This window comes from Spirosoma litoris (genome assembly GCF_054776755.1).
The window spans coordinates 1-57,671 of the sequence record NZ_BAAHBI010000072.1 but is presented as its reverse complement, the minus strand read 5'-3'; the positions used below and the strand labels follow the sequence as shown (position 1 = coordinate 57,671).

44 protein-coding genes are annotated in these 57,671 nt (G+C 46.9%); 30 read left to right on the top strand and 14 right to left on the bottom strand.

The annotated features are described in order from the left end of the window. Positions 1–35 precede the first annotated feature (35 nt). Positions 36–3,410, top strand: coding sequence for a CotH kinase family protein (locus ACYVGR_RS35030; protein WP_460965168.1), 3,375 nt, complete (start codon positions 36–38; stop codon positions 3,408–3,410). Positions 3,411–3,421: 11 nt separating this feature from the next. Here the strand turns inward: ACYVGR_RS35030 and ACYVGR_RS35025 are convergent, their stop codons facing one another. Continuing rightward, positions 3,422–4,669 (bottom strand): S1C family serine protease, encoded by a 1,248-nt coding sequence (locus ACYVGR_RS35025; protein ID WP_460965166.1) that lies wholly within the window; start codon positions 4,667–4,669, stop codon positions 3,422–3,424. A 371-nt stretch (positions 4,670–5,040) separates the two neighbouring features. Between ACYVGR_RS35025 and ACYVGR_RS35020 the strand changes: the two genes are divergently transcribed. Together ACYVGR_RS35020 and ACYVGR_RS35015 are read left to right on the top strand one after the other, a co-directional pair. Then, positions 5,041–5,304, top strand: coding sequence for a hypothetical protein (locus ACYVGR_RS35020; RefSeq protein WP_460965164.1), 264 nt, complete (start codon positions 5,041–5,043; stop codon positions 5,302–5,304). Between the two features lie 62 nt (positions 5,305–5,366). Continuing rightward, entirely contained in the window at positions 5,367–5,852 is a 486-nt protein-coding gene (locus ACYVGR_RS35015) for an Hsp20 family protein (RefSeq protein WP_460965162.1), read from the top strand. Positions 5,853–6,012: 160 nt separating this feature from the next. On the opposite strand, the gene ACYVGR_RS35010 is transcribed toward ACYVGR_RS35015, so the two are convergent. Together ACYVGR_RS35010 and ACYVGR_RS35005 are read right to left on the bottom strand one after the other, a co-directional pair. After that, complete coding sequence (locus tag ACYVGR_RS35010; protein WP_460965161.1) at positions 6,013–6,780, bottom strand: IS5 family transposase; 768 nt, start codon at positions 6,778–6,780, stop codon at positions 6,013–6,015. A gap of 77 nt (positions 6,781–6,857) precedes the next feature. After that, positions 6,858–7,325, bottom strand: a complete 468-nt coding sequence (locus tag ACYVGR_RS35005; protein WP_460965159.1) for a CHRD domain-containing protein — start codon at positions 7,323–7,325, stop codon at positions 6,858–6,860. A 326-nt stretch (positions 7,326–7,651) separates the two neighbouring features. Here ACYVGR_RS35005 and ACYVGR_RS35000 point away from each other — a divergent pair, with 326 nt between their 5' ends. The 3 genes from ACYVGR_RS35000 to ACYVGR_RS34990 all read left to right on the top strand — a co-directional run bounded on the left by ACYVGR_RS35000 (position 7,652) and on the right by ACYVGR_RS34990 (position 11,934). Further along, positions 7,652–9,919 (top strand): aconitate hydratase, encoded by a 2,268-nt coding sequence (locus tag ACYVGR_RS35000; protein ID WP_460965158.1) that lies wholly within the window; start codon positions 7,652–7,654, stop codon positions 9,917–9,919. 209 nt (positions 9,920–10,128) lie between these two features. Beyond that, positions 10,129–10,704: a hypothetical protein gene (locus tag ACYVGR_RS34995; protein WP_460965156.1), complete on the top strand. Its 576-nt coding sequence runs from the start codon at positions 10,129–10,131 to the stop codon at positions 10,702–10,704. Positions 10,705–10,860: 156 nt separating this feature from the next. Continuing rightward, complete coding sequence (locus tag ACYVGR_RS34990; RefSeq protein WP_460965154.1) at positions 10,861–11,934, top strand: alpha-hydroxy acid oxidase; 1,074 nt, start codon at positions 10,861–10,863, stop codon at positions 11,932–11,934. Between the two features lie 102 nt (positions 11,935–12,036). Here ACYVGR_RS34990 and ACYVGR_RS34985 read toward each other — a convergent pair whose 3' ends face one another. After that, complete coding sequence (locus ACYVGR_RS34985) at positions 12,037–12,576, bottom strand: GNAT family N-acetyltransferase (protein ID WP_460965153.1); 540 nt, start codon at positions 12,574–12,576, stop codon at positions 12,037–12,039. A gap of 134 nt (positions 12,577–12,710) precedes the next feature. Here ACYVGR_RS34985 and ACYVGR_RS34980 point away from each other — a divergent pair, with 134 nt between their 5' ends. From ACYVGR_RS34980 to ACYVGR_RS34965, 4 genes are all read left to right on the top strand, one after another. Further along, positions 12,711–13,115: a hypothetical protein gene (locus ACYVGR_RS34980; protein WP_460965151.1), complete on the top strand. Its 405-nt coding sequence runs from the start codon at positions 12,711–12,713 to the stop codon at positions 13,113–13,115. 151 nt (positions 13,116–13,266) lie between these two features. Next, entirely contained in the window at positions 13,267–14,409 is a 1,143-nt protein-coding gene (locus ACYVGR_RS34975; RefSeq protein ID WP_460965150.1) for an efflux RND transporter periplasmic adaptor subunit, read from the top strand. Positions 14,410–14,516: 107 nt separating this feature from the next. Further along, positions 14,517–17,705 (top strand): efflux RND transporter permease subunit, encoded by a 3,189-nt coding sequence (locus ACYVGR_RS34970; protein WP_460965148.1) that lies wholly within the window; start codon positions 14,517–14,519, stop codon positions 17,703–17,705. Continuing rightward, the gene (locus tag ACYVGR_RS34965) at positions 17,680–19,149 is read left to right on the top strand and encodes an efflux transporter outer membrane subunit (protein WP_460965146.1); all 1,470 of its coding nucleotides are present in this window, start codon (positions 17,680–17,682) and stop codon (positions 19,147–19,149) included. The genes ACYVGR_RS34970 and ACYVGR_RS34965 overlap by 26 nt, the downstream gene beginning before the upstream one ends. 62 nt (positions 19,150–19,211) lie before the next feature. Here ACYVGR_RS34965 and ACYVGR_RS34960 read toward each other — a convergent pair whose 3' ends face one another. Further along, positions 19,212–20,711 carry a helix-turn-helix domain-containing protein gene (locus tag ACYVGR_RS34960; protein WP_460965144.1) on the bottom strand — a complete coding sequence of 500 codons (1,500 nt, stop codon included), beginning with the start codon at positions 20,709–20,711 and terminating at the stop codon, positions 19,212–19,214. Positions 20,712–20,745: 34 nt separating this feature from the next. Beyond that, positions 20,746–21,837, bottom strand: coding sequence for an o-succinylbenzoate synthase (locus tag ACYVGR_RS34955; RefSeq protein WP_460965142.1), 1,092 nt, complete (start codon positions 21,835–21,837; stop codon positions 20,746–20,748). Between the two features lie 83 nt (positions 21,838–21,920). Here ACYVGR_RS34955 and lpxK point away from each other — a divergent pair, with 83 nt between their 5' ends. The 11 genes from lpxK (at position 21,921) to ACYVGR_RS34900 (ending at position 37,118) form a co-directional block, all read left to right on the top strand. Continuing rightward, positions 21,921–22,985, top strand: a complete 1,065-nt coding sequence (gene lpxK, locus ACYVGR_RS34950) for a tetraacyldisaccharide 4'-kinase (RefSeq protein ID WP_460965141.1) — start codon at positions 21,921–21,923, stop codon at positions 22,983–22,985. A gap of 63 nt (positions 22,986–23,048) precedes the next feature. Beyond that, a complete protein-coding gene (locus ACYVGR_RS34945) occupies positions 23,049–25,118 on the top strand; it encodes a putative porin (protein ID WP_460965139.1) in 2,070 nt (689 codons plus the stop codon). 202 nt (positions 25,119–25,320) lie between these two features. After that, on the top strand, positions 25,321–27,069 hold the full coding sequence (locus ACYVGR_RS34940) for a GMC oxidoreductase (protein WP_460965137.1): 1,749 nt from the start codon (positions 25,321–25,323) through the stop codon (positions 27,067–27,069). 59 nt (positions 27,070–27,128) lie between these two features. Beyond that, a complete protein-coding gene (locus ACYVGR_RS34935) occupies positions 27,129–27,563 on the top strand; it encodes a four helix bundle protein (protein WP_460965135.1) in 435 nt (144 codons plus the stop codon). 57 nt (positions 27,564–27,620) lie between these two features. Next, positions 27,621–28,259 (top strand): gluconate 2-dehydrogenase subunit 3 family protein, encoded by a 639-nt coding sequence (locus ACYVGR_RS34930; RefSeq protein ID WP_460965134.1) that lies wholly within the window; start codon positions 27,621–27,623, stop codon positions 28,257–28,259. 376 nt (positions 28,260–28,635) lie between these two features. Continuing rightward, positions 28,636–30,333: a CTP synthase gene (locus ACYVGR_RS34925; RefSeq protein ID WP_460965132.1), complete on the top strand. Its 1,698-nt coding sequence runs from the start codon at positions 28,636–28,638 to the stop codon at positions 30,331–30,333. 135 nt (positions 30,334–30,468) lie between these two features. Then, a complete protein-coding gene (yidC, locus tag ACYVGR_RS34920) occupies positions 30,469–32,325 on the top strand; it encodes a membrane protein insertase YidC (RefSeq protein ID WP_460965131.1) in 1,857 nt (618 codons plus the stop codon). A gap of 126 nt (positions 32,326–32,451) precedes the next feature. Continuing rightward, complete coding sequence (gene bamD, locus ACYVGR_RS34915; RefSeq protein ID WP_460965130.1) at positions 32,452–34,230, top strand: outer membrane protein assembly factor BamD; 1,779 nt, start codon at positions 32,452–32,454, stop codon at positions 34,228–34,230. Between the two features lie 82 nt (positions 34,231–34,312). Further along, a complete protein-coding gene (hemL, locus tag ACYVGR_RS34910) occupies positions 34,313–35,608 on the top strand; it encodes a glutamate-1-semialdehyde 2,1-aminomutase (RefSeq protein WP_460965128.1) in 1,296 nt (431 codons plus the stop codon). 36 nt (positions 35,609–35,644) lie between these two features. Continuing rightward, a complete protein-coding gene (locus tag ACYVGR_RS34905) occupies positions 35,645–36,652 on the top strand; it encodes a glycosyltransferase family 2 protein (RefSeq protein WP_460965127.1) in 1,008 nt (335 codons plus the stop codon). A gap of 109 nt (positions 36,653–36,761) precedes the next feature. Then, positions 36,762–37,118, top strand: coding sequence for a hypothetical protein (locus ACYVGR_RS34900; RefSeq protein ID WP_460965126.1), 357 nt, complete (start codon positions 36,762–36,764; stop codon positions 37,116–37,118). Between the two features lie 25 nt (positions 37,119–37,143). Here the strand turns inward: ACYVGR_RS34900 and ACYVGR_RS34895 are convergent, their stop codons facing one another. Beyond that, the gene (locus ACYVGR_RS34895; RefSeq protein ID WP_182462979.1) at positions 37,144–37,299 is read right to left on the bottom strand and encodes a hypothetical protein; all 156 of its coding nucleotides are present in this window, start codon (positions 37,297–37,299) and stop codon (positions 37,144–37,146) included. Positions 37,300–37,486: 187 nt separating this feature from the next. Here ACYVGR_RS34895 and hisS point away from each other — a divergent pair, with 187 nt between their 5' ends. Beyond that, positions 37,487–38,851 (top strand): histidine--tRNA ligase, encoded by a 1,365-nt coding sequence (hisS, locus tag ACYVGR_RS34890; RefSeq protein ID WP_460965125.1) that lies wholly within the window; start codon positions 37,487–37,489, stop codon positions 38,849–38,851. A gap of 117 nt (positions 38,852–38,968) precedes the next feature. Here the strand turns inward: hisS and cobA are convergent, their stop codons facing one another. Both cobA and ACYVGR_RS34880 read right to left on the bottom strand, forming a co-directional pair. After that, a complete protein-coding gene (gene cobA / locus ACYVGR_RS34885; RefSeq protein WP_460965123.1) occupies positions 38,969–39,730 on the bottom strand; it encodes a uroporphyrinogen-III C-methyltransferase in 762 nt (253 codons plus the stop codon). 93 nt (positions 39,731–39,823) lie between these two features. After that, the gene (locus ACYVGR_RS34880) at positions 39,824–41,974 is read right to left on the bottom strand and encodes a nitrite reductase (protein WP_460965121.1); all 2,151 of its coding nucleotides are present in this window, start codon (positions 41,972–41,974) and stop codon (positions 39,824–39,826) included. A 203-nt stretch (positions 41,975–42,177) separates the two neighbouring features. Here ACYVGR_RS34880 and ACYVGR_RS34875 point away from each other — a divergent pair, with 203 nt between their 5' ends. The 3 genes from ACYVGR_RS34875 to ACYVGR_RS34865 all read left to right on the top strand — a co-directional run bounded on the left by ACYVGR_RS34875 (position 42,178) and on the right by ACYVGR_RS34865 (position 43,481). Further along, entirely contained in the window at positions 42,178–42,324 is a 147-nt protein-coding gene (locus ACYVGR_RS34875; RefSeq protein WP_460965119.1) for a hypothetical protein, read from the top strand. Positions 42,325–42,456: 132 nt separating this feature from the next. After that, the gene (locus tag ACYVGR_RS34870; RefSeq protein WP_460965118.1) at positions 42,457–43,098 is read left to right on the top strand and encodes a response regulator; all 642 of its coding nucleotides are present in this window, start codon (positions 42,457–42,459) and stop codon (positions 43,096–43,098) included. Between the two features lie 35 nt (positions 43,099–43,133). Continuing rightward, positions 43,134–43,481, top strand: a complete 348-nt coding sequence (locus tag ACYVGR_RS34865) for a hypothetical protein (RefSeq protein ID WP_460965116.1) — start codon at positions 43,134–43,136, stop codon at positions 43,479–43,481. 33 nt (positions 43,482–43,514) lie between these two features. Here ACYVGR_RS34865 and ACYVGR_RS34860 read toward each other — a convergent pair whose 3' ends face one another. Beyond that, the gene (locus ACYVGR_RS34860) at positions 43,515–45,464 is read right to left on the bottom strand and encodes a tetratricopeptide repeat-containing sensor histidine kinase (RefSeq protein WP_460965115.1); all 1,950 of its coding nucleotides are present in this window, start codon (positions 45,462–45,464) and stop codon (positions 43,515–43,517) included. A 378-nt stretch (positions 45,465–45,842) separates the two neighbouring features. Between ACYVGR_RS34860 and ACYVGR_RS34855 the strand changes: the two genes are divergently transcribed. Together ACYVGR_RS34855 and ACYVGR_RS34850 are read left to right on the top strand one after the other, a co-directional pair. Continuing rightward, positions 45,843–47,246 carry a Dyp-type peroxidase gene (locus tag ACYVGR_RS34855; protein ID WP_460965113.1) on the top strand — a complete coding sequence of 468 codons (1,404 nt, stop codon included), beginning with the start codon at positions 45,843–45,845 and terminating at the stop codon, positions 47,244–47,246. Positions 47,247–47,331: 85 nt separating this feature from the next. Next, positions 47,332–48,240 carry a hypothetical protein gene (locus ACYVGR_RS34850; protein WP_460965111.1) on the top strand — a complete coding sequence of 303 codons (909 nt, stop codon included), beginning with the start codon at positions 47,332–47,334 and terminating at the stop codon, positions 48,238–48,240. A gap of 87 nt (positions 48,241–48,327) precedes the next feature. On the opposite strand, the gene tkt is transcribed toward ACYVGR_RS34850, so the two are convergent. The 3 genes from tkt to ACYVGR_RS34835 form a co-directional block, all read right to left on the bottom strand. Then, positions 48,328–50,373, bottom strand: coding sequence for a transketolase (gene tkt, locus ACYVGR_RS34845; protein WP_460965109.1), 2,046 nt, complete (start codon positions 50,371–50,373; stop codon positions 48,328–48,330). Positions 50,374–50,609: 236 nt separating this feature from the next. Next, positions 50,610–51,182, bottom strand: a complete 573-nt coding sequence (locus ACYVGR_RS34840) for an NADPH-dependent FMN reductase (RefSeq protein WP_460965107.1) — start codon at positions 51,180–51,182, stop codon at positions 50,610–50,612. A 146-nt stretch (positions 51,183–51,328) separates the two neighbouring features. Beyond that, on the bottom strand, positions 51,329–51,577 hold the full coding sequence (locus ACYVGR_RS34835) for a hypothetical protein (protein ID WP_460965105.1): 249 nt from the start codon (positions 51,575–51,577) through the stop codon (positions 51,329–51,331). Positions 51,578–51,605: 28 nt separating this feature from the next. Between ACYVGR_RS34835 and ACYVGR_RS34830 the strand changes: the two genes are divergently transcribed. The 3 genes from ACYVGR_RS34830 (at position 51,606) to ACYVGR_RS34820 (ending at position 55,869) form a co-directional block, all read left to right on the top strand. Further along, positions 51,606–52,691 carry a tetratricopeptide repeat protein gene (locus tag ACYVGR_RS34830; protein ID WP_460965103.1) on the top strand — a complete coding sequence of 362 codons (1,086 nt, stop codon included), beginning with the start codon at positions 51,606–51,608 and terminating at the stop codon, positions 52,689–52,691. A 185-nt stretch (positions 52,692–52,876) separates the two neighbouring features. Continuing rightward, positions 52,877–53,212 carry a PadR family transcriptional regulator gene (locus ACYVGR_RS34825; RefSeq protein ID WP_460965101.1) on the top strand — a complete coding sequence of 112 codons (336 nt, stop codon included), beginning with the start codon at positions 52,877–52,879 and terminating at the stop codon, positions 53,210–53,212. Beyond that, positions 53,209–55,869, top strand: coding sequence for an ABC transporter permease (locus ACYVGR_RS34820; protein ID WP_460965100.1), 2,661 nt, complete (start codon positions 53,209–53,211; stop codon positions 55,867–55,869). The genes ACYVGR_RS34825 and ACYVGR_RS34820 overlap by 4 nt, the downstream gene beginning before the upstream one ends. Before the next feature lie 184 nt (positions 55,870–56,053). On the opposite strand, the gene ACYVGR_RS34815 is transcribed toward ACYVGR_RS34820, so the two are convergent. Then, on the bottom strand, positions 56,054–57,523 hold the full coding sequence (locus ACYVGR_RS34815) for a M48 family metalloprotease (RefSeq protein WP_460965098.1): 1,470 nt from the start codon (positions 57,521–57,523) through the stop codon (positions 56,054–56,056). Positions 57,524–57,671 lie beyond the last annotated feature (148 nt).

Here is a 57,671-nt window from a genome sequence, read left to right as displayed (position 1 = left end):
AAAATTGAATAACGGCGTAGATTTTGTATTAATAAATGATGCAACGTTTTACAAAATCCACGAAAATGAAAACTATTCCACAATTTAATTTAAAAAAAATAATTAGCAGCTTTTACCTAGCCATTTTCCTCCTTGGGCTAGGCCTTACGAGCAAAGCCCAACAGCTATATATCAATGAAATTATGGCTTCCAACGCCCGGACTATTACAGATGGTTCGGGGTCTTATGAAGACTGGTTTGAGATTTATAATCCAAATTCGACCACCGTTAATATTGGTGGTTATTACCTATCTGATAACAGCACATTAACAAAATATCGACTGCCGACTGGTTCTTCCCAAACGATCATTCCGGCCAATGGGTACCTGTTGATTTGGGCAAGCGATGTTACCAGCCGGGGGCCACTCCATGTTGGTTTCAAACTCTCGGCCAACGGAGAGATGGTTAGCTTGGTACAACCCAATGGTACGACTATAGTTGACCAGGTAACATTTGGCCCTCAGCGGACTGACGTCTCTTGGGGGCGGCAACCCGACGGATCGGCAACCTGGTTTTATTTTCAGCGCACGAATGCGGTTAACAATACGAGTCCAGGAGCAAGTAACAATGCTAAAACAGGCTACGCAACCGTCTTGAGTGCGCCGATTTTTTCGCAGGCAGGTGGTTTCTCCACAACTGGTTTTAGCCTGACACTTACCTCGCCCGATCCGACCGCTACTATCTACTACACACTGGATGGTTCAGAGCCTGATCCGACCAATCCAGGTCCCAATACTTTTCAGTATAAAAATAACTACGTCGAACAGCCCGGTCAGGGAAATGGATCGCTGTTAACGGAGAGTTACCGAAGTTTAACTTACACGGCCCCGCTTACCATTAGCGACCAGACCAGTTCACCAAACAAGCTGTCGATTAAATCATCGACATTCAATTCGTCGCCCTATTACGCACCAACGACACCCGTTTTTAAAGGAACCGTGGTGCGGGCGGTGGCATACAAGCCCAATACACTGATTAGCGACATTGTTACCGAGACCTATTTTATTGCCCCTACTACGCGCTTTGGCAATGTCCCCGTTATTTCGATTGCCACCAATGAAGGTTCGTTATTTGACTACTCAAACGGCATTTATACGGCAGGGGCAACATTCGATGGCTGGCGACAAGCGAATCCAACTGCCGAAAGTATTTTCTGTTCGCCCGGTAATTTTTCGAATAAGAGCGATAACTGGCAACGGCCAGCCCATGTGCAGTTTTTTATGAATGGCACTTCGCTCTTAAAGCAACGTATCGATATGGCCATCAATGGTGGTTGCTCGCGGTCCGTTCCCCGTAAAGCGGTGCGGTTGTATGGTGATGACGACTTCACCTATTCGTTTTTCGATAACCGACCTATCAATCAGTTTTACAATCGATTGTTGCTCCGCAGCGGTGGCAACGACTGGGATTTCACTACCCTGATTGATTCGTATATGCAGACAATGGTGCGTCATCTGCCCTTTGAGACGCAGTCGAACCGCCCCAGTGTTGTGTTTATGAATGGCGAATATTGGGGAGTTCACAATTTAATGGAACGGTATGATCAATATTATCTGAACCGAAATTTTGCGGTTGACCCGGATAGTGTTGATGTGATCAAATTCGATTATGGGGCTTACGTAGCTGATAATGGAGACCTGGTGAATTTCTATGCCCTCAAGGATTATTTCGTTGGTTCGCAGACAATTGATTATAACTATGTTAACCAACGAATGGATGTAGCGAGTTTTTCGGACTACCAGATAGCTGAGATCTTCGCCGGAAATTTCGACTGGCCGTACAATAACCAGCAACTCTGGCGTAAGCGAACCAGTCAGTACCTGCCGAATGCGCCTAAAGGCCACGACGGGCGATTCCGCTGGATGATGAACGATATGGACTGGACACTGGGAGCGGGAAATGATTATACGTCCAACTCGCTTGACCGAGCTACGTCGATCGGGAGCTATGGCACAGACGTTACCGAATATACCCGTTTCTTGCGTCGGTTGCTGGAGGTAACTAGTTATCAATCGTACTTTATCAATCGCTTTGCTGATCTACTCAACACAACCTTCATCACGAGCCGCACGGTCGACTTGCTCAATTCTTTCCAGCAGGACTACCAGCCGTTGATGACGGAACATTTCAGTCGATGGAAAACCAATAATTCGCCGACCAAATGGTTGAGTAATCTTAATATTGTCCGTACTTACCTGCAACAGCGTCCTGCTTATGTGCGCGATCATATTCGCTCCCGCTTTAGCTTGAGCGCCAACCGAAACATTACCCTGGCCGTGTCTGATGCTACTCAGGGCTATGTAAAAGTGAATACCATCGATATTTTGCCAACTACGGCTGGGGTCGCGGCAAATCCTTATCCCTGGACAGGGGTTTATTTCCAGGGCAATGTGATACGAATTGTAGCTAAGCCGTTGGTTGGGTATCGATTTATTGCCTGGAAGGAAAACGGAACTGTCGTTTCAACCGATACGGCCTATAGTTTCGATCCGACCACGAACCGAACGCTTACAGCTTTCTTCGATATCGATAATTCGCTTGTTGGCAAACCGGCTGCCTATCTCCTAAGTGGCTGCGAATACCGCTTCGAGAGTTTTTCAGCCACGACTCCAGCAGGTACGTATCCACCAAACATGCACTTTGTAAGCATGAGCCAGGAAGATCCTCCTTTATCGGCCACGTATGCGGTGGCCGATACGGTGAAAGGAAGCTATAACCTCACCAGCGCTACCCGTATAAATGGACTTGGCGCCGACGGTATGTCGTTTATCAATACGGGGAGTGGCCCGGCTGGTTATATTTCTACGGCCTTGGGAGGCATGGTATTAGCGTTACGAACAACGAATCTTACGGAGGCTTCGATACAATGGACAGGAGGCACAGTGGTTCCTAATCCGCGTCAATACAATATTCGACTTCGCTACCGCCTTGGGAATTCTGGCCCATTTACTGATTTGTTAGACGCGGCCAATAATCCGGTTGAATATGTCCGGAATGCCACAGCGGGACATAGTCAGGTAATTGGCCCGGTGGCACTACCGGCAACGCTGCTCAACAAACCCTACATTCAACTCTTGTGGCAATATTATTATACCGGTGTAGGCACCTCTGGAGCACGCGATCAGCTTCGCATTGACGATATTATTGTAAAACGGGGCGGTTGCCAGAGTGTGTCGTCGGGAAGTTGGCATACGGCCAGTACGTGGGGCTGTGGGCGAGTGCCCAGTGTATGTGACGATGTCGTGATTAGTGACGGACACATAGTTACCGTAGAAGCGAATACGGCATTAGCCCACAGCATTCGCTTCGAACCGACCGGGCAGCTGCAATACGTGAACAACGAAGCTTCAGCATTTATCAAAAATCAGTAATGGGCTGATCTTTACGGTGCCGATCCCCGTTCAAGACCAAATCGGAACGATTGTAAAATGGCCCGGTAATAGGTATCATAAACCTGCGACTGGCTGTTAGGGCAAGCTAATTCGACCGAAAGCAGGTAGTTGGGATGACCCGATACGATAAACCGATCCAGTTCAATCTCGCTGATATTTTCATTTCGACCAATGGCGGTGTAGAGCCGGGTTGGAATCTGATCAAGCGTAATGACCGACGAATCTGTAAAGGCAAAACCGTTATTAGCTTCCAGCGTTCGTCGCTTGAAAGCCGCTGGCCAACGGTTCAGAATGCCGCTCCACACCCGACCACTGGGTGGCTGATAGAAAATTACCCGAATGCCACCGGCCAGATAACCTGTTTCTGAATTGTAGGCACCTTCCGGCGCAAACACGCAGGTGTATACATAGCTGGTATCGGGATCAACCCCATAGCGCCAGTGGCTTCCCTGATACGTTTGCCAGCCGCGTGGATACAGCATGGAAAATAGTTTCTGCGGATGCTCGTAGGTAGTGAACAGTTTTTCAAACTGCTCGGTATCTCGTTTTTTCTGCATCGCCAGTACGTCATTAACAGTATAGCGAACAGCGTGTCCTTGTTTATTGAGGGCATCTTTGATGTACTGTACCGATAACGCAAAATTTAGGTTTTGACCACGCTCATCGCCAAGCGTATTGATGCCAACAACTTCACCATAGAGGTTCAGCAACGGACCACCACTATTCCCGTGCGAAATAGGCGCAGTTATTTGTAGGTAAGCTACACTGTCGAGCTGCCGACGCTGAGCGAAATTCCCGACAGATGGAGTGTGGGCGTAAGCAATGGGGTTGCCAATCGTCACAACCGTTTCGCCCGATTTTAATTCATCATCATTACCCAGTGGGAGGGCAGCCAGATCGGTTTCTGCATCGATTTTGAGTATGGCAAAATCGGGATAGCCCGGATCGCTATAATTATAGTCTACAACCCCCAGCACCGGATACGTTCGGCCATTCGATAAGGTAACCTCAATTCGTTCCGCATCGCGGATGACGTGGTAGTTGGTTACGATCAGACCTTTTGAGTCAATGACGAACCCGGTGCCGAGCATAGTCCGGTTGTTCGCCTGATAGCCTTTGACTTCCACCACCGAAGAGTCGGCCTGAGCGATGACGTCTTCAACAGGCATTTTTCGCTTCCAGCAGGCAACAAGTTCAACTGACAAACAGAGTACTAATAAAACCGCCGATAATTTCATAGTGGGTTGACTAAATTGAGGAGTTCGCGTTTGGATGTTTTATGCCCTAAAAGTCAACCGATTCTACGCTAACCTCAATAGTTATCACTAACTATTTTTGACTTTTTCTATTCAATAAAACTATAGTGTTTTGATTTTAAGTGATTGGTAATTAGGGCTTTGTGTTTGATGGTGACTGTCCGGAAACTCGTTGATGGTTAAGCCATGAAAAAAAGTTTACGATTTTTTAAAGTAAAACGACCCGCTTCTCCGTCATCCCTACTAAAGCCCCAAAGCTAGAAGTTGGCGTCTCGAAAAAATCGGCCGTCAATGTTCGTCTCTGTCAACTTCTGGCAAGAAGGCTTTTCTGAAACCATTTAAAAATAAACAACATGAACATCATTTGGAGAGTAGCTGGTGTAGCACTGGCGGTCGGGTTAGTCCTGTTTCTACTTACCCTTATAGTAAAAGTATTGCTGGTTGGTTTGGGGTTATTCCTGGTGGTCCGCGTAGCAGGCGCCCGTTTAGCCGGCCGGTCATTCGGACGATTTGAACGGGGTGGCTGGCAGTCATCGAATATTATATCCATCGACAATCCAACCTATCGTTCACCCATAAGCGTACAACGTTATGAACGGGTTATTCCAATTGGCTAAGCCAGAACAAGTAAACACACAAAAACAAAATCAGTAAACACAAGACTAAAACACACATAACCATGTATAATAAACAAGCATTTCAATCAGAACATAAAGGAAATTGCGGAGGTCACTGGGGCCGTGGTAAATTTGGTGGCCCGTTTGGACGCGGTAAATTCGGCGCATTCTGGGCCGGGCCAACGTTTGGACGGCATGCAGGAGGCTTCCAGCACGTACCTGTTAACATCGAAGAAACCGATACCGAGTATACGATCTCGCTCTTTGCCGCAGCGTTGGTAAAAGAGAATGTTAAGCTGACAGTTAAAGACGATGTCCTGACGATTTCCTATCAGAGCACTGATCAGTCGAATGCCGAAGAGTCAACCGGATCGAGCAAGTATACGTATCAGGAGTACGGCAACCAGTCGTTCGAACGGTCGTTCCAACTCAACGATAAAGTTCTTACCGAAAGCATCTCGGCTAGTTATGCTGATGGCGTGCTGAAAGTAATTCTACCAAAGAATCCATCTACTAACAAGCCTGCACAGACGATTTCCGTAGCGTAATTGGCTTTGATGAAACAAAAATGCCAGTCCCTGTTTCTAGGGACTGGCATTTTTGTTTGTAGCTAGTGCTTTGTCGAACTAGATTCTTTTGATTCTATAGATTCTGAGGATACTAAAGGATCTATAGAATCAAAAGAATCTAAGAGTTTGTTTTGGTAGTTTATTTGGCGAATCGATTTAGGATAATGGAAATAAAAGCAATTCGTAGCATAGCCTCCGAACTTTCTACGCTTTTCTCCACATCGCGGAACAATCGTCGTCTAAAGTTGAGCCATCCAAAACTGCGTTCGACGGGCCAACGATTCTTTTCCGGCACAAAGCCTCGACCGCTTTCGGGCTTTTGTGCAATCTCGATTGTCCAGCCATATTGCTCTTTAACGTACGCCATAAAACTGATTTTGTAGCCATGATCAGCTGCAATCACCTCGAGACGGGGTACTTTACCCCGCAGTCGGTCTATAACCAATCGTCCGGCTTCATTATCCGAGGTGTTAGCCGAAGTGACCGCCAACGACCAGGGCAAACCCAAGCGATCAACGGCAATACTACGCTTGCGACCATTAATGTTTTTGGCCCCATCGATACCCGTCTCCTCTTCGATAAATTGCATAATTTTAACAGATTGACTATCAATGGCTAACAAGCTCGGTGTGGTTTGTCGGTGTTGACGAACTCGTTCTGTAACAACCAGTTTGTCGAGCAATTCTTCCCAAATACCGCGTAGCTTAAACTGACGGAAATGGTAGTAGACGGTTTGCCAAGGTGGATACTTGCTATCCAACTCCCGCCATTGCCCTCCCGTTCGGTTGATGGAAAGAATAGCGTTAACGATACTTCGTAAGGAATGCCATCGTTGGCGTTGGTCATCCAGAGTTTTTTCAATAAGTTTCCACTGAGAATCGGTCAGTTCGTGGACGGCTTCGTTCATGTTCTTGATAATCTGGCGATTTCAAGATACGACCGATTCTCTATTTTATCCTATCCAAAACATACTCTAAGACTAAACTATTGTTTTTTGATATCGCCACGAATTTCACCGGCAGGGTATACCGTCGTATGTAGGTTAGCGTAATAAAAACCATTCTTAAGGCTATCTACCCGATTCTGATTCGCTAATTGAAATGTACCGATAATTGGGCTAGTTAAACTCGTGAAGGGTATTTCAACCCCACCTGTCAATGCTGTTGTATTCGTAACACGGTGCAAGTGGCCAGCTGTTAACGACGATGTGAAGGGACCAGTGTACGTAACCGTGTAGCTTAAGACACGGGTTGATTCATCAACTACACCTGTAAAGGTACCCGTAGCGGTGGAGGAAGTAGAATTTGGTTTTTCGCTGGCACCGTTGAGCGTTGCTGTTAACTTAGTTGTTGTGGAGGTTATCGTTGGGTTTTCATCGTTTTTACACGATGAAAAAGCAAAGGCTAAAGCCAGTAGTGCAGTAATCGATAGGATTGTGTTTTTCTTATTCATACGAGTTAGTAGCTATACATCAACCGTTTTCGTTTGGTGAATTGTACTTTACAACCAACGGTTAATGCGAATTTAATCAACAAGATACTCGCTAAATGACTATTTTCTACAAAATGTGACAAATAAATAGAGCGAACGGTACGGTATCTTTTATAAGTCTCTGGATCACTGGTTCGCATTCATGATCAGAACAGTTCCAAATTATCAGAATATTTCTAAAACGAGCCAGAAACTTCTACTTTTAAGCCACGTATTGGAATCCATTTACTGAGTTCTGTGGTTGTCTTTATAGAATATATTTTCAGTAACCTGTTATCCTACTTACTATGGCTTTTGACTTAGATATGATTCAGCGCGTATACGCTAACCTCGGTAAACGCGTCGAAGCAGCCCGGAAGGCAGTGGGCAAACCGCTGACCTTGTCGGAGAAAATTTTATACAGTCACCTTTTTGCTGGCGAAACAACCCAGGCGTTTGAGCGGGGAAAAGCCTATGTAGATTTCACCCCTGATCGTGTGGCTATGCAGGATGCAACGGCCCAAATGGCGTTGTTGCAGTTTATGCAGGCAGGTCGGCCTCAAGTAGCTGTTCCCTCTACCGTTCACTGCGATCACCTGATTCAGGCCGAAGTAGGAGCCGTTCAGGATTTAGATATTGCAAAGAGCAAGAACAAAGAAGTATACGACTTCCTGGCGTCTATTTCCAATAAATATGGCATTGGTTTCTGGAAACCCGGTGCTGGTATCATCCACCAGGTCGTACTTGAAAACTACGCCTTTCCGGGTGGTATGATGATCGGTACGGATTCGCATACACCAAACGCGGGTGGTCTGGGTATGATCGCTATTGGTGTTGGTGGTGCCGATGCCTGCGACGTCATGGCGGGTCTGGCCTGGGAATTGAAAATGCCGAAGCTGATCGGTGTGAAATTGACTGGTAAACTGAGCGGTTGGGCATCGGCCAAAGACGTTATTCTGCGTGTAGCGGGTATCCTGACCGTAAAAGGCGGAACGGGTTGCATCGTTGAATACTTTGGCGAAGGTGCTGAGAGCCTGTCGGCTACGGGTAAAGGGACCATCTGTAACATGGGTGCTGAAATTGGAGCAACTACCTCGATTTTCGCCTATGACGAGAAAATGTCCGATTACCTGAAAGCGACCAGCCGGGCTGATATTGCTGCCGCAGCCGACGCCGTGAAAGCTGATCTGCGATCGGATGATGAAGTGTATGCTGATCCTGCTTCGTATTACGATCAACTCATCGAAATCGACCTGTCGACGCTGGAACCGCACATCAACGGTCCATTCACCCCAGATTTAGCGTGGCCGTTGTCGAACTTCGCCAAAGCGGTGAAAGAAAATAACTGGCCTGCCAAACTGGAAGTCGGTCTGATTGGTTCCTGCACCAACTCCAGCTACGAAGACATGACTCGTTCGGCTTCGGTAGCGGCTCAGGCTACGGCGAAGAATCTGAAAACCAAAGCTGAATTTACGGTAACGCCGGGTTCGGAACTGGTTCGGTTCACGGCTGAGCGCGATGGTTTGCTCGATACGTTCGAAGAGATCGGTGGCGTGGTTCTGGCCAATGCCTGCGGACCTTGTATCGGACAGTGGGCGCGTCATATGGACGACCCGACCCGTAAAAACTCGATCATCACATCCTTCAACCGGAACTTTGCCAAGCGGAATGACGGTAACGCCAGCACCCACGCCTTCGTGGCATCGCCCGAAATCGTGACAGCACTCGCTATTGCGGGTGACCTGACGTTCAACCCAATGACCGACACGCTGACCAATGAAGCGGGCGAGCAGGTTATGCTCGACGAACCACAGGGTATTGAGCAACCCGTTAAAGGATATGCTGTTGATGATGCTGGTTATCAGGCTCCTGCTGAGGATGGATCGAATGTACAGGTGATTGTTTCGCCAACGTCGGATCGTCTGCAACTCCTGGCTCCGTTTCCTGCCTGGGAGGGTACTGACTTGAAAGGGCTGAAATTGCTGATCAAAGCGAAAGGCAAGTGTACCACCGACCATATTTCGATGGCGGGTCCCTGGTTAAAATTCCGTGGTCACCTCGACAACATTTCAAACAATATGCTCATTGGCGCGGTGAACTTCTACAATGAGAAGACTAACAGCGTTAAAAACCAACTGACCGGCGAGTACGGCGAAGTGCCTGCCGTTCAACGCGCTTACAAAGCTGCGGGCATCGGTTCGATTGTAGTAGGTGACGAGAACTATGGTGAAGGCTCGTCGCGTGAGCACGCAGCTATGGAGCCTCGCTTCCTGGGTGTTCGGGCTATTTTGGTTCGTTCATTTGCTCGTATTCACGAAACCAACCTGAAAAAACAAGGTATGCTGGCGTTAACGTTCGCTAATCCAGCTGATTACGACAAAATTCAGGAAGATGACGTGATCGACATCGATGGCCTGACCGAGTTTTCACCAGGTCGCCCGCTAGAAATCGTTCTGCATCACGCTGATGGCACCACAGATGAGTTCCCTGTGAACCATACCTACAACGAAGGCCAAATTGAGTGGTTTAAAGCAGGAGCTGCGCTGAATATCATTCGGATGAAGCAAAACGCGTAATTAATAGGTACATAACTAGTTAACAAGCTGGCCCGGTCGATTGCTAATCACAATTGACCGGGCTAGCTTGTTGATGGCGCAAGGCTGGAGCCTTGCGCCATCTTAGCGTATTACTACGCATAGTTTACCGTTTGATAATAACCAGATACAAAAACGTTTGCTGAAGCTGTAAACTTTGTAGCAGGAACTACTTTAAACGGCCTAAACAGATGAAACCAACAAAATTTGAAAAGAACAGAATCAACTTCGATGACTTTGTTGCAGAGACCTCTATTGAAAAATTACTGGATACGTTTGCGTCGCCTGGTTTGGTTCCAGGCTTTCCCTTACCCAATTTTTTCTCAATCGATACGTTGAGCGTAACGAGAACGGTAGGGAAAGGGCGCACCAATCTTACATTTATCCGGCCTGATATTGTCCAGGCTGATGCTACAACGCCCTACGCTAGCTTCGATAGACGAAATACACCCAGCCGTAATCCGACTATCCAGATGCATTTTGAGCCAATCGCCTATGGAATAACCTCGGTTTCCAATTACGTAATGGTCTTTTTAATCGAGAACTCCAGCCAGAATCAGTTCAGTCTTCAGGGGAATGCTGGACTCGGCACGGTTGGAAACGCAGGAACAAAAGTGTTGAATGGCAAACAGGCAGTTGCGTTAACGTTTAGTAATGTACCTCCTTCGCAACAGATATATGGGTTCTTGGAACAGACAGCAGGGAGTGATTGGAGCTATTATTCAACAGCAATTCGATTCCCCTTGCCTGTAATAGTGCATCCCTGAATGACTAATCGGGAAAAGATAGTAACCACAGGGACACAGAGAACACTAAGCTAAAAAACTGATCTTATTCTATTTTCTCTCAGTGTTCTCTGTGCCTCTATGGTTACCAGTTTGCTGTACAACGGTAGCTCGGCCAGAGTTTACTCTTTCTGAGTTATGAACGGCCTACGAAACTCCGAAATCCATCCAACTACTCCCGTTGATTTATCCGACCTGATCAATCTCTTTGATTTTGAAAAAAAGGCATTAGGAGCAATGACAACACTGGCTTACGAATACGTGGCCAGCGGAGCTGCCGATGAACTGACCGTACGATGGAATCGGGAGTCGCTTGACAACCTGAAACTTAATCCAAGTATACTGAGAGACGTTAGCCACCTTGATACGCGAATTTCGTTGTTCGGAGAGGAGCTTCCCTACCCGATTCTCATTGCGCCAACCGCGTTCCATAAAATCATGCACCCCGAAGGCGAACTGGCAACGGCTCGTGGCGCTGGTACAGCTTCGGCTACCTATGTTGTCAGCTCGTTTACAACCACTCCCCTGGAAGAAATCGCAGCGGTGGCTACCCAGCCTTTGTGGTTTCAATTGTACGTGCAGGATGATCGAAGCCAGGTAAAGGATCTGGTGCAAAAAGCAGAAGCTGTGGGGTGTCGTGCATTGTGTATTACGGTAGATACGCCCGTTCCCGGAGTCAGAAATCGACAGGATCGGGCGGGGTTCCGGTTGCCTGAAGGTATAACTGCTCCTTATATGCATGGATTGGGCGATCAGAAGAAGTTATTGTCATGGGCTGATATCGACTGGCTACGGTCATTTTCTAAACTTCCCATTCTGCTAAAAGGTATTTTAAATCCAGTCGATGCTGAACTGGCTATCCAGACGGGTGCGTTGGGAATCGTTGTATCGAACCATAGCGGCCGCAATTTGGATACAGTGCCCGCTACCATCGATGTGCTTCCGGGCATCGCCGATCAAGTGAACAAACGAGTTCCGGTACTTATGGATGGAGGCATCCGACGAGGAACCGATGTCCTGAAAGCGCTGGCGCAGGGAGCTGATGCCGTATTGGTTGGTAAACCTGTTTGCTTTGGGCTAGCATGCGGTGGTGCCGACGGAGTCGCCAAAGTAATGAATATACTCAGAACCGAATTTGAGTTGGCCATGACACTAACGGGTAGAGCTACCCTTGCCAGCATCGACCGATCCGTACTCTGGCAACCGATTTGATCTACATCAAAATAGGGTTAACCATAGAGGCACAGAGAATACGGAGTTTTAAGTAGCTTATTTATTCCTCTATGTTCTTTGAGCCTCTGTGGCTAAGCCAATTTACGAGCGCTTGTAAAATCGTTCATAGACCTGCGTTTTTATCAATTGACTGAATCGCTCGAAATCCTCCTGATTCGTAATGGCCGGAATCGACATCAATCGCATGGGGATGGGAGCATTTCCCGGTTGATAAGGTGGTTGGAAATAATCAAATGGATTTAGCGTAAAGCCCTGCCGTTCGTAAAACCGTACCCGCCGTTGGCTCAACTCGTCTTCTGGTCGTTCAACTTCCAGAATTAGGTACGTATAATCCATACGTACTAATTGCTCCAGCGCCTGCTGCCCAAATTGTTGCCCGCGTTGTGTTGGGTCAATGGCAAAGTGTTCAACAAAAAGAATGGCTGACCACTGCCAATAAATGATAAAGCCTACCAGTTGATGATGGGTATCCAGCAATGCACAAAGATGCATATCCGGGCAGGAGAGGAGTGTTACCAAATCAGCGAAATCACGCCGTTCATCCAACGGAAATGAGTCTTCATACCAGATTCGGATCGTATTTAGATAGGGGTGAGGCTCCGTAATGTGCAGGAAATGCATGCTTAGATTAGAAAGTTTTAATCAAAATTTAATCTATCTTTGAATCAATTAGCTTTATCTAAGTTTTATAACTAACTGATAAGGAATCAGTTGAGTTTATATTGCTTTCGGACTATATTTGATTTCCGAACGATATGAAAGGGCAATATTATAATTTTTTGATTTATCGGCTGCTTGGTTTATTGATGGCGTTGAACGTTATCAATCTGAGCATTGGTGTCCGGAATACGGAAAAGCTGACGAGTCGAGCCGTTGCCTATCATGAAGATTTATCGGTGAATAAAATTGAAAGTATTGGTGAGTTTCTGCTGGAAGAATGTTTCGGATTTTACGACGCGGTTCCCGAACACGACGACTCAGATGATGAATCGGAACTGACCGTACTTGAACTTGATTACGATTTCATTCCACTATTTGTTTTTACCCCCATTATTGCCCCCGTTCAATACCTATTGACGGAGGACGTTCCTTTTCGGCTTACGTCTATTCCTACCCATATACAGGAAATTGTGGCTCCGCCCCCACAACTAGTAGTTTAAATCAGGGAGGTAGTCTCTGATTTGCCGTTGTGCTCACTTATGATTGGTGAGCTGTTGCTATACGAATACATTATTCATTTTCAGGAAACCGCTTAGCTGGAGAGGTATGCCCATATCGTCTGGTTAGGGATTCCGTATACTCGATTCAATTATGGAAAATTTGGTAAGATGGACGAAAGGTCTGTTGATTAGCGCCCTTGTTGCTGGCTGTTCTGCGCATGGGACTAAAACGGAGGAGCCCGAAAAGCTGACCTTGCCCGTCGTTCAATTGGCCCGCCAGGCAACTACGCTCCAACGCGATTACGTAACTACATTAGAAGCCGTTCGAAACGTGGAAATTCGCGCTCGGGTATCTGGCTTCCTGGAAAAAATATATGTTGATGAAGGTCAGACGGTTAAACAGGGACAACTGCTGTTTAGCCTGAATGCCGCTGAGTATAAAGTCGGACTCGATAAAGCTCGGGCAAGCTTGAAAAGTGCGCAGGCTGGGGCTAAAACGGCGGAAGTTGAAGTTGACCGAGTGAAGTTGCTGGTCGATAAAAAGATTGTTTCCCCCTCCGAACTGGAATTAGCCAAGGCTAAACTCGATGCTGCCCGCGCTCAGATTGAAGAAGCTCAGTCAGCGCAGTCAACAGCTTCGCTTCGACTAGCTCACGCCAACATACGAGCCCCTTTCGATGGCGTTATTAACCGAATTCCCTTCAAAATGGGCAGTTTGATTGAAGAAGGGGCCTTGTTGACGGAAGTGTCTGATATCCATGAAGTTTTTGCCTACTTCGATGTTTCGGAGAAGGAGTATCTCGGCTTTTTGAAAAAACATCGGGATCTGATCGGTAAAAATGGGCAGGAGGTTGAGATGATGCTGGCCGACGAAACACCATATCCCCAAAAGGGTCGGATCGAAACGATGGAAAGCGTCTTTGAAGAAGAGTCTGGCACCATTGCGTTTCGGGCACGTTTCCCGAACCCACAAAAACTGTTGAAACACGGTTCGTCGGGTAAAATTCGGTTGCCAAATGTGGTAAGCGATGCTTTGTTGGTCCCTCAAAAAGCGGTGTTTGAGGTGCAGGACAAAAACTATGTATATGTAGTCGACAAGGCGAACAAGGTGAAATCACGGAGTTTCGTGCCTCAGGCGCGTGTTGGTCAGAACTACATCGTTCGGTCAGGTCTGCAACCCGGTGACCGGGTAGTATATGAAGGTATTCAAAATGTTCGGGATGGCGATCAGATCATTCCTGAAGTTGTTTCGACGGATAGCCTGACTACTCAAAACACGCTTGCTCAACAGTAAAGACGATTTTGGGTATTTGGTTTTAGGTATACGGTGGGCTGACGCGCCAATAAATCATGCGACAGCCCACCGTATACCTAAAACCAAATACCGTAATTCTTTTCCTCATGTTCGATTTATTTATAAAACGCCCACTGTTATCGGCGGTTATTTCGGTGTTGATAACGTTGCTGGGTTTTCTGGCACTCATGGGACTACCGGTAACGCAGTTTCCTGATATTGTGCCACCTTCCGTAACCGTAACGGCCAAGTACACAGGAGCTAATGCCGAAGTTGCCACCAAGGCTGTAGCCATGCCACTCGAGCGGGCTATTAACGGGGTGCCGGGTATGGTGTATATGAACTCGGTATCAGGTAACGACGGAACGACCCTGATTCAGGTATTTTTTAACGTCGGTACTGATCCCGATCTGGCAGCGATGAGTGTCCAGAACCGGGTAACGACTGTATTGGACGAACTTCCCGAAGAGGTGATCAAAGCGGGTGTCTCGACCGAAAAAGAGGTAAACAGTATGCTGTTGTACCTCAATATTTTCAGCGATGACCCTAGCGTCGACGAAAAATTTATTTACAACTTTGCCGATATCAACGTATTAGCCGAGTTAAAACGGATCGATGGGGTAGGGTTTGCCGACATCATGGGCTCGCGGGAGTACTCGATGCGAATCTGGCTTAAACCCGATCGTATGGCCTCCTATGGCGTCTCGCCCGATGAGATTATCAATGCCATCCGTGAGCAGAATGTGGAAGCTGCCCCAGGTAAGGCGGGAGAAAGTGCCGATCGCGCTCCGCAAATGCTGCAATACGTGCTTCGCTATAGTGGTAAATTCTTCGATCCCAAACAATACGAAAACCTGGTGCTTCGGGCCGAAGGGAATGGGTCAATTTTGCGTCTGAAAGACGTGGCTGAAATTGAATTCGGTTCCCTGGATTATGACGTTTTGTCGAAAACAGATGGTCGCCCGTCGGCATCGATTATGCTCAAACAACGTCCTGGTTCCAATGCCAGCGATGTCATTAATAACGTGAAAACCCGGATGGCCGAGTTGAAGAAAACCAACTTTCCATCTGGCATGACGTATAATTTCGCCTACGACGTGTCGCGCTTTCTGGATGCGTCTATTCATGAAGTAATTCGTACCCTGATCGAGGCTTTCATCCTGGTTTTTCTGGTGGTTTTTCTATTCCTTCAGGACTGGCGTTCAACGCTGATCTGCGCCTTGGCCGTGCCGGTCGCGCTGGTCGGAGCCTTTGCGTTCATGAGTATGATCGGCTTCTCGATCAATTTGCTCACACTCTTTGCCTTGGTGCTGGCTATCGGTATTGTGGTCGATAATGCCATTGTGGTGGTAGAAGCCGTACATGCGAAAATGAGTGAAGACCACTTGCCGCCCCGAGAAGCTACGTTTGCCGCCATGAAAGAGATTAGTGGCGCGTTGGTTGCGATTACGCTGGTTATGTCGGCGGTGTTCGTACCAGTCGCGTTCATGTCGGGACCGGTGGGTATTTTCTACCGACAATTTTCACTTACACTGGCGGTGGCCATTGTTATTTCTGGTGTTAATGCGGTTACGCTTACCCCCGCTTTATGTGCCCTGTTGTTACGCCCAGCGCACGACCATCAGGCAACGGGGCTATTGGGTCGTTTCTTCGCCTGGTTTAATCGCGGCTTCGATGCGTTAACCGGTCGCTACCAGCGAGTACTGAAACGGGTTGCCAGTCGGACGGTGATTACGCTAGGCATGTTGGCCCTATTTGCGGGAGGTACCTGGGGAATTGCTTCGTTGTTACCGAGCGGGTTTATTCCGACCGAAGATCAAGGCATGATTTACGTGAGTGTAACCACGCCCGTTGGGGCAACCCTGAAACGAACCGAAGATGTGCTGGACAAAATTCAGCAGGTAGCTTCGAAGATGGAATCGGTTGAAAACGTGTCGACACTGGCCGGGTTTAGTCTAATGACCGATGGCGTTGGTGCTTCCTACGGCATGGGCATGATCAACCTCAAAAATTGGGACGAACGCAAACAGTCTCTAAACGAAGTTATTGCCGCTCTGGAAGCAAAAACGAAGGGAGTACAGGACGCCAGCATTCAGTTTTTTCCACCGCCAACGGTTCCGGGTTTTGGTAATTCCAGCGGTTTTGAATTACGCTTGCTTGATCGAACGGGTTCTGGTGACCTGCAAAAGGCCAAAAAAGTGGCGGATGCCTTTATTACTGCGTTGAAAAAACGCCCCGAAATAGGCAATGCTTTTACGAGTTTCGACCCGAGTTTTCCGCAGTATCTGCTACAGGTCGATCAGGACAAAGCAGCGCAGAAAGGCGTATCTATCGATAATGCGATGAGTACACTGCAAACGCTGATGGGGAGCTATTATGCGTCTAACTTCATCCGGTTTGGACAGATGTATAAAGTGATGGTGCAGGCCTCTCCCGAATACCGGGCAAAGCCGGAAGATATCTTGAACCTTCGGGTTAAGAATAAAGCGGGAGAAATGGTACCATATTCCAATTTCATTCGATTAGAGCGCGTATATGGACCAGAGCAGATTACCCGCTACAACATGTACATGTCGGCAATGATCAACGGCGATCCGGCATCAGGGTATAGTAGTGGCGATGCGTTACGAACGGTTCAGGAAGTAGCTGATAAAGAGTTGCCTAAAGGGTACTCGTTTGCCTGGTCGGGCATGTCTCGAGAAGAAGTACTATCTGGCGATCAGGCTATTATGATCTTTTTGCTTTGTCTGGTCTTCGTGTATCTGCTGCTGGTAGCGCAGTATGAGAGCCTGTTTTTGCCATTGCCGGTTTTGTTATCCTTGCCTGCCGGGCTATTTGGCTCGTTTCTATGTCTGCAATTGGCAGGTCTGCAAAACAATATATACGCCCAGGTGTCGCTGGTGATGCTTATTGGCTTGCTTGGTAAAAATGCCATTTTGATTGTCGAGTTCGCCAACCAACGGCAACAGGAAGGACTACCTATCGTTAAAGCAGCCATTGAAGGAGCCGTGACGCGATTACGGCCTATTCTGATGACTTCACTGGCCTTCATTGCCGGGTTGATTCCGCTCTGTATTGCTTCGGGCGCGGGAGCATTAGGTAACCGATCAATCGGTACGGCAGCAGCGGGCGGTATGTTTATCGGAACGGTATTTGGTCTGGTGCTCGTACCCGGTCTGTATGTGTTGTTTGCGAAACTAGCGCAACGATTTGGACCGAAACAAACGCCAACCAACGACCTAAAATCAGTATCCACCAAAACGAATACCAATGGTGCCGTTCTTCAAGAATCTTAATATCGCTTCTTTTTTATTGAGCTTGCCTTTTGCCGTTTACCTGAGCGGTTGCCGGATTCAACATACGCCTGCTCCGGTGCCTAAAATGGCTGTACCTGAGTCGTTTGTTCGGGGTTCTAACACAGAACGGGTAGATTCAAACAGTATTGGTGAGTGGCCTCACCAAACGTTGTTTACAGATACCAAACTGGTTGCGTTGATCGATACGGCACTCGCCCGTAATCCCGATTTGAAAATTGCCCTTCAGCGAATTGACATCGCCAGAGCCAGTTATGGGATCAGCCAGGCCGCTTTGTTACCCCGAGTTGATGCCGTTGCGACAGCGGGTGTCGATCGCTATGGCCGTTACACACTCAATGGAGTCGGTAATTACGACACAAACTTATCAGATAATATTTCGGGATCAAGTCGTATTCCGAACCCAACACCCGACTACTTTGTGGGCCTGCGTAGCTCGTGGGAGCTGGATATCTGGGGAAAACTCCGCAATGGCCGACGTGCTGCCTACACACGCGTTCTGGCCTCTGAAGAAGGCCGAAATCTGGTGGTTACCGCTTTAATAGCCGATGTCGCCCGATTGTATTACTCGCTGTTAGCGCTGGATGCCGAACTGGAAATCATTGGCGAAAACATTGAACTACAACAGAAGGCCCTTGAATTAGTAGAAGTACAGAAAGCCGCCGGTAGGGTGACGGAGCTGGCCGTACAGCAGTTCAGAGCGCAGCTGTTGAATACACGTGGCTTAGAAGGTAGGGTACAGCAGGAGATTGTTGAGGCTGAAAATCAATTGAATACACTATTGGGACGCTATCCGCAGGCCGTGCCGAGGGGCGTATCGATTGAAAAACAGCTACTGCCAAACGCGGTCTCCGTGGGTTTGCCTACTCAATTAGTATACCGTCGGCCTGATATTCGTCAGGCTGAGCGGGAATTGGAAGCCGCTAATGTCGATGTAGCGGTTGCGCGGGCTGAGTTTTGGCCTTCGCTGAACCTATCGCCTTATTTAGGATTCAACGCGTTTCGTCCCAATGTGTTGTTGAACCCGCAGTCGGTGGCCTTAGGGGTGTTGGGTGGACTTTCTGCTCCGCTCATTAATCGAAAACAGGTTAAGGGCAACCTAGCGATAAAAACGGCACAAAGCCGAGAAGCCTATTTTTCGTACCAACGCGCTATACTAACGGGGGTTTCGGAAGTGGTAAGTAGTATGAAGGGGCTAGACAACTACCGAAACGTGGCCAACGTACAGCGGCAAGAGGTCGATGTATTACGTCAGGCCGCTGCTACATCGAATGAGTTGTTCGCCAATGGATATGCAACCTATCTGGAAGTTATCACCGCTCAGCGGAACGTACTAGACGCCGAATTGGCCTTGATTACGACCAAGCGAGCCCAGTTTTTAGCCTTGGTCGGCCTGTATCGGGCCTTGGGCGGAGGAACAAGGTAATGTATGATGTAGGATGTATGATGTATTAGCCAGACAATACATCATACATCCTACATCATACATCATTTAAGTTTTTCCATTGCCTTTTTAGTGGCTTCGAAATGACGCTTCTTTTGGAGTACGGTTGGAGCCGCTACACGCTCCCGGCAGTCGAATATACCGCAGCGTTCGCAGGTTTGATTAACAACCCGAAACGGGATATCTGTTAACGATTTAATTCCATTGGGCGCGTTAAGGAATTTCATCTTGCTTTTCAAGGCGTCGTTGACCGCAAAGCACATAGATACGCTCATGTTTTGCTGAAACTCTGGCTGAAACGGGTGCGCTACTGAAATAATCAGGTATTGAAGGCCGGAATCGGCGTATTCGGAGAGTTGTGCCCGACAAAGGGTATCATCAAACCCTTTGTGTTGTTGTAAAAACTGGAGTTCCTGTAAAATGGTCCAGGCAATCCACCGACGGCAAAAATGCTCATCGACAATACCACGCGGCCCTTGTTGACGCGAAAGGTGCATCTCTTTGGTCAGCTTAAACGTCGTCTGGCCGGGTACGTGGTTAAATCTATAAAAGAACAGTTGATCGATGCCAAAATGGCTTGGCAGAATATTACTGAGCCGGTAAAAAAAGCGCTCAGGCGTTGAGCCGAACTCCGTTATGAGTTGAAGGAAGTCTTCACTACTCCAGGTGTCTCGGGCAAAAAGCTGGCTGATTTTTGTAATCAGCGCTTCTCTACGAATCAGAATAGCACCGGCAAAATAAGAGGCTTTGTAATTATTCAGAATTTGCTCAAACGATTCGGCTTCGACCCAGGAATACGTATAAGGGCGGTTTTTGAGCTGTAAAAATTGAAATCCGACTTCCCTGGCCAGAATAAAGACGCGTTGTTCCTGAGATAGTCCGGCATTTATGTGTAATGTTTGCTGCTCGGGCCGAAAAACGGATCGCAGGGAGACTAACTCAGGATTGGTAAGCGTATCGAACTGCACAATCCGAATATCGTAGCGGGTTTTCAGCAGATTGACTAGCAAGACTTCTTCAACCGGTCGATCATTTGGGGCAAATTCAGTCAGAAACTGATCGGCCTCGGCTTCAATTTCGGGGAAATAGTTGTCGTGCATTTCCTGATACGATCGAAGCATTGTCAGATATAGCCGCTCTACACTCATGTTATAGCTCAGGGCAATATCCATGAACGTCCGAATCATAGCACTGACTTTTGCCGGGGCTTCGGCCAGTAGCTCCAGCAAATCAGATGGGTCGATACCGAATAACTCAAGCGGAATTTCCGTCAGGAATTTCGAGCGTAGTAGGTCCGAAATGGGTTCTAACTTCTTGCTGAGTTTAAGCGAAACCAGAGAGTCATAATCAACCTGCATCGCATTGGCCAGGGCCGAAATCTTATCTGCTTTAGGATATTTACGCCCTTTTTCTATTTCCGTTACATACGAAATCGATAAACCTGATTTTTGGGCCAATTCGCTAACTGACAGGCCTTTATCGAGTCGGAGCTGGCGTAATTTCAGGCCAAACAGTAATCGGATATGATCGGCAGGTAGGTTCAACGGATACGAGTTTGTTAAGTAGTGCAGTGCTGGATCAATCAGCCGAAAGAGAGCTGAAATCCCAGGGCTGAGCCGGATTGTAATGGAGGAAACCCTGTGACGTAAACAGCGGACTACCGATATTGTTATGGTATAATTGTCCCGTGCCTAGTCCCTGAGGTAGCAAGTGTTTGAATTGTGCGGTGTATTGAGCAATGGCATTTAGCCCAATGTTCGATTCCAGCGCCGACGTAATCCACCAGCCAATATTTAATCGACCGGCCAGTTCGATCCACTCATCGCAATGACGTAATCCGCCCAATAACGTTGGTTTCAGGATAATAAACTGCGGCTGAATTTTTTTTAGTAATCTAAATTTATGAACGTATTCCATTTGGCCAATGAGTTCTTCATCAAGGGCAATCGGAATAGGCGTGTGGCGGCATAAATCGGCCATTAAATCAGGCTGACCAGCGCGTATGGGCTGTTCAATCGAATGCAGGTTGTAAGTGGCCAACCGTTCGAGTTTTGCCATCGCTTCATCGGGCTTAAACGCCCCATTTGCATCGACCCGAAGTGTGATCTGGTCGGCTGTAAACCGATCCCGTATCAGGGCCAATAAGTCACATTCCTGATCAAAATCGAGGGCGCCAATTTTTAATTTCAGCGTTGTATAACCCGCCTGCAACTTTTCTTCGATTTGCTGGCGCATGAACTCCGGGCTTCCCATCCAGACCAATCCATTGATCGGAATGGCGCGTTGCCCCGTCGTAAACTCTGATGCTTTGATGATACGTTGCCCACCTTCCAGAAAGTCGAGCATAGCCGTTTCGAAGCCGAATAAAATGCTCGGAAATTTAGGGCTGATCACTTGATTGAGCACAATCGGCAGATTCCAGCTAAACAGTTGAAGGTCTAATTCGTTGAACTCCAGGCAGTAATTGTGTAGGCATTCCTCAAAATCAGGCCGATCGTCGTAGCTGAGGCCAGCAAGAGGGCCGCATTCACCATAGCCAACAATAGCCGGGTTCTCATCATCAAAGAGCCGGATAATGTAGGATTTTTTTTTCGTTAGGGTGCCGCGCGACGTACCCGCTTCGAAGCGAAAATGCAACGTGTATGGTAGGAAGTCGGCTTTTAAACTCATTGTAAGGATGGCCAGGACGAGGATTCCCAGTCCTAAAAGTACTACTTTTGGCTGCTCAACCGGGCAATATTACGAAAATATTAATGAAACGTTTGGTCGGCAAATGGCTACTCATGCCACTCAGTGGCCTTTATAGTCTGCTTATAGGTATCCGTAATTGGCTCTTTGATAGACACTTATTGAAGTCAATTCGACCTTCTGTCTACTCCATAAGCGTAGGTAATTTAACAGTTGGCGGTACTGGAAAAACGCCGATGATCGAATTTTTGATTAAACGGTCTGCTTTTTTAGTGACAAGTCAGCCCGGTGAGACGGCTACGCTGAGCCGAGGCTATGGTCGACGGACGCGCGGCTTTCGGATTGCTACCGATACAGATACAGCCGATACCCTTGGCGACGAGCCCTTACAACTTTACCGAAAGTTTAGCCCGCAGGTTCGGGTGTGTGTGGGGGAGCGCCGGGTCGATGCCATCCAGTCATTACTAACTCTTCATCCCGAAACGAAGCAGGTGTTGCTCGACGATGCCTTTCAACACCGGGCAGTTCAACCGCACCTGAGCATCTTGTTAATGGACTACAATCGCCCTTTTTATGACGACTACCCATTTCCCGCTGGTCGGTTGCGTGAACCCAGGAAGGGCGCCCGGCGGGCCGATGGTATAGTGGTGACCAAATGCCCGACAGATTTATGGGCAACAGAGCAACAACGGATTGCCAATCGAATTCGGAAGTATACCCAGCCAGACACCCCGATCTTTTTTGCCGGGTTGGCGTACAGTGCTCCAATGGCGTTTGCCACGCACCAGCCAACGGCTGACTTGAGAGATGTAATCCTGATTTCAGGGCTGGCTAATGCCGATCCGCTCGAACAATACGTCAGACGGACATTCAACCTGATTAAGCATTACCGTTTTGCCGATCATTATGTGTATGCGAGAGCTGTGCTGGAGGAAATTCTGGCTACCCTGCCGCCAGCTACAGCCGTACTGACAACAGAGAAAGATTGGGTGAAGCTCGATGCACTGCTCAGCCCGGAAGAACGGGCAAACCTGCCGCTCTTCTATCTGCCTGTCGCTGTGCAGTTTTTGTCAGGTCAGGAAAGAGGTTTTGCGCAATTTCTGGATGCTAATGCCTTTAAAAATCCTTAAATACCGAGCGTAATGTTTAGTTGAGTTTTCGGCTGTGCCGCGTTTTGGCGTACTTTTGACCTAATGAATCGGAGTTTTCTTGTTTTAGTTTTTATACTGGCTCTATCGTTCAAGGGCCAGGCACAGATCGGGCAAATGCCGGGTGGGGTTCCGAATAGTTTCGGGGGACGGCAGAGTATGCCTGCCTCCACGACGGGTAATAAAGGCACTGGTATTATCGACGACTCGACAAAAGTTATCTATGGTCCTAAGTCAACACGATACGTACTGGAAGATGATGTACTAAACAATCGGAAGAAGCTCTACACGCTGGATACTACGATGGATGAAGTTCATCGGTTTACGTATGTGCAACGCAGCCAGAATCAGTTACAGGATTTAGGAACACTGGGTACGCCCATACGACCGGTATTTTTGCAGGTTCCTCAGCAATTGGGGGCGCAATCAGGTTACTATGTATTTAATCCCTATGCGTATCAGACTAAAGACGTAAAATACTATAATACAAAGTCGCCTTTTACGGATATGTATATTGCGTTGGGCGGGAACAGTCAGAATATTTTGCGCTTCGATATGGCCCAAAATATCAACCCCCGCTGGAATGTAGGGTTCAATGTCCAGCGATTTACGTCTCAGAAGATCTTTGGTACCAGCGGAAGTGCCGACCCGCATAAGTTACTGGCGCAGAACTGGGCGGTCGTACTACACACAAATTATCGCTCGAAAAACGATAAATATACCCTGTTGGCCCATTTCAACAACATGAATCATAGCCTCGATGAGCAGGGTGGGGTGTTGCCGGGGCTGGAAGCCGATGGTGTCACGCCTATCATCTATAACTATGAGGGTGATGCACGACTGCGGAGTGGTAGTACGTCCGTACAGGGGCCACACGGTTGGGAGATTCGTAACGATTGGCATGCATACCACCAATATGTACTCGATAAAGGCTTTCAACTCTATCACAAATTTGACTATCAGTCGCACAAGAATTTTTATCAGGATGATACCCTAAGCTTAAATCAGGCCGTTACGCCACCCGGCTCGACAACGCCAATCCGGTTTTACCCCGCCATCCTGGGCGATACCTCGCGTATATTTCAGCTAAACCGCTATAATTTGCTGGAAAACCAGTTTGGGATCAAGGGAAGTGCACAGTATAAAGGGTCATCGTTCAATTACCGGGCTTATCTCCGCATTCGGAATTATAAGCAGTCTATGCATTATAATACATCCAGAACGGCATTTAATGACTATCAAGCTTTTGGATCTGGGCTTGAAACATTCTTTGGCGGCTGGTTAGGTTATTATTTTCCGGATAGTCTATCTCGACTGACTGTTGAAGGGGAGTTTTCTCCCATAAACATTACTGATGCTAAGGCAAGAAATTTACGTATTGCCGGCCAATTCGACAGTAAGCTACTAACGGCTGGCGGCTCTTATATTTCCCTTGCGCCAACATTAGTCCAGCAGCGCTTTCAAAGTAAGGTATATTTCTGGCCAGATGCCACAAATGGATTTAAGCCGCTTGTAAATCGGAATTATTTAAACTTCTATGGGAAACTAAATATACAATATAAAAAATATAGGCTTCAGCCAAGTTTGGATTTAGATCTGTTGGATAATTATGTCTATTTTGATTCGTCAGGGGTTCGGCAAACGGGTCAGAGTGATAAAGTTGAAACAATTACTATTGTTAGACCAGGGTTAGGCTATCATTTTCAGTTCGGTAAATTTTTGATTTCAGGCCAGGCTTATTATACGAAACAGACAACTGGGCCAGAGGTTATACATATGCCCCCATTTTTCATAAATACCCGCATTCAGTACGAATTCCTATATTCGAAGGTCTTATATATTCAGACGGGGGTAGATCTACACTACAAATCGCCTTATTATGCCGATGCCTATATGCCCGTTACCCAACAGTTTTACCTTCAGAATACCGAGAAGGTAGAGGGGGCTATACTTGCCGACCTGTATGCGAATCTGCGCGTCAACCGAACGAGATTATTTGTAAAACTGACGCATGCCAATCAGGGGCTTCCCCAGGCAGGCTATTTTGTTTCCCCCGGCTTTCTGCAAATGCGACGAGGTTTCTCATTTGGAGTCGATTGGTACTTGTTTGACTGACAGTTTCGTTTGAATAGAGTTGGCCATTTTCGAAAAGATGGAGGTGTGCCTTACAGAATAAAAAGAATCTAAATTGGGAAAATACTAGCCCAAACTATGGGCTTCTTCGTAATACTTAGGGTAATTTTATTCTTTAGTTGCTTTTAATACAATATTCGGGTTATTTGTCTCAGCATAATCAATAATTCTCTATAAATTCTGCATGGATCCATTTCAGATTCAAAAAGCACCCACTCAATATGATGTAGTCATTGTTGGCTCAGGGGCTGGGGGGGGCATGGCGGCTTATACACTGGCGAAAGCGGGTGCAAAAGTCGCGTTGTTAGAAGCGGGTGGTTATTTTGACCCGGCTGATCCCAAATACATTACCCAATTGAAATGGCCCTGGGAGTCACCCCGCCGTGGCGCGGGTACAACGCGCGCATTCGGTGATTTTGACGCTGCCTGGGGTGGTTGGGATATTGAAGGCGAGCCTTATTCGGCTAAACAGGGTACCGAATTCTACTGGTTCCGGTCTCGAATGCTGGGTGGACGTACCAATCACTGGGGACGTATCTCCATGCGTTTTGGTCCCGACGATTTCCGCCGTCGCTCACTGACGGGTATTGGCGATGACTGGCCAATTGCGTACGAAGATCTGAAGCCTTTCTACGACCGGGTTGATAAGATGATTGGGGTATTTGGTTCAATAGAGACCGACTTCCCAAATGAACCGAACGGCCACTTCCTGCCACCGCCTAAACCCCGCTTGCATGAACTGATGCTTCGGAAAGGAGCGAGGAGTATTGGGGTTCCGGTAATTCCGTCGCGCTTGAGCATCCTGACCAAGCCTATCAACAAAGATCGTGGCTCTTGCTTCTATTGCAGCCAGTGCGGGCGGGCCTGTCAGGCTTATGCCGACTTCTCGTCGTCGTCGGTACTTTGTATTCCTGCGGTTAAAACGGGTAATGTAACGCTCATCAACGGCGCAATGGCTCGGGAAGTACTGACCGATCCAAAAACGGGTCTGGCAACGGGCGTAAGCTACGTAGATACCCGCACGCTGGAAGAAGTGACGATTAAAGCAAAGTCCGTTATTCTGAGCGCCAGTACCTGCGAAACAGCCCGGCTTTTACTGAACTCTAAATCGGCCCGTTTCCCGAACGGATTGGCGAACAGCAGTGGCGTAATCGGTAAATACCTGAACGATTCGACTGGTGCCAGCCGCTCGGGCTTTGTTCCAGCGCTGATGGATCGTAAGCGTTATAATGAAGATGGCGTAGGCGGTATGCACGTATTTACGCCCTGGTGGCTCGATAACAAGAAACTGGACTTCCCACGTGGTTACCACATTGAATATGGTGGTGGCATGGGAATGCCAGGCTATGGTTTTGGGGGCGGTATGGAGAACATGAACGGTCGGTTCCCTGGTCGGGATGGTAAAATGAAACCCGGCGGAGGTTATGGTGCTGGCTTGAAAGACGATTATCGCCGGTTCTATGGTGCTTATATCGGTATGGCTGGCCGTGGTGAACCCATTCCGCTCGAAAGCAACTACTGTGAAATTGACCCTAACAACGTCGATAAATACGGTATCCCAACTCTACGGTTCCATTACAAATGGTCGGAGAATGAGATAAAACAAGCCAAACACATGCAGGATACCTTCGAGGAAATCATCCATGCAATGGGCGGTACTCCGCTGGGGAATAAACCAGGTCCTGAGAATAATTATGGACTGGAAGCTCCGGGGAAAATCATTCACGAAGTAGGCACAGTTCGGATGGGTAACGATCCTCAGAAATCGGCGTTAAACAAATGGCAGCAGGCTCACGACGTGAAAAACCTGTTTGTGGTTGATGCTGCTCCATTCGTATCGCAGGGCGACAAAAACGTAACCTGGACCATTCTGGCCAGCTCTATGCGTACTACTGAATATTTGATTGACGAAGTCAAAAAGAAAAATTTATAATGTTTTCGGTATTTGGTTTGTGGTTTTATGTAGGGTGTCGCTAAAGGATACATGAGTGCATGGCTAAAATCAATCGATTCGAAGATCTGGATGTTTGGCAATTTGCTCGTCAATTGTCAAATGATATCTATTGGCTCACTCAAAAAGGGACTTTTGCCAAAGACTTCGAGTTGAAAAATCAGATTAACCGAGCAAGTGGGTCAATTATGGATAATATAGCCGAAGGGTTTGGGCGAGCAAATCGAGCTGAATTCATTGTTTTTCTTGGTTACTCAATGGACTCAGGCACTGAAGTGAAATCTCAACTGTATCGTGCCTTCGATAGACACCATGTTGATTTAGAGTGCTTCAATGAACTTTATGGACGTGCTGACCGAGTTGGAAAAATGCTGTTTGGCTTAATTCAAGCTCTGAAGAAGTCGCCTGTTCGGGGACTTAAATACAAAGTTTCTGAACCTGAAGAACTCTATGAATTAGCAGACTATCCCTGTTAATGCCACAGTGACGGACTACCGTAAACCAAATACCGTAAACCTCAAACCCGAAGATTTATGAAACGCAGAGATTCCTTAAAAACGCTATCGCTCGCCAGCTTTGGTTTAGCTGTTAATCCTGTCGAAGCCGCTGTTCCTGCACCACCCGATCCGAAACCCCTGAAAATTCCGGGTGGACGGCAAAAGCATGAAGCGGAACGTGATGCTAAACTCATGGCTGAGAAGTTTTTTACGCCCCATGAGTTGCAAACCGTTACGGTGCTATGCGATATAATCATTCCGGCTGATGAGCATTCTGGGAGTGCCTCACAGGCGGGTGTACCGGCCTTCATCGAATTTATGATGAAAGATCAGCCTCGGAACCAAACACCGATGCGGGGTGGTATTCGCTGGCTGGACAACACCTGTGTGAAACGCTATGGCAAGCAGTTTGTACTTTGCACCAAAGCGCAGCAGATCGATATGGTTGATCAGATTGCTTATCCTGGCAAAGCTACTCCCGACATGACGCAGGGTGTTTCGTTTTTCAATATGATGCGTAACATGACTGCATCAGGATTTTATACCAGCCAGATGGGCATCAAAGATCTGGGTTATGTTGGTAACGTACCGAACCAATGGAACGGTGTGCCCGACGATGTTCTGAAGCAATACGGCCTTGCGTATGAACAGCGCGAGATCGATGCCTGGAAATAAGCAAGATGAATGTAATCCGAAATGCCTCAACTTAATCAAGTTGAGGCATTTCCGTTTCTAGACTATAGCTTCAGCTTCATACCTTCATGAGTGGCTATAAAACCCAGCGTTTTATTCCCTTATAGTGGTACAACTTGCTTGGTTAAGCCATAACTGAGCCTGAAAACAGTCATCCCAAAAGTCAATTGACATTAACTTTTGGGATGACGATGTAAGTAAACGGCATTAAGAATCGATAAAAGAAAGATTTTGCCAACAGTCGGCTGATGGCCAATTGATTACCCGCCACATACTAACTTTTTGCCTTTGTCATTCATCGATTCCGCCTTTTTTCTAGTACTTTTACATCCCGTAACGACCTAAACAGGTTTCAATCATGGCGGCTACGGGACCAAAATCCGCAAAATACATCTTTGTTACTGGCGGAGTAACTTCTTCATTAGGCAAGGGCATTATTGCTTCTTCGCTAGCTAAATTGCTTCAATCCAGGGGGCTGACAGTAACGATCCAGAAATTCGATCCTTACATTAATATCGACCCCGGTACGCTCAATCCATACGAACACGGCGAATGTTACGTCACCGACGATGGTGCCGAAACGGATCTTGATTTAGGCCACTATGAGCGCTTCCTGAATCGTCCCACTTCGCAGGCGAATAACATCACTACCGGGCGAATTTATAACAACGTGATCACCCGCGAACGCCGGGGCGATTTCTTAGGGAAAACGGTACAGGTTGTGCCCCATATCACCGACGAAATCAAACGGAACATCCGGCTTCTGGGCGAAACGGGCGACTATGACATCGTCATTACCGAGATCGGCGGTTGCGTGGGCGACATCGAATCGCTGCCGTTTGTGGAAGCTGTTCGGCAGTTAAAATTTGAACTGGGCGAAAAAGATACACTGGTTATCCATCTCACATTAGTGCCTTATCTGCAATCGGCAGGTGAATTAAAGACCAAGCCAACCCAGCACTCGGTGCGGATGCTGCTCGAAAACGGGGTTCAGCCTGACATTATTGCTTGTCGTACCGAACACCCGCTGCCACAGGATATTCGCCGGAAAATCGCCCAGTTCTGTAACGTGCAGGTAAGTTCGGTAATCGAAGCCCTGGATGCCGAAACGATCTACGACGTACCACTACTGATGCAGAAAGAGCGGCTTGATCAGCGGGCTTTATACATGCTCGACCTGTATAATGATAAAGATGCTGATCTGGATGTCTGGAAAGCGTTTTTAGGGCGGCTTAAAAATCCGGGAGATACCGTCCGGATCGGTCTGGTTGGTAAATATGTCGAATTGCACGATGCCTACAAATCCATTGCCGAGGCATTTATTCATGCTGGTGCTACCAACGAGTGTAAAGTACAGCTGGAGTGGATTCAGTCGGAAACGCTGGTGGATGAGCATCATTGCGCCGAGGTATTGAGCCAACTGGATGGTGTACTCGTTGCGCCAGGTTTTGGAGAACGTGGTATTGATGGGAAAATCAATGCTGTGCGTTTTGTTCGCGAAAAAGGAATTCCATTCCTGGGTATTTGCTTAGGTATGCAGATGGCGGTGATCGAATATGCCCGGAATGTGATGGGTATTGAAGACGCTCACTCAACCGAGATGGAGCCCCACACAGCCAACCCGGTCATCAGCATGATGGAAGCCCAGAAAAGCATTACCGACAAAGGCGGTACCATGCGATTGGGTGCGTATGCCTGCAAACTCAAACGTGACTCGCTGGCGCACCAGATTTACGGAAAAACGCAGATTAGCGAACGGCACCGTCATCGGTACGAATTTAATAATGACTACTTACAGGCTTTTGAAAAAGCGGGCCTTCGTCCGACGGGTGTTAATCCCGATACAGGCCTGGTAGAGATTGTCGAGTTAGCTAAAGAAATTCACCCCTGGTACGTAGGCGTGCAGTTTCACCCAGAGCTTAAAAGCACCGTATTAAATCCACATCCGTTGTTTGTCAAGTTTGTGAAAGCCGCACTCACCTATAGTCAACAAAAACGGGCCGAGTCGGCGTCTGTAACGACCGCCCATGTAGAAACTGTCGATGCGGTTGATTAAGCAGCCGGATTGACGTAATTTTGCAAGAAATTCAGTTTGTGGTTTGTGGTTTGTAGTTTGAGGTTGCTCAACAAGTATCGACTATTGAGCAACCTCAAACTACAAACCACAAACTACAAACTACAAACTATAAAAATGGATCGTAATCAAATAATTGGCATTGTCCTGATTCTGGCGATGCTGGTCGGTTACCAGCTGCTGGTACCGAAACCTGCGCCCGATAAACAGCCGGCTCAAAAAACAATAACCACAAAACCGAATTCGGCATCCGGTGCGGAAGCGGCTATTAGTAAGGCCGAGCAACCGCTCGATTCAGCTGCCGCTAAGGCACAGTTTGGTGATTTTGCCTCGGCGGCTACTGGTACAGCCCGCGATATTATTGTTGAGAATAAAGATATCAAAGTAACCTTCAGTACTGAAGGGGGACAGGTTAAGGAGGTAGTGCTGAAAAACTACAAAACCTACGACCAGAAACCACTGGTGTTGATCGATGAGCAAAGCAGCAAGTCTATCCTGGAATTACCGACCAATCGGGGTAAGATCGATTTGCATAAACTGTATTATCAGACAACCGCTCAGAACAGTACCGTAAGCGGACAAGCCCAGCAAATTGTGTTCCGGGCCGAAGTGGCACCGGGTCAATCCATCGAGCAGGTTTATACCGTGCCTGCCGAAGGCTATGTGATTGACTATGACCTGAAATTGAATGGTCTGGGAAATGCCGTTGGGAATGACAACATCCGGTTCTTCTGGGAAGACAAGATGCGTCAGTATGAGAATGACCTGAGCAATAACCGTCGGGCGGCTACGATCAATTACCTCACTGCTGACGAGAATTTTCAGAACCTGACCGAAGGCGAAAGCAATCAGGAAACAACGGTCGAAGAACCAGTACAGTGGTTTACCATTAAGCACAAATACTTCCTCGCGGGTTTGGTGGCCAAAAATGCGCCGTTGACTAAGGCTAACTTTAAAACCCTGGTAGACCCAACAGATAGCAGTGTTGTAAAAACAGCCATAGCGGATGTAAGCCTGTCGATGGCTGATGTTAAAGCGGGCAAAGGTCAATATAAGCTTTTTTATGGCCCGAACGATTTTCAGCTACTGGGAAGTGTAGCCCCGGAGTTTGACCGTAACGTATACCTGGGCTATTCGGTGTTGAAGCCGATTAACAAGTATTTCTTTGTTCCCGTCTTTAACTACTTCGGGAAGTTCATTTCGAACTATGGACTGCTGATTATTGCCCTGGTGGTGTTCGTAAAACTTATTCTAACACCGTTAACCTACAAGTCGTACGTCAGTATGGCTAAAATGCGGGTGTTGCAGCCAGAATTGAATGAGATGAAGGAGCGTGTTGGCGACGATATGACCAAGCAGCAAGCCGAGCAGATGAAACTCTATCAGGAGGTAGGTGTTAGTCCGTTGAGTGGTTGTGTTCCGGTGCTGGCTACCATGCCCATCCTGTTCGCTCTGTTCATGTTGTTCCCGAACCTGATTGAGTTGCGGCAAAAGTCGTTCCTGTGGGCGAGTGACCTGTCTACCTACGATGCGTTCCTTAAATTCCCGACGCTTCCATTTATTGGTAGTCATTTGAGCTTGTTCACCGTTCTGATGACCGCATCGTCGATCGCATACGCGTATTACAATAACCAGACGACGCCAACGCAACCAGGGCCAGTGAATATGAAAGCGCTTAGCTATGTATTCCCGCTGATGTTTATGTTCGTGCTGAACTCGTACCCAGCTGGTCTGACATTCTATTACTTTGTATCGAACATTGTTACGATCACACAGCAACAACTCATTCGCCGATTTGTTGATGAGGATAAGATAAAAGCAGTGCTGGACGAAAACCGCCGGAAAAATGCAGCTGGTCAGGGTAAGAAACCCGGGGGATTCCAGGCTTTGCTGCAACGCCAACTCGCAGCGGCTGATGAAGCCCGTAAACAGGCTGAAGAAGCGCAGAAGAAAGCGAAGTCTAAAAAATCATAAGTTGTTAGTGACAAGTAATAGGCTGGTAAGCCAACGATTTCAGACTGACAACTATCGGCTAAAGACTGATGATTATAAAAATAAAAGCAACGCGAAGGCGTTGCTTTTTGCCTTAACCCAAAAAAAATGAACACCAAATCGTGTTGGTTTACAGTGTGGGTGTTTTGCCTTTGCTTGTTTCTGAACCAACAGACAGCACAGGCCCAAATTTCGCCTGAGGCTCAGCGACGCTATAATGCCGCCGTAAAGCTGGTTCAGGCGGGCGATTACGAGCGGGCTAAAACAGACCTGAATGTGCTGATTCAGCAACGTGGCCCATTAGCTCCCTATGCCAGTTATCATTTTGCCATTGCTGCATTTCGGCAGAAAAACTTCGCCCAATCCCGGCTGATGCTGAAACAGTTGCTGGAGTATTTTCCAGATTGGCGTAAGCTTAATGACGCCTATTATCTGCTCGCTGCTGCTTCGATGGAGTTGGGTCAGTATGAAGAAGCGATCGGCGTTATTCAGCAAATTAGTGATCCCGCTTTCCGGACGGATATTACGAAGCTTGAGCAGACGTTCGTGCCACGCATTACCGACTTGAATCGGCTGAAGCAACTCAATAAGGACTATCCAAGTGACCGGGTTGTTGGATTGACATTGATCGATCTAATTCAGCGAACAGCGAGTGATAAAGATGATCTGGAACTGTCGGATCGGCTGACGAATCGGTTTGGGGTGCCCACTGTAGCTACTCAGTCCAGTACAACAACGGGTACTGGAGCAGCTAATCAGCCAACATCAACTGTTATGAACCCATCGCGAAACGCCCGTGCGAAAGGGTACTATAACATTGCCGTGATGTTCCCATTCCGGGTTGATGAGTTTGATGCCGACAAACGAGCACGCTCCAACCAATACGTATACGATCTGTATAATGGGATCAAACTGGCCAAGTCCAAATTGCAGGAAGAAGGTATAACCGTTAATTTATTCGCCTATGATCTGGATAACGACGCGAATAAAACACTGGAGCTAGTCAATAGTCCTGCCTTTGCGCAAACCGATTTAATCATTGGACCACTGTATATTGAACCTAACCGGATTGCCTCGGCCTATGCCAATCAAAATAATATCGTGCTGTTGAATCCGATTGCCACCAGCAATGAATTAGTCGCCAATCAGCCAATGTCGTTTCTGGCACAGCCTTCCATGAATCAGCAGGCTAAGAAAGTAGTCGAACATGTTCAGAGCCTCAATGGACTTCGTCGGGCGGCAATTTACTTTGGCGTATCCCGAAAAGACTCGCTAATGGCACTGGCCTATCAAAATGAACTCAAGCAGCAGAATTATACGATTGTCGATTTTCGAAAAGTAAGTGGTACCGCGCAATCCATGGCGGATGCGATGAAACTGACTGAAAAGCCGACGGGTACACGCCCAGTAAATACAACGGCTACCATTAATTTGGGGCATGTGTTCTTTGCCAGTAGCAATGACGAAGATGGAGCCCGTATGCTTGATGCCTTGAGCCGTCGGAAAGTGAGCGCTCCGCTGGTAATCACGGCTTCGGCTTTTGATTTATATCGGACCGCATCGTCCACGTTTAATCGTCGGGATTTGTACCTACTTTATCCCGACTTTATCGACACATCAAGGGAGCCCGTCATTTCCTTTCAGGAACAATATGTGGCCAAACGCAATACGATTCCATCGGTTTTCGCCAGCGAAGGCTACGATATGATGTTATTCTTTGGGCGACAATTAGCTAAAAATGGCTTACAGGCCCGTAATCGCAGTAACCTTCGCTCCGATACCGACGATTATTTACTGTCAGGCTTTGATTATACACAAACCAACGAAAACCAAATCGTCCCAATCGTAAAATACGAAGACGGGCGGTTGGTGAGAATTAATGAGTGAATGAGTGAAAGAGTGAATGAGCGAAAGACCATCCGGTGATTTTCACTCATTCACTCTTTCACTCTTTCGCTCTTTCAACCTTATGACAACGAGCGAACAATTATTCGAAAAGGCTAAAACGCTGATTCCGGGCGGAGTGAACTCTCCCGTGCGGGCGTTTCGGTCGGTAGGTGGTACACCACTTTTTATAAAATCGGCCAAAGGGCCTTATCTCTACGATGAGGACGGCCGTCAATACATTGAGCTGATTAATTCGTGGGGCCCTATGATTTTAGGGCATGCCTTTGAACCGGTCGAAAAAGCCGTTCGGGATGCGATACAGCATTCGTTCTCTTTTGGCGCACCTACGCGTAAGGAAGTTGACATGGCCGAGTTGATCACGTCCATGGTGCCTTCTGTCGAAAAAGTTCGGATGGTAAATTCGGGTACAGAGGCCACTATGGCGGCCATTCGGGTAGCGCGAGGATTTACCAATCGGGATAAAATTATCAAGTTTGAAGGCTGTTATCACGGCCACGGCGATTCGTTTTTGATCGCTGCCGGAAGCGGTGCCATGACGATGGGAATCCCCGACAGTCCGGGTGTAACGAAAGCGACAGCTGCCGATACCTTAACCGCGCCTTATAATGATTTAGCGGCTGTAGAAGCATTATTGGATAATAACCATAATCAGGTAGCTGCCATTATTCTGGAGCCTGTTGTGGGAAATATGGGGTGTGTTTTACCTGAGCCCGGCTTTCTGGAAGGTATTCGCTCGCTGTGCGATAAACATGGCGTTGTCCTAATTTTTGATGAAGTCATGACAGGGTTCCGACTGGCAAAAGGTGGCGCCCAGGAACGGTTCGGGATCACGCCTGATCTGACGACGATGGGGAAAATCATTGGTGGTGGTATGCCTGTTGGCGCCTACGGTGGTCGCGCTGATATAATGAATATGGTGTCGCCGGCAGGGCCAGTTTATCAGGCGGGTACATTGTCGGGTAATCCAATTGCTATGTCGGCTGGTCTGGCCATGCTGAATTACCTGAATGAAAACCCTGATGTGTATACGCGTCTGGAAGCAATCGGCGAAAAATTAACGGCGGGCTTCCGCGCTGGTTTGCTAAAGGCAGGCCTGAACTACACGATCAACCATATTGGGTCGATGTTCACGCTGTTTATGACGGAACAGCCCGTATCGAATTTTATCGACGCTAAAACCTGTAACGTACCGTTATTTGGTCGTTATTTCCACGCAATGCTCAAGCGAGGTGTTTACCTGGCACCGTCCCAATTCGAGAGCCTTTTCTTATCTGTTGCTCTGACTGATGAACTAGTGGAGCAGGTTATTCAGGCGAACGAAGAAAGCCTGGTGGAAATGATGAATGTGCCACAATAGCCTTCATCATTCATCATTATTTATCATTCATCATACGTGTTTTTCTCCATCATCATCCCCGTCTTCAATCGACCCGACGAACTGCGCGAATTACTGAGTAGTTTGACGAAACAGACGTATACAAACTTTGAGGTAATCATTGTTGAGGATGGATCTACACTCAAGGCGGATGGAGTTGTAGCGGAGTTTGCGGCCAGCCTTGCTATTCGGTACTTTTTCAAAGAAAATTCGGGGCAGGGATTTACGCGTAACTATGGTTTCGAGCAAGCGAAGGGCGATTACTTCGTCATTTTTGACTCGGATGCGTTAATTCCTGCTCACTATTTTTCGGCTGTTAACAATCAACTGAGTCAAGCCTGGTTAGATGCGTACGGTGGGCCCGACGCGGCTCATCCCGATTTCACGCCCATTCAGAAAGCCATTAGTTACTCCATGACCTCCGTTTTTACAACAGGTGGCATTCGGGGAAGTAAGAAAAACCTGGGAGGAACCTATCATCCTCGTAGCTTCAACATGGGCTTGTCGCGGAAGGTATGGGAAACGATTGGCGGGTATAAACTAAGTCGGATGGGGGAGGACATCGAATTCGCCATTCGAATTATTGAAAATGGATTCAAGACTGGCCTTATTCCAGACGCGTTTATTTACCATAAACGCCGAACGAATTTTAGTCAGTTTTATCGACAACTCCGCTTTTTTGGGCGTGCCCGAATTAACATCTCCCGTTATTATCCCAGCGAGCTAAAGCTCGTTCATACATTTCCGGCGGTGTTTACCCTGTTTCTCGTATCCATCCCAGTCTGGGCGCTGATTAGCCCCGTACTTTTCGGGCTGGCTATCGGCTTTGTTTTGCTATTGGCGATTCTGATTTTGATCGACGCCACGCAAAAGGAAAAAAGTATTAAAGTTGGGTTGTTGAGTGTCGAAGCGGCTTTTGTCCAGTTAACGGGCTACGGTGTCGGCTTTATTTCAGAAGGTTGGAAGCGCTTTTGGGAACCGAAACAGTTTCGGGAAACAGGGGCCAGTATTGAGTACCCATCCTGAAAAGTACGTTAGCTAATTCTTTTTCTTTTATATTAGGCCAACGCTCAGTCAATCGTAACGAAATAGGCCTATAAAGCGTTACTTATTAAACTCCCCTGAACGAATCCTTATGGCCAAGCTTGCTAAACCACCCGGTCAACGCTTAGTGAAACGAATGAGCACGCGAACCAAGGGCCTGATTATTGCCCCGCTCGGTTTGCTGTTATTTAGCGCGGGTTTATGTGTGTTTAGTGTAGCGGCTGAGGCCCATAAAGCGGGAGCTCCGTTTCGACAATGGTTTTTATGGGGCGCGTATAGCCTGATCCTGATCAATGGTGGCTTATTGCTGTTTGGACAGGCCGTTCGTTACCGGGCTCAATTAGATTATCGGCGGTTTGTTCGTCGAGAGCTTAAAAAACGGGATCGTGAGCTAACCCGAATTCTCCAGAAACGCAAAACCTCGCCTAGTAAGGGCGAGGTTAGATAATGTACGTTCGACGTATACTAATCGCTTAAGCAGCTTTTTTCTCAGCGAACGATGCCTTAATCGCTTCTACGTCTACGTTTTTGATGGTAGGCTTACGCAGCAATTGTTTGATGGCGTTGGTTTTATTGTTGGCAATAGCGCGGTTCCGGCGGCCCTTACGCTTTAATTCAGTAACTCCCATGATTGTATCTTTTTAACGTATCGGTTCAAAATCAAGGTGCAAAAATACGGTTTTTTCTGACAGGATTAACAGGATTAACAGGATTTTTATGGGGCCAGGGTAGGTTTATAGGCATAAGTGTGTAGTAAACCGGATAAGATTAGGTGAATTTCTGCGAATCTGTACGCGTGTCTGTTAATTTTGCGCTATGCAAAAACCAAGCTTACCCAAAGGCACCCGTGATTTCGGCCCGGAGCAGATGCGCAAACGGCTCTTTATATTCGATACAATCCGTCAAACCTTTCAACGCTTTGGCTTTCAGCCACTCGAAACGCCGTCTATGGAGAACCTGTCGACGCTGACAGGCAAGTATGGCGATGAAGGCGATCAATTGCTATTCAAAATACTTAATTCCGGCGATTTTGCCGCTAGTTTGACGGAAAACGACCTGCAAACCGGTTCGAAGAAATTGACGCCAAAAATTGCAGAAAAAGGTCTTCGATACGATCTGACAGTTCCGTTTGCCCGCTATGTGGTTATGAATCGGAATGCATTGACGATGCCGTTTAAGCGGTATCAAATGCAACCCGTCTGGCGGGCCGATCGGCCACAAAAGGGGCGTTATCGTGAATTTTATCAGTGCGATGCCGACGTTGTCGGAACCGACTCTCTAATCTGTGAAGCAGAAATTGTTCTGATGATTCACGAGGTGTTTCGCAATCTGGGCATTCAGGATTTCACGCTCAAACTTAACAATCGAAAGATTCTGGCGGGTATTGCTGAGGTTATTGGTACACCAGGGCAGGAGGGGTTATTGTCTGTCGCGATTGATAAACTAGATAAAATCGGCAAAGAGAAAGTACTGGATGAGTTGCGTGAACGTGGATTTTCGGAAACGGCCGTCGCTAGTCTGGACCCCATCTTTACGTTCAGTAATCAGGCTCCCGCTCAGGTTTTAGAACAGCTTGAAACCTGGCTGTCGACTTCTGAAACCGCTCAACAAGGCATTGCAGAACTTAAAGAAACACTTCAGCTAGTAAGCCAATATGGTCTATTAGACAGTCAGGTTGAACTTGACCCAACGCTGGCTCGTGGGCTTTCTTATTATACCGGCGCTATTTTCGAAGTAAAAGCGAACGGTGTTAGCATCGGCAGTGTCAGCGGTGGTGGGCGTTACGACAATCTGACTGGGGCTTTTGGTATGCCCGGTTTGTCGGGCGTAGGGATTTCGTTCGGCGTAGATCGGATTTATGATGTCATGGACGAATTGAACCTATTCCCAGCCGGAGCAGGGCAGGGAACCCAGGTGCTTATCGTACCCTTTGATGCAGAGGCCCGCACTGTTGCTTTGCCTTTATTAAGTAAACTACGGACTGCCAATATCGCTTCAGAGGTTTACCCGGACCTGGCCAAAGTAAAGAAGATGCTCGATTTTGCCAATGCCAAAGCGATTCCGTATGTCGTATTGATTGGCTCAGAAGAAGTGCAAACGGGAGTGCTTTCGCTGAAAAATATGATAACGGGCGAACAGAAAAGAGCGACTGCAGAAGAGATTCTGCAACTGGTACAGTAAATTTTTGTCATTCCGACGTCAGGAGGAATCCGCTCCGGCGGCCCGGTCAAGCTTAACTAATACTAGAACTCGAGATTCCTCCTGACGTCGGAATGACAAAAATAACGTTAAAAATATCTATTCGACCTCAATTTTATTCGTCGATGAGTCCAGAACACGCTGCAAATCCATTTGCGTCAGCGCTGCGACTTCACCTACCACAATAATCGCCGGGTTGCCAACTCCTGATTCGTTAACCTTCTCATTGATAGTCGACACATTTCCCACCACAAGCTGTTGATCCATTAGGGTACCATTCTGAATAATGGTAACGGGTGTATTCGCCTTACCACAATTGGCAAAAACGGCCATAATTTCAGGCAGTTTGTGCATGCCCATTAAAATAACGACGGTTGCGGTCGATTGAGCCGCCAGTTGTAAATCGGACGAAAGCTGACCGGCTTTGGTCGTTCCTGTAACAACCCAGAAACTTTCCGAAATTCCCCGTGTAGTAAGCGGAATGCCAGCCGAAGCAGGTACGGCATAACTACTGGACAGACCCGGTATAACCTGTGTTTCAATGCCGTACTGACGAGCATAGTCAACTTCTTCATACCCTCGCCCGAATATGAACGAGTCACCCCCTTTGAGACGCACAACATGCCCGTATTGCTGAGCATAATGGACGATGAGTGGGTTAATATCTTCCTGCACGCACGAATAAGCACCCCGGCGTTTACCGACATACACTTTCAAGGCATCAGGTCGACAATATTCCAGTAAGTCAGGGTGAACCAGCGCATCATACATGACCACATTGGCCTGTTGTAATGCTTTAATTCCCTTTACAGTGATTAAATCGGGGTCACCAGGACCGGCCCCTACGAGCGTAAGCTTCATGATTCAATGAGTGAAAGAGTGAAAGAGCGAATGAGCGAAAGACTTTCTTATTAACTCTGTCTTTCACTCATTCGCTCTTTCGCTCATGGAAAACTAGCTATCCAGCGCCTGAGTTAAGGCTTGTAGCTCAGGTAAACCTTCCTGTTCAATTTGCACTTCCCGGTAGGCTTGCACAGCCTGAAGAAAGGCTTCGCCCTGCGCAATGAACTGACGAGCAAATTCTTCGGACGGCTCCTGTTTGTTAATGCTGAACACTAACGCTTTAAACTCACCTTCTGCCTGATGGAAATCGGGTGTCCCGACAAAGGTTTTATCGAAATCGCTAACAATACCATGTTGCGTATTGGTAGGTACATCGCGGCTCATCAAGGCCGCTCTGGCACCCGTAATGAACACATTGTAGGTATGGTATAAAGCATCTGACCAGCGGCTTTCAGAAAGTGCCTCACGGGCCCAGCCTAATTTTTCGTTGGCTTCAGTCAACGTTGTGGCTACCAGGTCGATGAGTACACTGGCGCATTCGCCAATACCCACTTCAGTAACGTATTGTTCGGTATGATCCCAGTCAATGTAATCACTGTCGACGAGTGTCTTCAGGTCGGCCAGCGGTTTCAGCAACTGATAAAAATAGTTTTTGCCCTGACGAGCATAGTAGTCGCTGTAGTATTCGCCATCAAACGTATTGGCTTCGAAATCACGAAGTAAATACCGCAGCGAATCAGGGCCACGTTTCGCAGGAATTTTAATGACCTTATCGGCAATTAGTCCTTCGCCTTTTCCATTAAAACCACCACCCAGCAATACCTGTAGGGCAGGAAGTACATAGGCTCCGTTTTTGAGCGATGACCCATGATAACCGATGTTGGCCACGGAATGCTGACCACAGCCATTCATACAGCCCGAAATCTTGATTTTGATGTCGTCGTTGAATACCAGATCCGGAAATTCATCGTGCATCATCGTTTCGAGCGCCCGTGTAATACCATAACTGCTCGAAATAGCCAGATTGCAGGTATCCGTGCCAGGGCAGGTTGTAATGTCGGCAGTCGTATCGAAACCAGGCTCAGCCAACCCAAGTGCATTGAGGGCCTGATAAATAGCTGGCAAATCCTCTGGTTTCACGAAACGAAGCAAGTAGCCCTGATTGACCGTCACCCGGATATCATCGGCGGCATATTGTTTCACAATCTGGGCCAACGCGCGGGCGGTGTCAGAATGCATATCACCCAGCAGGACACGAAGTTGAACCGAATACCAGCCCGCCTGTTTTTGTTCAAAAACGTTGGTTTTAAGCCAGCGATCAAACTGCTCATCGCCTTCAATAACACTCGGAGCGGGAGCATCCAGACGCTCGGCAGGTGGTGTTTCGAAAAGTGAATTGCCCGAGTTGTCGTCAACTTGATACGATTTCACGCGCAAAGCAGGCGTTTCGTCGGCAATGCGTTGCAGCAATTCCTCCAGACCAATGTCGTTGAGCAGGTATTTCATGCGGGCTTTGTGCCGCTTCTGGCGTTCACCATAGCGATCGAAAACCCGAATGACACCTTCGATGAATGGAATCACCTGGTCTTCTTCCAGAAATTCAAACGCCGTTTGTGCTGAAAAAGGTTGAGCTCCCAGACCACCACCCAGCATGACTTTGAATCCCCGTTTGCCATCCTGTAGGCGAGCAATCAGGCCTACGTCATGCATATAGCCATACGCAGAGTCTTTTTCGCTGGATGAAACCGAAATCTTAAACTTACGACCCATATCCTGACAAATCGGATTGCGCAGAAAATAGTCGAAAATGGTATGCGCATAGGGCGTAATATCGAAAGGCTCCAGTGGATCAACGCCCGCCCGGGCCGAACCTGTTACGTTTCGAACCGTGTTCCCACAGGCTTCTTTCAGCGTAATGTTGGCATCCTCGAGATCGGCCCAGAGCTGGGGCGAATCGGCCAGCTTGACAAAGTGCAGTTGGATATCCTGCCGGGTGGTAGCGTGTAGGTTACCCGTCGCGTATTTATCCGACAGATCGGCAATCCGAATCAGCTGATCGGCCGTGATTCGCCCGTGGGGTAGCTTAATCCGAATCATCTGTACGCCGGGTTGCCGTTGACCATACACCCCGCGTGTGAGCCGAAATTTTCGGAACGCTTCATCGGCTATATCACCTTGTTGAAACGAACCAATCTTCTGGGCCAGATCGAGGATGTCGCGCTTGGCGGCTGTGCTTACATTGTCAGTGAACTGGATAGACATAGTGAGTATTGTCTATAGGTTTAATAGCTTATTTTGTTAAAACGAAACGCCGGATTGGGCCGGCGTCTTGTTTATGTACAAATATAAAACCATTCAAAGCCAGTAAGGTTCAACCGTTGCCCAACTTCTGGTTATGGTCGATAAATAAAGGTTATGGATAAGGTGGAATGGAGTGGCATCCTGAAATATCCTCAAATTCAGGGATGCGAAATCATCATAATCAGGGATTTTCGGGCAACCCAAAAGGCAAGACCTTTACATCGTTTGCAAAGGCAACCGCTCATCCACCCATTCAATCTGTCCGTTCACTCAGCAAGGCCGGTCATTTTCCGGCTTTGCTGTTGTACTGACTGCGTTCATCATTTAAAAAAACAAACGTATGCCAACCGTATCGCTGCTAAAATTAGCTTGATTTACAAGGAATTGATTATTTGTTATGAATTGATCAGATTACAACCGATTTGTTGTTGACAGTAACGCCTATGCGCATTCTTGTAGCCGAAGACCAACGAATTTTGCTTGATAGTCTGGCCATGCTCCTATCCAGTATCGAAGGAATTGAGGTCGTATCAAAGCATACCAACGGCCGACAGGTATTGACGGCATTGGAAATTGAGCCAGACATCGCGTTGGTGGTTTCTGATGTGCAAATGCCTGTAATGGGCGGTATTGAACTGACCATTCAACTGCGCCAGCGGTTTCCAAACGTAAAAATCTGTTTGCTGACAGTGGCCGATGAACCCGATGCCATTAAAGAGGCCATTCGTGCCGGGGCCGATGGATACGTCCTGAAAAGTGCCGATCGTTCTGAACTGGAAACGGCTCTGCGCATGATTGCCATTGGGAATAAGTTTTATAGCGAACAGGTGCTGATGAAATTGGCGAACGAAACCAGTATCGAACTAGTACCCGATTCTGGTAAACCTGACAAAATAACCATCACGAAACGGGAACTCGATGTATTGAAGTTGATTGCTCAGGAGTTTTCCGGGACGCAGATTGCCGAAAAGTTATTCATCAGTGCCACCACCGTTGAAACGCACCGCAAACACCTGATGCAAAAATTGGGCGTTCAAACAACGATTGGCTTAGTGAAGTATGCCATTAAATTTCAGATTGTTTAAGTATATCGTTTCACCTTTTAACCACCACTCACACAATGGAAGCAAATACAAAAGAAGGTAAGTATGTACACTTGATAGGTCCAGCACAAATTAAAACGAATAACAACAGACTGGAAGTAACCCTTCTTAATAATGACCGTACCCCCATTAATAGTAAACCAGTAATTTTGGATCAAAATGTCGCGTTTGTGAGCATACACTTAGTGGCGGAGTTTTTTGATGAACAATTTGAAAATCACCAAGATATCTTAACGAACTCAAAACATTCTTTCGTAGAAGTTAGAACGTTGAAGGATCCTGCCGTAACTATCTTACCTGAGACATCAGAATTTGACGATTGTATGACCTCAACAGATCCGCCTTGTAGAAATACAGTAAAATAAGCTCCCAGATAGAGTAAGATAGTTGTACTCTATCTACTCGTCCCCATTGAAACGAACCGTCTCAATGGGGATTTTTATAAGTATCCGAGTGCCTTTCTCTATCGCTAGCAAGGTATTGAACGTTCCTCCCAGCGATTCTAAACGGGTCTGGATATTTTGCAGGCCAACACCTTGTTTGCCTGAAGATTGAATCAGTCCTATACCATCGTCTGTAACGGATAGATTGATACCTAAGTCGGTTCGGAACAGACTAATACCAACGGTAGTTGCTTTTGCATGCTTGATAGCATTATTGATTAATTCGAACACAATACTATATACATTAAACTCGATTTCGACAGGCAGTCGCTCTTGTAAGCCACTAATGGTAAGAGAAAATTGCAAGGGCAAATTTTGGTTCAGTCGATCGACCAGTGTCGTTAGTGTTGTCGCAAGCCCTTCGCGTTCAAGTTCGGCAGGGAGGATATTGTGCGAAATATTTCGAACTTCTGCATACGCATTTTGAATGAGGTGTCTAAGATTTCGATAGACTGATTGCTCAGATTCTGATAGGTTCTGTGGATTGATCGACTGGATGCTCATATTTACAGCACTGAGCAAACTACTCAAATTATCATGCAGCTCAAGTGCCACTCGTTTCCGTTCAATTGTTTGTCCTTTGAAGAGAGCCGCTTTTATTTTCTCATTTGTTTGAATCAGTTCCCGGTTGGCCGTGACGAGTTCTGCTGTCCGTTCTTCTACGCGGGCTTCCAGGGTTTTATTGATGTCGGCGAGTTGTTTCCGGGCGGTTTCCAATAAGGCCCGCTGCTGGTCGATTTCCTGATTTTTGACTTGTAATCGCCGATTGTTCCATAACAGCAAAGCTGCAATGAGCAGGATTCCTACAATTCCTGAAAACAATACGTTGCGTGCTAATGCCAGTTGGTCCAGCTTCAGTTGTTGCACTTGCAATCGATTCTCTTTCTGGTTGCTATCGTATTGGGCCTGTAATGTCTCGATCCGTTGCTCATTGGTATGATTCGCCAGACTGTCTTTCAGGAAAACAAAATCTTCGTGGGCTTTCAGGGCCTTGTCAAACTCGCCTGTCTGCTTAAAAATTTTATAAAGCTTTTCGTTAGTCTCGGCAACCAGGCTGCTATTTTTTAATTGCTTAGCCGTTTGTTTGGACTGTCCATAATACGTTAATGCTTTCGACCATTTTTTCTGCCTGGTATAGAAATCACCAATATGAATGAGAATACTTTCTTCTAAATCGGCACTCCCGATTTCCCGCGATAAGGCCAGCGCTTTAGTAAAATAATCAAGGGGTTTGGTGAGATCTTCCATTTCCATGTAATCCCATCCAATGGTATGCAGCCCCTGAGCTTCATAAAATCGGACATGGTTAGTTTGGGCCATTTTATACATCTCCTGATTGACTTTCAGCGCATCCGAAAATCTAGCTTGCCCTCTATAAATGGCTCCAAAAACATTCAGAATCGACAAATGAATGGTTGCATCAGGATGATTACGAAGCACTTCTAACCCTTGCCGGCAAAGTCCTGTAGCCTTCGTATATTGTTTGAGGCTGGTATAGGCGTGCGCCAATGCGCCAAGTGACCTCGCCATTCGTGTGTATTGATTTAGTTTTTCTGCCAGGTGCAGGGCTTTGTAATTAAACCGTACCGTTTGGTCATAATCTCCTCTAACCTGGAAAAGATACCCTGCAAACTGATAGGCATAGATAAGTTCTTTGTCCAGTTTAGAATCGATACAGAGCCGAATCATCAGCGTGTTAAAATACATGGCTGAGTCAATGTTCTTGTCGGCATAAGTGCGCATGACCGCCTTAAGGGTTTGGCAACGGAGTGTGTCGGTCGTGTATCCCGTTGGTCGCTTCTGCAAGCGCCCCAATTCTCGTCTTAAGCTATCAATCCGATTTGACTGAGCAAGCCCTATCTGTACTTGTACTAATAAGCATAAGCAAAATAGCCGTTTTTTCATGGGTCGGTGGGTTTTCGACAAACATACATAGCCGGTCTTTATTTCCAAACCAGAGACTATAAAATAGCTTATCAACGACAATATCCTTTAATTCTAGGATACAAAATCATCATAATCAGGGATTTGCGGGCGGACGTGACGTATATACCTTTGAGCTGTTCAAACGACGAATTAGTTGATCATACGGATATTGTAACACCGCACTCGAATGCAATAGACAAGGTCGATGCTACTCGCTCCAAGGGAAATTTATTAAATACTATTCACACCATTTTAAAATACGTTTTCAATCAGTAACGAGTCAAATATGGGTCTGTTTCCTACATCTTGATAAAGCCTGTTCATGATTTTAGTACAACACAAAGCGCTGTTAACTCTATGAAAAATCTTTTATTAACTGAAACGAATGTTTCAACGAAAGACCCCAGATTTAAAGCCTTGTTGGAAAACCTCCAAGGGAATATTTTAAAACACCATGGCCGCACTCATGCCTACCACATCTTTGTTCAATTTATTCCAGAGAAAGCGGATGATGCTAAATCCTGGATTAAATCGTTCGCTGAAACTCGAATAACTTCTGCTATAAAACAATTAGGAGATTCCGAGAAAAGGAATGCAAATGCAGAATTTAACGGCGGAATTTTTCGAAACATTTCACTATCTTATTCAGGATATACCAATTTGGGAATTGAGGATGTAAAAATCCCCTCTTCGGATAATTCATTTCTTCAAGGGATCAAAGGGAGTAAATACTTGTTGAAAGATACCCCAGAATATTGGGATATACCTTTCCAAAACTCTATTGATGCCTTAATAATTGTTGCCGATAGTAATGTATCAACAGCATCAGATGATAAAGATCAGATTCTACGCGAGATCAATTCATTTAGTGTAATAACTCATGTTCAAAAAGGGAAAATTTTAAGAAATAAAAGCGGTATTGGTATTGAACATTTTGGTTATGCAGATGGTGTGAGCCAGCCCAGTTTTTTAGAAAATACTGATTTGCCCGCTACCCAATGGGATGATAATGGTGCATTACTCAGCACACTTCTAGTTGAAGATACAGGAACAGATATAGCAGATTCATTTGGTAGCTATTTAGTTTTTAGAAAATTAGAACAAAACGTAAAGGCATTTAAGCATGCCGAGAATCAACTTCCGGTAGTGAAAGATACTAACGGATACGAAAATGATGAGTTAGCGGGGGCTATGTTGGTGGGTAGATTTGAAGATGGTTCTGAGGTAGTAAATAATAGTATCGAAAAAGGAATTTCACAGGCTGACCAACTGGTGAATGATTTTGATTATAGCGATGATATTAATGGATTAAAATGCCCGTTTCATGCGCACATCAGAGTGGTAAATCCGCGTACAGATATACATGTATCGAAGGAGTTTGTGAAAAGTATTCGGCTTACCAGAAGAGGTATTCCTTATAACGACATTGGCCGCGACGAGTTTAATCTTGAGGATGATCAACCGACTGGAGGTGTTGGTTTGCTTTTTCAGGCTTATCAAAGTAGCATCGAAAAGCAGTTTGAATTTATACAAAGTAGGTGGGCTAATGATGGTGATATTGGGAAGCCTAATGATGTTATTGGCCGTCTGGTTGGTCAGGATGGGATTATTGGTCAGGGAGGCAATACAACAGTTAAAAAAATACCTATACAGTGGGGCTTACCAGCTGTTAGTAACCCAATTGTATTTAGGGATTTTGTTACGACTAAAGGAGGAGAGTATTTTTTTACACCGAGCTTGAGTTTTTTGAAAACTTTATAAAATAGACTGATTTTACCCTATCTTATAAAGAGATAAGTGAAAATTGGTTTTTAATCAAAAATCCACACGATACTTTAAAAATAATATGAAAACGTTAATTTTAACACTAATGGTGTTTTTTATTTGGCATACTTCTAAGTGCCAAATGCTTGAAATTAAAAGAGGGAACTACAGCCTAGAAGAGAAGAAAAAAGAATTGCCTAAAAAAATAGATATGGCAATACGTCAAGAGAAAGCTAAAGACGGTACAATAGACGAAGAATTTAAAAAAGAAATAAGTGAGGATGTAGAGAAGACTACTAACGAAGATATAGCAATGAAGGGGCTAGGTAACTTTACGTTTAATGGAAGGAAAGTTGTTCCCAATATTCAAATCCTTGCTGACCGTGTTGGCCGAAGTAACTCAAATAGTACTGCAAGGTGGTATTCAAAAGTAGAGCTCTTTGCGATGCCTAACTTGGCTTCATTGGATCAAAATGAATACAAAGCCAATTTCTTTATTCCGGAATTTAGTACATATGGGATAAATTACACGTTTGCAACTTGCAATGTTAAAACAAAAGATTATGATAAGGCTTTTGTTGGTTTTACTTTTAGTACCTCTTTTTTAGATAAATCTTTCAAAAAAGATTATGATTCATTGTCAATTAAAAAAGATTTTACAATGCTTAATTCCCTCATAAATATAGGAGCTGAATTAGTTTTTCCTAAAACATATACTAGTATTTATGGGAACATTAATCTAAGTAGTGTTCTGACTAGTCGGGATACATTTCTAGAAAGTATGAAAACACATGATCGAGATTTTCTTTTCTTTACTGGTGGCATTAGGAGCCAATTGAACCTTTCGGGTGAAGATGATAAAAGTAATGTGCTAGCACTTGATCTTGGTTTTATTTTTCAGAGTAATGGAATAAGTAGCTTCGTAAATAACAATGATTTCGCTATTCCCTTAATCCGTCTTAATTTTCGTCATAGTTTTTTAAATCGCTAACTGTACCACTATTTTACCCCCATTATTCCGACTGGTTCATGAACCAGTCGGAATAATGGGGGTAAAATAGTCAACGCGCTACACCCGTCAAGACAAAACCTCTTTCTTCTCCATATCCTTTGGTTGCCCTTTTAGCACCGCTTTTGCCTGCTTGACCACGTTTTCGACCGTGAAGCCAAAGTAGGCCATAACTTCTTCCGCTGGTCCTGATAGACCAAAGCGGTTCATACTAATGGTAGTGCCTTCGTCGGTAACGTATTTGTGCCAGCCTATCGGCGAGCCTACTTCAACGGCCAATCGTTTGCGGATAGCAGGGGGTAATACCTGATGCTGGTAGGTGATATCCTGCTGTTCGAACAATTCCCAGGAGGGCATACTAACCACCCGAGCCCGAATACCCTGTTTTTTTAGCTCTTGCTGGGCTTCCATCACGAGCGATACTTCTGACCCTGTAGCTAGTAGAATAAGTTGAGGAACACCTTCACATTCGCTGAGGATATAGGCTCCTTTTTCTACACCCCGTGCCGAACCGTATTTGGTCTGGTCAATTACGGGTAATTTTTGTCGGGAGAGGAGCAGTAGCACCGGCGTTTTCCGTTGTTTCATAGCCACCCGCCAGGCTTCGACTGTTTCGTTGGCATCGGCAGGGCGCAGAACAATGATGTTCGGAATGGCGCGTAAGGCAACGTATTGCTCAACCGGTTGGTGTGTTGGGCCATCTTCGCCCAAGCCGATGCTATCGTGGGTAAAGACGAATGTTACGGCCGATTCGGCCAGTGCGGTTAGTCGAATGGCGCCACGCATGTAATCGGAGAAATTCAGGAAAGTACCACCGTAAGGGTGAATACCCCCGTGTTGTGCCATGCCGTTGAGGGCCGCTCCCATAGCATGTTCGCGCACGCCAAACCAGATATTTGAATTTTCGTAATGACCCGGCTGAAAGCTTACATCGCCCTTAGTGGGCATCTCGTTTGACGAAGCCAGATCAGCCGAACCACCGAAAATGTACGGAACCCGCTTTTTCAGGGCTTCCAGCGCTTTGCCAGCTGCCTGTCGGGTGGCCAATGGGCCGTCTTCAGGGGCAAACTGAGGCAGATCAGCTTCCCAATCGGTAGGGAGCTTGCCCGAAAAAGATCGGCTGAAGTAGTCGGCCTGGTCGGAAAACGTTTTCTTATAGTCCTTGAATCGTTTCTCCCAATCAGCTTGTAAATCGCCCCCCCGGTTTCCAGTCTCGAGCAGGTACTCTTTCACTTCGTTGGGAATCACGAACGATTTATCAGGGTCCCAGCCAAAGAATTCTTTCGTTTTTCGGACATTTTCTTCGCCCAACGGACTACCGTGCGCTTTACTGGTTCCGGCCAATGGGCTTCCGTAGCCAATAATAGTACGCACAGCAATAATGGATGGACGTTCGGTTTCGGCCTGAGCGAGTCGAATGGCAACCTCAATGGCATCGAGGTTATTGCCATCCGATACGTGTTGGGTGTGCCAGCCATAGGCATCAAATCGAGCCATTCGGTCTTCGGTAAACGCCAGATCAGTAGGACCGTCCAGCGAAATCAGGTTGTCGTCGTAGAGGTAAATGAGCTTGCCGAGTTTCAGATGGCCTGCTAATGACGCGGCTTCCGATGCGATCCCTTCCATCAAATCGCCATCGCTGACAATGGCATATGTATAATGATCCACGACCGAATGACCGTCCTGATTGTAGGTAGCGGCCAGGAAGGCCTCGGCCATAGCCATACCGACCCCGTTGGCGAAACCCTGACCGAGCGGCCCGGTAGTTACTTCAACACCAGGTGTCAGATTCGACTCTGGGTGACCAGGGGTTTTGGAATGAATCTGCCGAAAATGTTTCAGATCATTGAGGGAAAGGTCATAACCGTAAAGGTGCAACAGGCTGTAGAGTAGGGCAGAGCCGTGCCCCGCCGATAAGACGAATCGATCCCGATCAGGCCAATGGGGATCTTTCGGATTGAAACGCAAAAAGCGGGACCAGAGTACATAGGCCATTGGAGCGGCTCCCAGCGGCAAGCCAGGGTGACCGGAATTTGCTTTCTGAACAGCATCGACCGACAATAGTCGGATTGTATTGATGCTAAGTTGGTCGAGGTCAACCGAATTGTTTGTCATAACGAACGCGAATCAGATGATAAACGATAGCCTGGGTGAACGGATATAAGCTCCGCCTGATAGACTGTTTATTAACTAACTCGCGAACTGCCCGGAAGGATTGAAAAAACGAGTGATTTTCTAGGGGTAGACCAATTTGGATTCTATTGATTTTTTAGATTCTATTGATTCTGGCGCTGCTATCGTGTTGATGACCAGAATCAATAGAATCTAAAGAAGCGACAGCATCTAAACTGTTACTTATCGTCCTTGATTGCTTTCATGCCTTTGGTCCAGCGCACCAACTGATGGAGCATCTGTGTAGCTGAGGAAGTTAGCTGATCGGTAGGGGTAAATACACCATCTTCATTAATAAGCCCATTGACCAGCGGAATGGTGACACCTTCGGCTAAGGCTACATTGCGCAAACTGATCAAATCGCCTTTCAGGCTGATGACTGCTCTGACACCCGCAAATGGCCCGGCCGAGTAACTCACAATACCCGACGGTTTGTAAGCCCATTCGTGAACCAGGTATTCTAAGGCATTTTTTAAGGATGCAGGGTAGCTATAATCGTATTCGGCAGTTACGAAGATAAAAGCGTCGGCTTCCTCTATTTTAGCACTCCACTGTTTGGTGTGGTCGTGCTCGTACTGTTTCATAATGGGGTGAACGGCTTCGTTCATAAGCGGTAGCGCGATCTCCCCTAAGTCGAGCACTTCAACCTCGAAGCTTCCTTGCTTTTTGGCTTCTTCGGCAATCCATTGGGCAACAAGTGGCCCTTTCCGACCCGGCCGAACGGTAGACGAAATGATTTTTAGTTTGTACATCTTGTGTTGGCTATAAAAATGGAGTAACTCCCAACCGGACTCACTCATGTCACAAAAGTAGACATGGGAGGCCCCTCAAGCGAGCAAGTTACCTAAAGGAAACCACGAAAACGACGGAAATTAGGCTTAAAAGGCTGTGTCAGTCCTTAAAATGCGTTATTACGATCGCCTGTAGCCTGCCAGTCGGCATCCATATCCTGGAACCGTTGGCTTACCTTTGTCAGAAACTCCTGATCAAGCAGGTCTGGAACGGCGGCCGGGTCAATAAGGTCCATTTCGCTGACTTTGTAGGTCTGCTCATAAGGACCGGCTTCGATTTTGACAATATATTTGCTATTCCAGGCGTAAAGGCCAATGCGGAATTGCGGGTTTGGGATATCCTGAACGAAACGCACGTGGAGAGTGATGAATAATAAATGATGAATGATGACTAATTTTTGGATACTCGATTATGGTTTTACAAAGGTAAGCAACTTGATTCGCCGTCTGTTTGTCTGGGTATTTATCATTCATCATTCATCATTCATCATTGTAGGCTGCGTCAACGATTCGGATGAAGCGGCTCAGTTTTTTTTGAAAGGGAATTTGCAGCTCCAGAAGCGCGAATACAAAGAAGCGATCCGGTACTATTCGGAGGCTATTGCCAAGAAGCCCGATTTTGCGGATGCGTACAATAATCGGGGGCTGGCTAAATTCCGGAACGATGATCGGGAGGGGGCATTGGCTGATTATAACCGGGCACTGGATGCTGATCGGGATTTTGGAACGGCTTATTTCAACCGGGCAGAAGTAAAGCTGGAAATGGGCGATGCTGCGGGCAGTTTAAGCGATCTTGAACGCATTGAGAAACAATACCAGGATTCTACGTTTTACCAGACCCGGTTGGGCGATACCTACGTTCGACTCAATAAAGTAGCCCAGGCGCAAACGGCATACGATCTTGCCCTGCAACTCAAGCCCGATAACGTAGAGGCCCTAACCAATCGTGGAGCACTGTTTTACAGCCAGAAAGACTACAAAACAGCCGAAGCCGATATCCGTCAGGCCCTGAAACTAAACCCCAATCAGGATGCGGCTCTCAACAACCAGAGTTTATTACTGGCACATGCCGGAAACTATACCGAAGCGCTGACCTATGTGGAACAGGCATTGGCCCGGCAGCCGCGTCAACCCTATTACCTGAACAACAAAGCCTATTTACTGATTAGGCTAAATCGTCCGGCTGAGGCCCTTCCGCTGGTCGAAGAGTCGTTGCAACGAGATAATCAGAATGCCTGGGCGCACTACACTTTAGGACTCTATTGGCTAGGTCAGCGGCAAGCTGCTAAAGCGCTGGACGAATTCCGAGCCGCCGAAAAGCTGGATGCTTCTGTCGATGCGCTTTATTACTCCATCGGGACCACTGAATTTGCCTTAGGGAACAAAGCGAAAGCCTGCGAAGCCTGGCAACGGGGCGAATCGATCAACGATGAGCAGGCCCGTCGGGAACGAGCCAGTCGTTGTCGGTAGGAGAGCCCCTTCACTAGCCGTCCAGATCTGGACAGCTTCCCGTCCGTTTTCGGACGCTAATAAGCCATGAAACGTATAAAAATGGGCCTTTCTTAGGCATGTAGCCCTTTTACGGCTATTGGCCTTTTATTTGCTATGCAAAGAGGAAAGATAAACGTTGCTTCGGTAAAAAGGTATACTAACAGATGAAAGGTACCCAACTTGGTGAGTTTGAAGAGATCGTTCTGCTGACGATTGCCCGGCTCTACGATGATGCCTACGGCGTAGCCGTTCTGGAAGAATTAAGTGAGCGTTTAGAGCGGCCTATGAGCTTAGGCGTCGTTCATCGAACCTTGCAGCGATTAGAAGAGAAAGGGCTCGTTAACTCCCGTTTTAGTGAGCCAATTGCTGAACGGGGGGGGCGGAGTAAACGCCTGTTCACCGTAACCATGACGGGTGAACAAGCGTTGCGGGAAGCCCGGCGTATTCGAAATGAGTTATGGGACGGTATTCCGAAAACCGCTTTTGATCATCAGTCATGAATCGAAAAAATAAAACCCGGTCGGGCCAACAACCTGAACCGCCACGCTGGGCTGAATGGCTCATGACACGCATTACGGCTCCGCACCTTCGGAACGAAGTGTTGGGGGATATGTACGAATTGTTCCAGACGAGAAGCCAGAAACATGGACACATAGCAGCCCAACTACTTTATGTGCTCGACATGCTGCTGCTGTTGCACCCCCGGCTCTGGCGTCGCCAGCCTCAGGTAGCCCCTTTTTACCCGCAATCAACTCATTATTCGCCACCAAACCCAATGACTATGTTAAGTAATTATGTTCGAATCGCCTGGAGAAAACTAAATCGGCACAAATCCTACACGCTAATCAATGTCGTGAGCCTAAGTCTGGGGATTGCCTGTACTATTCTGATCTTTACGTTGGTCAATTACCATCTGAGTTTTGACACCTTCCATGCCAACCAGGATCGGATCTATCGGATTTATACCGAGCTTCATACCGATAAGGTAACCTATAGCACGGGCGTTCCGAATCCGATGGGGGAGGCTTTTCGAAAGGGGTATAGTGTCGCGGAAAAGGTTGGTCGTGTTGCCTTTTTGAAAAAACGAGTCGTGTCCCTATCGCCCGAGAAAAAGTTTGAGCAGGATGTCGCGTTTGCCGACTCGGAATTCCTCGACATTTTTAATTTTCCACTACAGCAAGGCAATCCCAAAACCGCGTTACAGGATTTAAATACCGCCCTGATTACGGAGCGTGTTGCGAAACAATATTTTGGCGATAAAGACCCCATTGGCCAGATCCTCCACATTGATCAGTCATTGGTTGTTAAGGTGACCGGCGTTCTTAAGGACCTGCCAGCTACTACAGACTTTCGTTCGGAGATCTACCTACCATACGACAATTTGCAGGAGCATAGTCCCTGGCTGGTCGAAAAGGATTGGTGGCTTGGTTTCAATAAAGAGATGCAGTGTTTTATCCGGCTCAAACCGGATGTATCGGCAGAGGTAGTCGATGCGAAAATTCTTCCGGCGATTACTAATAAATACTATGATAAAACGAATGCGAAACTGTTTCATTTCAAATTACAGCCGCTTTCTGATGTTCATTTTAATCCGAAACTGAGGGGATATACCGAGAAAAAGAACCTCTGGACGTTTGCGCTGATCGGCTTATTTCTGATCGTGACGGCTTGCGTGAATTTCATTAACCTGGCAACGGCGCAGGCGTTGGGACGCTCCAAAGAGATCGGGGTTCGGAAGGCGCTGGGAAGTGAGCGGGGAGCGCTGTTCTGGCAATTTATTACAGAGACAGCGCTTATTGCCGGATTGGCTATGATTATCGCGTTGGCATTGGCCTATCTGCTGCTGCCGTTTGTGAATCAGTGGTTCGAGATACAGCTAGTACTCAATCCGTTAGCCGATACGCAGCTACTCGCCTTTTTAGCCGGTCTGTTACTGATAGTGATTTTTTGTTCGGGGGCATATCCTGGTTTGATTCTGGCCCGTTTTCAGCCCGTATTGGCACTGAAAGGAAAACTTTCTCAACGTGCAGTTGGCGGCTTTTCTCTGCGAAAGGGACTCGTTGTTGCGCAGTTTGCCATCTCGCAGTTGCTCATTATTGGCACGCTGATCATTACCAGTCAGTTGCGCTATTCGCAACAGGCCGACATGGGCTTTCGAAAAGATGCCACCATCATTCTTCCAATACCCGACAATAAAAAGGCCAACATCAGTACACTTAGAGCGCAGTTTTCGGAAATGGCCGGTGTTGAAAATGTAACGTTTTTCGATACCCCTCCCGCAACCGAATTCCTGGCAAGCACTGTTATTCGCTTCGACTCCCGCCCGAAAAACGAAACCTTTAACATTGCGCGTAAATCGGCGGATCATCAGTACATCCCGACCTTCAATATACCCATTCTAGCCGGTCGTAACCTGAATCCGTCCGATACGGTTCGGGAATATTTAGTCAATGAAACCGCTGTGAAATCCCTTGGGTTAGGCTCCAATCAGGATGCAATCGGCAAATCGGCGACAATCGATGGTCGATTGGGAACAATCGTTGGCGTGATGAAGGATTTTCACTTTAAATCGTTTCGGGTTGCTGTTGAGCCATTATGTCTCACAACCTGGGGGGAGCTTTATAACAGCTGTGGGGTAAAAGTAAATCCGGCAAACCTGCGAACAACCCTGGCTGGTTTTGAAAAGGCCTGGACGGCCATGTATCCATCATCCATTTACACTTACCGCTTTCTGGATGAGGATATTGAGCGATTCTATAAGCTCGATACCATGTTGTTGCGGCTCATTCAGGCGTTTGCGGCCATTGCCATTTTTGTCGGTTGTCTGGGTCTATATGGATTGGTATCGTTTATGGCCGCTCAGAAAACGAAGGAAATCGGAGTGCGCAAGGTATTAGGTGCGAGTACGACCAGTATACTTTGGCTATTTGGGAAAGAATTTTCTCGCCTATTGTTGATTGCATTTCTGCTGGCAGCTCCGTTAGCGTGGTGGGTCATGGGCAACTGGCTGAATAATTTCGTGTATCGGATTGAGCTTGGGGCAGGTATTTTTGTCCTGGCCATTCTGATTACGGTATTGGTTGCCCTGCTAACGGTGAGCTTCCGTAGCGTGAAAGCTGCGCTGATGAATCCGGTAAAGGCGTTACGGACAGAGTAGAATGGGCATAGCCAAACAAAAAGGGCAAATCGTTCATTCGTCACCCAATTATCATCAAAAGTAAATCTGTTGATCTAATAAAAGTCCGTTCGGGCGGCCCAGTCACAAACTCAGCTAAAATGTGAGATTGTCAATTTGATTTGTGACCGGGCCGCCGACTACAACAGGCTGAAGCGGCAACGTTCTATCGACTAATGATCTTGATCAACGTGCCTCTTGTAACCCGGTCGTCCGCTTTTAACCCATTTAAGATACCAGCCTCTTCTACCCGATTAGCAGGCATCCCTAACTGGGTTACCACGTCACGAAATGACCCATCACGTGGCGTCGATTTTACCACGATTCGTTCAGCCTTGCGATTGAGTTTATCGGGGTCACTGAGCGAGCGAAAATTTTCGGCCACCTGCTTGAATGTGCTGAAATTAGCCGTAAAGTCGGCGTTGGTCGCTAGCCCATGCAGGGCATAGATGGCACTGTTATACTGAATCAGCCAGGTGCCGATCTGGAGAGCCGATTTGGGATCCTGTTGTTGACCTTGTTGCTGTTGTTGTTGCTGACGGGAAATAAGGACATAGGCCGGATTGCCGTTTATGGTTGTTTTCCCGTTCTCCAATACGTTCAGGCTCAATTCTTTCACCAAATTCTGGGCCGCTTCATCCAGTGAATTTCCTTTGGCCAGCATCAGAATCATCGCGGCTTTCCCATCTTTAGCGGCCATCTGAAACTGGCTAGGTGAGTTTTGCGACTGCCAGCCGGCCGGTACTGGAAATTGAAAACGTAGTTCAGGGTGATAGAAATAGTTGTTTTCAACAAAACCCTGCTTAGGATCTTCACCATACATAATGCCGTCAATCAACCGTAGGTATTGATCGCGATTTACCTGGTAGGATGCTGGATTTTTGGCTTGATAATCTTTGGCCAGTTCATGCACGCGCGTAAAGCGATTACCCGGATCGGGGTGAGTCGACATAAACTGGGGTATAGCCTGTCCGGATCGGTCGGAAATGCGTTTGAGTGTCTCGAAAAAATCACCCATCTGGCGGGCATCGTAGCCAATTTTACTGGAATATTCGACGCCGAGCTTGTCTGACTCTGACTCGTGGTCACGGCTGTATTTAAGCGATAAAAGACCCAGTCCTTGCTGAAGCGTTTCGATATTTTGCCCGACAGCCTGAGGGGCTAGCACGGCTCCACCAATGAGGGCAATTGTACTGAGCAACTGACTTTTCTGCGAGCGGGCGGCATGCTTGGCCGTAATATGACCGATTTCGTGACCCAGTACCCCGGAAAATTCAGCTTCATTATTAAAGTGGGCCAAAATACCACGCGTGAAATAAACGTAGCCCCCTGGTACGGCAAAGGCATTGACGATGGGCGAATCAACAATGTAGAACTGATAAGGAAGGTCGGGCCGATGCGAAATGCTGGCCATTGCTTTTCCTTTCTGGTTCATAAAAGCCTGAAGATTTTTATCTTCATAGAGGCCCATGGTGGCAACAACAGACGGATGTGATTCTTTACCTATGGCAATTTCCTGCTCGGTCGACATAAGGTTAATTTCGCGCTTACCGGTCACTGGATTACGGGCGCAGGCCAAAACAAGTAGAGGTGTTGTGACAAGGATAAGAAGTCTGAAGTAAGCGCGTGTATACATGGTAGGAGCAATAAAACGTGTAAAGCCTTTTTCAGCCAAAAAAATTTACCAGTATAAACACTCAATTACCGATTATTTGTTTAATGTAGAAGCTGTTTAAACTTTCCGTTTTCGATTGATTTTTCGCAGGAAAATGACCGAGAATGCA

Excerpts from the sequence above, each read along its gene's own strand:
- ACYVGR_RS34970 (WP_460965148.1), top strand. The coding sequence starts at position 14,517 with ATGTTCGATTTATTTATAAAACGCCCACTGTTATCGGCGGTTATTTCG.
- ACYVGR_RS35020 (WP_460965164.1), top strand. The coding sequence starts at position 5,041 with ATGAACATCATTTGGAGAGTAGCTGGTGTAGCACTGGCGGTCGGGTTA.
- hemL (WP_460965128.1), top strand. The coding sequence starts at position 34,313 with ATGACAACGAGCGAACAATTATTCGAAAAGGCTAAAACGCTGATTCCG.
- ACYVGR_RS34990 (WP_460965154.1), top strand. The coding sequence starts at position 10,861 with ATGAACGGCCTACGAAACTCCGAAATCCATCCAACTACTCCCGTTGAT.
- ACYVGR_RS34875 (WP_460965119.1), top strand. The coding sequence starts at position 42,178 with ATGCGAAATCATCATAATCAGGGATTTTCGGGCAACCCAAAAGGCAAG.
- ACYVGR_RS34895 (WP_182462979.1), bottom strand. The coding sequence starts at position 37,299 with ATGGGAGTTACTGAATTAAAGCGTAAGGGCCGCCGGAACCGCGCTATT.
- ACYVGR_RS34840 (WP_460965107.1), bottom strand. The coding sequence starts at position 51,182 with ATGTACAAACTAAAAATCATTTCGTCTACCGTTCGGCCGGGTCGGAAA.
- ACYVGR_RS35025 (WP_460965166.1), bottom strand. The coding sequence starts at position 4,669 with ATGAAATTATCGGCGGTTTTATTAGTACTCTGTTTGTCAGTTGAACTT.
- ACYVGR_RS34855 (WP_460965113.1), top strand. The coding sequence starts at position 45,843 with ATGAAAAATCTTTTATTAACTGAAACGAATGTTTCAACGAAAGACCCC.
- ACYVGR_RS34925 (WP_460965132.1), top strand. The coding sequence starts at position 28,636 with ATGGCGGCTACGGGACCAAAATCCGCAAAATACATCTTTGTTACTGGC.
- ACYVGR_RS34830 (WP_460965103.1), top strand. The coding sequence starts at position 51,606 with ATGATGACTAATTTTTGGATACTCGATTATGGTTTTACAAAGGTAAGC.
- ACYVGR_RS34860 (WP_460965115.1), bottom strand. The coding sequence starts at position 45,464 with ATGAAAAAACGGCTATTTTGCTTATGCTTATTAGTACAAGTACAGATA.
- ACYVGR_RS34965 (WP_460965146.1), top strand. The coding sequence starts at position 17,680 with ATGGTGCCGTTCTTCAAGAATCTTAATATCGCTTCTTTTTTATTGAGC.
- ACYVGR_RS35005 (WP_460965159.1), bottom strand. The coding sequence starts at position 7,325 with ATGAATAAGAAAAACACAATCCTATCGATTACTGCACTACTGGCTTTA.
- ACYVGR_RS34865 (WP_460965116.1), top strand. The coding sequence starts at position 43,134 with ATGGAAGCAAATACAAAAGAAGGTAAGTATGTACACTTGATAGGTCCA.
- hisS (WP_460965125.1), top strand. The coding sequence starts at position 37,487 with ATGCAAAAACCAAGCTTACCCAAAGGCACCCGTGATTTCGGCCCGGAG.
- ACYVGR_RS34940 (WP_460965137.1), top strand. The coding sequence starts at position 25,321 with ATGGATCCATTTCAGATTCAAAAAGCACCCACTCAATATGATGTAGTC.
- ACYVGR_RS34995 (WP_460965156.1), top strand. The coding sequence starts at position 10,129 with ATGAAACCAACAAAATTTGAAAAGAACAGAATCAACTTCGATGACTTT.
- ACYVGR_RS34825 (WP_460965101.1), top strand. The coding sequence starts at position 52,877 with ATGAAAGGTACCCAACTTGGTGAGTTTGAAGAGATCGTTCTGCTGACG.
- ACYVGR_RS34850 (WP_460965111.1), top strand. The coding sequence starts at position 47,332 with ATGAAAACGTTAATTTTAACACTAATGGTGTTTTTTATTTGGCATACT.
- ACYVGR_RS35030 (WP_460965168.1), top strand. The coding sequence starts at position 36 with ATGATGCAACGTTTTACAAAATCCACGAAAATGAAAACTATTCCACAA.
- ACYVGR_RS34930 (WP_460965134.1), top strand. The coding sequence starts at position 27,621 with ATGAAACGCAGAGATTCCTTAAAAACGCTATCGCTCGCCAGCTTTGGT.
- ACYVGR_RS34945 (WP_460965139.1), top strand. The coding sequence starts at position 23,049 with ATGAATCGGAGTTTTCTTGTTTTAGTTTTTATACTGGCTCTATCGTTC.
- bamD (WP_460965130.1), top strand. The coding sequence starts at position 32,452 with ATGAACACCAAATCGTGTTGGTTTACAGTGTGGGTGTTTTGCCTTTGC.
- ACYVGR_RS34935 (WP_460965135.1), top strand. The coding sequence starts at position 27,129 with ATGGCTAAAATCAATCGATTCGAAGATCTGGATGTTTGGCAATTTGCT.
- ACYVGR_RS34955 (WP_460965142.1), bottom strand. The coding sequence starts at position 21,837 with ATGAGTTTAAAAGCCGACTTCCTACCATACACGTTGCATTTTCGCTTC.
- ACYVGR_RS34815 (WP_460965098.1), bottom strand. The coding sequence starts at position 57,523 with ATGTATACACGCGCTTACTTCAGACTTCTTATCCTTGTCACAACACCT.
- yidC (WP_460965131.1), top strand. The coding sequence starts at position 30,469 with ATGGATCGTAATCAAATAATTGGCATTGTCCTGATTCTGGCGATGCTG.
- ACYVGR_RS34820 (WP_460965100.1), top strand. The coding sequence starts at position 53,209 with ATGAATCGAAAAAATAAAACCCGGTCGGGCCAACAACCTGAACCGCCA.
- ACYVGR_RS35010 (WP_460965161.1), bottom strand. The coding sequence starts at position 6,780 with ATGAACGAAGCCGTCCACGAACTGACCGATTCTCAGTGGAAACTTATT.
- lpxK (WP_460965141.1), top strand. The coding sequence starts at position 21,921 with ATGAAACGTTTGGTCGGCAAATGGCTACTCATGCCACTCAGTGGCCTT.
- ACYVGR_RS34880 (WP_460965121.1), bottom strand. The coding sequence starts at position 41,974 with ATGTCTATCCAGTTCACTGACAATGTAAGCACAGCCGCCAAGCGCGAC.
- cobA (WP_460965123.1), bottom strand. The coding sequence starts at position 39,730 with ATGAAGCTTACGCTCGTAGGGGCCGGTCCTGGTGACCCCGATTTAATC.
- ACYVGR_RS34900 (WP_460965126.1), top strand. The coding sequence starts at position 36,762 with ATGGCCAAGCTTGCTAAACCACCCGGTCAACGCTTAGTGAAACGAATG.
- ACYVGR_RS35000 (WP_460965158.1), top strand. The coding sequence starts at position 7,652 with ATGGCTTTTGACTTAGATATGATTCAGCGCGTATACGCTAACCTCGGT.
- ACYVGR_RS34975 (WP_460965150.1), top strand. The coding sequence starts at position 13,267 with ATGGAAAATTTGGTAAGATGGACGAAAGGTCTGTTGATTAGCGCCCTT.
- tkt (WP_460965109.1), bottom strand. The coding sequence starts at position 50,373 with ATGACAAACAATTCGGTTGACCTCGACCAACTTAGCATCAATACAATC.
- ACYVGR_RS34985 (WP_460965153.1), bottom strand. The coding sequence starts at position 12,576 with ATGCATTTCCTGCACATTACGGAGCCTCACCCCTATCTAAATACGATC.
- ACYVGR_RS34980 (WP_460965151.1), top strand. The coding sequence starts at position 12,711 with ATGAAAGGGCAATATTATAATTTTTTGATTTATCGGCTGCTTGGTTTA.
- ACYVGR_RS34870 (WP_460965118.1), top strand. The coding sequence starts at position 42,457 with ATGCGCATTCTTGTAGCCGAAGACCAACGAATTTTGCTTGATAGTCTG.
- ACYVGR_RS35015 (WP_460965162.1), top strand. The coding sequence starts at position 5,367 with ATGTATAATAAACAAGCATTTCAATCAGAACATAAAGGAAATTGCGGA.